This is a genomic window from Rhodococcus sp. GQ147 (assembly GCF_059759155.1).
In genome coordinates, this window is sequence record NZ_JCAXDU010000005.1 from 112,768 (window position 1) to 168,384 (window position 55,617).

The window sequence follows — 55,617 nt, forward strand, 5'->3', positions numbered from 1 at the left end:
GCCGTACGAGCCGCCGATGACGACGGTCAGCTTCGGCACCCGCGCGCACGCGACCGCGGTGACCATCTTCGCGCCGTGCTTGGCGATGCCGCCGGCCTCGTAGTCGCGGCCGACCATGAAGCCGGAGATGTTCTGCAGGAACACCAGCGGAATCGAGCGCTTGTCGCACAGTTCGATGAAATGCGCTCCCTTGACGGCGGATTCGCCGAAGAGAACGCCGTTGTTCGCGATGATGCCGACCGGGTGGCCGTGGATGCGTGCGAAGCCGGTGACGAGAGTCTTGCCGTATTCGGCCTTGAACTCGTGGAAGCTGCTGGATCCATGGCCGTCACCGCCGGCGCCGTCGACCACACGGTCGATGACCTCGTGCACGTCGTAGGGGATGCGCGAGTCGGTGGGCACCACGTCGTACAGCTCGGTGGGGTCGGCCTCGGGTTCGACGGTGGGTTCGACGTCCCACGGACGCGGGTTGCGCGGACCGAAGGTGGAGACGATGTCTCGCACGATGCGCAGCGCGTCGCGGTCGTCCTCGGCCAGGTGGTCGGTGACGCCGGAGACCTTCGAGTGCAGGTCGCCGCCGCCGAGCTCTTCGGCGGTGACGACCTCGCCGGTCGCGGCCTTCACCAGCGGCGGGCCACCGAGGAAGATGGTGCCCTGGTTGCGGACGATGACGGCCTCGTCGCTCATGGCGGGGACGTAGGCGCCGCCGGCGGTGCACGAGCCCATGACCGCGGCGATCTGCGGAATCCCCTTGGCGCTCATGGTGGCCTGGTTGTAGAAGATGCGGCCGAAGTGCTCGCGGTCGGGGAAGACCTCGTCCTGCCGCGGCAGGAAGGCGCCACCGGAGTCGACGAGGTACAGGCACGGCAGGTTGTTCTGCAGCGCGACTTCCTGCGCCCGCAGGTGCTTCTTGACCGTGATCGGATAGTAGGTGCCCCCCTTGACGGTGGCGTCGTTCGCGACGATCACGCACTCGCGGCCGGCGACGCGGCCGATGCCGGCGATCATGCCGGCGCCGGGGCACTCGTCGTCGTACATGCCGTCGGCGGCGAGGGGCGACAGTTCGAGGAACGGGCTGCCCGTGTCGAGCAGTTCGTCCACGCGGTCGCGGGGAAGCAGCTTGCCGCGGGCGACATGCCGCTCCCGGGCTTTCTCGCTGCCACCCAGGGCTGCGGCAGCGAGCTTGTCTCGGAGCTCTCCGACCAGCTGTTCGTGCTGGTCGCGGCTGGTTGTCGAGGCCGTCTCAGCGGTTGTCACGGACACCATCCTCGGTAGATCGACTAATCGCCATTAACTGAAATCTAGGTTAGTTATGATTAACCGAGTTGTCCAGACCACACCGAGCGGAGATTTTCATGACCGAGTCCGCGATCGACGTCTCGACCGCATCGGGACGCCCGACGCGGCGTAGCCTCGCCAAGGCGGAACGCCGACGGGACCTCCTGCGTGCCGCGGCGCACCTGATCGCCGAACGCGGATTCCCCGGGGTCCGCCTCGAGGATCTCGGTGCGGCCGTGGGGATCAGCGGTCCCGCCGTGTACCGACACTTCCCCAACAAGGACGCCCTGCTCGTCGAGATCCTCGTCGAGATCAGCCGCCGCCTCCTCGCAGGTGGCACGCAGGTCGCCGAGACGACGCCCGACCCGCGCGACGCCCTCGAGGGCCTGGTCGACTTCCATCTCGACTTCGCGCTGGGCGAGCCCGATCTCATCCGCGTGCAGGACCGCGAGTTCACGTCCCTCCCCGACGAGGGGCAGCGGGAGGTGAGGGTGACCCAGCGTCGCTACGTCGAGATCTGGGTCGAAGCCCTGCGCCGCATCGACCCCGCACTGCCCGAATCCGATGCGCGCACGATGGCGCACGCGACCTTCGGACTCATCAACTCGACACCGCACAGCGCCGACCCGCGTTCCCCCGAAGGCACCCGCGCGGTGCTGCGACGCATGGCACTGGCAGCTCTCGCCGCGACCCCCTCGGCTCTCGCGGCAGAGCCGTCACGAACGGAGACCGCATGAGCTACTTCGAACGACTCGGCCCGACCTCCTTCCGCGCCACCGAACATGTCGGTGGGGCGTGGAACGAGGCGGAGCAGCACATCGCTCCCGCTCTCGGGCTGATCGCCCACGTCGTCGAATGCGACCGCGACGCGCGGCGCGACGACGACCTCACGATCGGACGCCTGTCGTACGACATCCTCGGCACCGTGCCCGTCGGTCCCGTCGTCACGACGGTCGAGGTCCTGCGGCCCGGACGCACCATCGAACTCGTGGAAGCGACCCTCGCCTACGACGGGCGCGCGATCGTGCGTGCGCGCGCGTGGCTGATGCAGACCCGTCCCACCGCGGAGATCGCCGGCACCACGCTGCAGCCGATTCCGACGCCCGAGGACTGCGAACCCTGGGACCCGACGACGCTGTGGCCGGGAGGATTCATCGACTCGGTGGAGGTGCGCCGCGTCTCGACCGCACCCGGACGGGCCTCGTTCTGGGTGCGCACCGGTCTCCCGCTCGTGGAGGGCGAGAAGGTCAGCGATCTCGCCGCCACGGCCGGCCTGTTCGACATCGCCAACGGCATGGCGGTGCGTGCCGATCCGAGAACGGTCGCCTTCCCCAACGTCGACCTGACCGCGCACCTGTTCGCCGAACCCCGCGGTGAATGGGTCGGCTTCGATACGTCGGTCTCGTTCGGCGCCGACGGCGTCGGCCTGACGAGCACGGTGCTGCACGATGCGACCGGACCGATCGGCACGATGTCCCAGATCCTCACGGTGCGGCCGATCTGAGCGGCCACACCGATCCGGTGACCTCGGGGTTCGGTGACCTCGGGGTTCGGTGGCCTCAGCTCAGCAGCGCAGACGCGATCTGCCTGTATTCCTCGCTCGGGAAGGTGAACGGATCCGCGGTGAGCACCTGGATGGCGACCTCGTCGGCACCGGCGGCGTAGTGCTTCTCGATGCCGGCGACGACGCTGTCGAGATCACCCCACGGGATGAGCACGTCCATCAGGCCGTCGCTGCCACCGTCGGCGAGGTCCTCGTCGGTATACCCGAGACGACGCAGGTTGTTCGAGTAGTTCGGCAGCGCGAGATAACCGCGCATGTACTCGCGGGCGATGTAACGCGCAACGGTCTCGTCGGTTTCGAGGACGACGGCCACCTCGGGCGCGAGCAACGGCTCCGAGCCGAGGGCCTCACGCGCAACCGCCGTGTGCGCGGGCGGAACGAAGTACGGATGGGCTCCTGCCGCGCGCTCGGCGGACAGCTTCAGCATGCGCGGGCCGAGCGCCGCGAGGACCCTGCGATCGGTGGGCACCGGCGTCGACGCCACATCGAGGCCGTCGAGGTACTCGACCATCCGGCTGTAGGGCTTGGTGTAGCTGGTGTTCTCCCGCGCGTCGACGACGGGAGCGTGACTCGTTCCGACGCCCAGCAGGAAACGACCGGGATACCGCGACTCCAGATCGGCGACCGCAGCCGCCGTGGTCTCCGGGTCGGCGTGCCAGATGCTGATGATGCCGCTCGCCAGCTCGAGCGTCGTCGTCGCCGCGAGCAGTTCACCGTAGACGGAGGGGAAGCCGTCCTTGAATCCGCCGGACGTCCACAACCGGGAGTACCCGAGCTCCTCCAGTTCGCGGGCTGCATCGAGCGCCTGCTCGCGAACCTTCCGACTGAGCCAGAACGCGCCACCCCACACACTCACTCGTCGTGTCATGCGACCGACCCTAGTCGCGTTCCGGCACTCGGTGCAGCCGGTTCGGCCCGTGGCCGGATCGGAACGGCTCCACCGGTCGGCTACAGTTCGCATTCGGGTTCAACAGACAGCCCGTCCATACGTGTGTTCGCAGACCGACAGGTTCGGGACCGCACCGCCGTCGGGATTCGTCGCCCGTAGGCGCGAATCGGGCACGGGCCGGGAAGCTGGGGTGGATGTGATCGGTATCGTGCGTTCCGCCGAGGTCGGAGCGACGGTGCGGCGATGAGGGATCCTTCGGTTCCCGAGCCGCGCATCGAGCGGTTCTCGTCGCGGCTGGTCGTGCAGAGCTGGTTCCAGGTCGCGTTCGCGGTCCTCGCGGTCTTCGCCGTCCTCGGCTCGATCGTGGGCGGAATCTTCATCCAGCGCACCGTGCAGATCACCGACGAGGTGACCGGGCGGATCCAGCCCGCGATGACGGAGTCCTACCGGCTGCAGAGCTCATTGCTCGATCAGCAGACCGCGGTCCGCGGGTATGCGCTCACGACCGACCCGATCTTCCTCGGGCCGTATCGCGCCGGCCGAGCCGATCAGCAGGTCGCCCTCGATCGCCTCCGTGAACTCCTCGCCGACCATCCCGAGCTCCTCGCCGACATCGACTCCATCGACGCCACCGCCCGGCAGTGGCAGACGCAATATGCAGAGCCGATCATCGCCACAGTCGTGCCCGGGCAGCCGCGCCCCGTCGATGCGAACCTGGCAGAGGAGGACCGGCTGACCTTCGGTGAGATCCGGTCGATGTTCGTCCAGGAGAACAGCGCGCTCTCCCGTGTGCTCGAAGAGAACCTCGACGATCTCGTGCAGTCCCGGACGATCCGCAACTCGGTCCTGATCGCCATGGTGATCACGTTCATCCTCACCGGCCTCGCGATGGTGGCCCTCGTCCACAATCTCGTCGCCGTGCCGCTCAGCAAACTCCGCAACGCCAGTCGCCGGGTCGCGCTGGAGGAGAACTTCTACCAGCACATATACCCCCAGGGACCGAAGGACATCCGGGCACTCGCCCTCGACGTCGAGACGATGCGCGGTCGTATCGCGGACGCGTTGGCGGACTCCCGGAAGCAGCAGACCCTGCTCGCGAAACAGACCGAGGATCTCGATTCCCAGGCCGAGGAACTCCGCCGCTCGAACACCGAACTCGAGCAGTTCGCCTACGTCGCATCGCACGACCTGCAGGAACCGCTGCGGAAGGTCGCGTCCTTCTGCCAGCTGCTCGAGAAGCGGTACGGCGACGTCCTCGACGATCGTGGACGACAGTACGTCGAATACGCCGTGGACGGCGCGAAACGGATGCAGGTGCTGATCAGCGATCTGCTCGCCTTCTCCCGGGTCGGACGCGTCCACGACGCCTACGTCCGGGTCGACCTCGGCCGACCGCTCGAGAAGGCGTTGTTCAACCTCTCCGCCTCCATCGAGGAGTCACAGGCGCAGATCGAACGCCCCGACGACCTCCCCGAGCTCACCGGTGACCCCACTCTGCTGACGATGCTGTGGCAGAACCTGGTCGGCAACGCCATCAAGTTCCGCCATCCCGATCGCACCCCGGTGATCAGGATCGAGTGCGAAAAGGCCGAGGACGAGTCGGACGGTCCGCGGTGGCACTTCTGCGTCACCGACAACGGCATCGGGATCGACAGCGAGTACGCCGAGAAGGTGTTCGTCATCTTCCAGCGGCTGCATCCTCGCGACGATTACCAGGGCACCGGTATCGGACTGGCGCTGAGCAAGAAAATCGTCGAGTATCACGCGGGAAGAATCTGGATCGACACCGAGTACGGCGATACTCATACCGAGGGCACTCGAATCTGCTTCACCCTCGGAACCGCATCACGCCCCGTCGAGCAGAAGCAGGGGACAACGTCATGAGGAGCACGATCGTGACCTATCCCGCTGCCCGACCGGTGGACGTCCTGTTGGTCGAGGACGATCCCGGCGACGAGCTGATGACCCGTGAAGCATTCGAGGACAACAAGATCGGCAACGCCCTACACGTCGTCCGCGACGGGGCGGAAGCACTCGACTTCCTGTACCGCCGGGGCGACCACGAGGGTGCGCCGCGCCCGGATCTGATCCTGCTCGACCTGAACCTGCCGAAGTACGATGGCCGGCAGGTGCTGACGAAGATCAAGTCCGATCCGGAACTGTCCGACATCCCGATCGTGGTGCTCACGACCTCGTCGGCCGAGGAGGACATTCTCCGCAGCTACAAGCTGCACGCCAATGCGTACGTCACCAAGCCGGTCGATCTCGACCAGTTCATCGGTGCCGTGAAGCAGATCGACGAATTCTTCGTGCAGGTCGTGCGGCTACCGCGTCGCGGACGCTGACGAGAAGCTCCGCGGGGCGGCTCGGGCCGAACCGTCAGGACAGGATGCCGAAGATCGCGACCACGAAGATGATCACGATCACCGCGACGGCGAGCAGCGCGAGCCACCCGCTGATGGGGAATCCTCGAGATCCGGGGTGCGCGAAGGTTCGGGATCCTGGCTTCCGTGGTGTTCGGGGTCCGAAGTGGTCACCTGACCTCCTTCTGTGCGGCTGCGCTCCCGCAAGAGCGGCCACAGACATGTGTCGCGGTGATTCGATTCTGTGGCGACATACCTCTCCTCCGGCACGCGCAAACATGTGCGGCGCGGCAGGGACCCGCTCGCGGGCAGCGTTTGCCCGCGCCGAGCGGGGGTAGGCATCGAGGGACACGTGCCGGGCACGGCCCGACATTCCTGCACCCGAGGAACCGAGGAGCGACATGAAGGCAGTGACATGGCAAGGGCGCCGCAACGTGAGCGTCGATACGGTGCCCGATCCGACGATCCAGGAGGCCGGTGACGCCGTCATCCGCGTCACCACCACCAACATCTGCGGCTCCGACCTGCACCTGTACGAGGTGTTGGGAGCCTTCATGACTCCCGGCGACATTCTCGGTCACGAACCGATGGGCATCGTCGAGGAGGTCGGCTCCGGCGTCACGAAGCTGAAGCCCGGCGACCGGGTGGTGATCCCCTTCCAGGTGTGTTGCGGCCAGTGCTTCATGTGTTCCCACGGCCTGCATTCGCAGTGCGAGACCACGCAGGTCCGTGAGGAGGGCACCGGCGCCGCACTGTTCGGCTACTCGAAGCTCTACGGCAGCGTGCCCGGCGGGCAGGCCGAATATCTGCGCGTCCCCCATGCCGACGCCACCCACATCAAGGTCCCGGAAGGGCCGGCCGACGACCGTTTCGTCTACCTTTCCGACGTGCTGCCCACCGCGTGGCAGGCCGTCGAGTACGCGGAGATCCCCGACGGCGGAAGTGTCACGGTGCTCGGCCTCGGCCCCATCGGAGAGATGGCCGCCCGCATCGCGGTGCACAAGGGTGCCCGCGTGATCGGCGTGGACATGGTCCCCGAGCGACTGGCCCGCGCGGCCTCCCGCGGCATCGAGGTCGTCGATCTGCGCGAGGTCGACAATAATCCCGGCGACATGATCCGTGACATGACGAACGGGCGCGGCACCGATTCGGTGATCGACGCCGTGGGTATGGAGGCGCACGGCTCGCCCGTCGCGAAGCTCGCCCAGAGTGCCGCCGGCTTCCTGCCGTCGGCGATCGCCGAGCCGTTCATGGAGAAGGCCGGAGTGGACCGTCTCCACGCGCTGTACACCGCGATCGACGTCGTGCGGCGTGGTGGCGCGATCTCGTTGAGCGGTGTGTACGGCGGGGCGGCGGATCCGATGCCGATGCTCACCCTGTTCGACAAGCAGATCCGTCTCCACATGGGTCAGGCCAACGTGTTGAACTGGGTCCCGGAGATCCTGCCGCTGCTGACCGACGAGGATCCGCTGGGGGTCGACGACTTCGCGACCCACCGCCTCCCGCTCGACGACGCACCGCACGCGTACGAGATCTTCCAGAAGAAGCAGGACGGCGCCATCAAGATCTGCCTGAAACCGTAGTGGACGCAGCCGAACCGGGCCCGGGAATCATCCCGGGCCCGGTTCGCCGTAGCGGTTCACTTCTCGATCGCGGCCTGGCCGTTCGTCTCCGCGTCGATCACCGAGATCTTGCGGGGCTTCGCCTTCTCTGCGACCGGAATCGTCACGCGTAGAACACCACCGCGGTACTGCGCTTCGATCCGATCGGTGTCGAGGGTGTCACCGAGGAACAGCCTACGAGTGAAGATGCCTCGCGGCCTCTCGGTCGAGACGAATTCCTTGTCCCGGTCGACTTCCGGACGTTCCGCGCGCACGGTGAGCACGTTGCGTTCGACATCGAGGTCGATCGAGTCGGCGTCGACGCCCGGGAGATCGAACTCGGCGACGAAACGGTCGCCTTCTCGCCATGCATCGAGCGGCATCACCGCGGGCCGTGCCATGGTGCCGAGCACCTGCTGCGTGAAGCGATCGATATCGCGGAAGGGGTCGGTGCGCATCAACATCGGTCTGTCACCTCCGACTGTCCGGCCGTTCGTGACGGCCACACTTTGTTGATTATCTGTGTCTGTAGACACAGATTTATTATGGACCTGTGATAAGGTTCGGTCAAGTCGCGGGTGACCGCAGCGCGACCCGAGAAGACCGACTCCGGAGGAAACGATGACGCCAGATCCGTTACGCGCCCGGCGCGGGGTCTACGGCATCTCGGTGGCCGCCGAACTGTCGGGACTCGACCCGCAGACCTTGCGCCTGTACGAACGCCGAGGGCTGCTGAACCCCGCACGCACAGCGGGTGGGACGCGCCGCTACAGCGACAACGATCTCGAGATCGTCCAACGGATCGTCGAACTGGTGGGCTCCGGAATCAATATCGCCGGAATCGCCCGGATCCTCGAACTCGAGGCGAACAACGCGGCCCTCAAGGAGGACAACGACCGTCTGCGCTCCACCCTGGACAGCAGACCCCCTCCCCCGCCGCATACTTCCTAGACCTCCTCTACCTGTGCAAACAGCAGAAAGACCGGGCCGGTTCAGTAGAACCGGGCTAAGATTCAAGAACGCCTCAGAGGTGCGTAGGAGTGCGTCCGCCAATGACGCACCGATAGCAATAAGGGGTGACCTCAGTGCGCAACGCACAGCACGATTCACCGAATACCGGACAGGGACAGCAGGACATGGCATCCCGGCCCAATCACATCGCAGACGACACGATCCGCTGGCCCGATCCGAGCCCGCTGGACGGATGGTGGGCCCGCGTCATGGGTAAGTCGGTTCCCTGAGAGGAACCGGCACGATCCGACCATTCCACGACATCGATTCGCGGATACCGAGTTGTTGATATCGAGGTGGACATGACGCCGCACCGCGACCCGATCTCCGGTGGCCGGTGGGTCTTCCGTTGCGACCATTGCGATCACTGCTACCGCACTGCCGCACAGAGCAAGCTGCAGGCAGAGCTCTATGCCCAGATGAACGGCTGGGCCATCCATCCCACGACGTTGTGCCCCGGATGCGCAACACTGTTCACCGGCGAGTTCGCGCCGCTCGCGCACGCCGACGGTTGATCCGATAGTTGTCGCAGTCGCCGGTCGGGAGGCGGGTGAGCATCTAGGCTCGCTTCATGACCGGCGACGCAACACGTATCGATTCACCCGAGAAACTCTCGGCTGCTCTCGAGACCACGGGATATCTCGCCGACGACGGACTGGCGACCGTCGTCTTCCTTGCGATGCGTATGGGCCGGCCGCTCTTCTGCGAAGGCGAACCCGGAACCGGGAAGACTTCGCTCGCAGCGGCTCTCGCTCAGGCCCTGGATCTGCCGATGGTCCGGTTGCAGTGCCACGAGGGCATCGACGCCTCGCAGGCCCTCTACGACTGGGATTTTCCCCGGCAGTTGCTCCATCTGCGCTCGCTCGAAGCGGCGAGCGACGGTGTGCTCGATGCGGACACCGCCGAGCGTTCCCTCTACACGGAGCGCTATCTTCTCGTCCGCCCGTTGCTGCAGGCGCTCACCGACTCACCGTGCGTGCTGCTCGTCGACGAAATCGACCGCGCCGACGACGAGTTCGAGGCCTTCCTACTCCAGTTGCTCGACGAGAACGCGGTGACGATCCCCGAATTGGGCGAGATCCGCGCGGAGGTCCCACCGCTGGTGGTGCTCACCTCCAATCGGACCCGCGAGGTGCACGACGCACTCAAGCGCCGCTGTCTGTACCACTGGGTGGAGCATCCCGATCTCGAACGCGAGGTCGCGATCCTGCAGCGGCGGCTGCCCGGTCTGGGGCACCCGCTCGCCGAGCAGATCGCCCGCGCGGTGCGCTCGTTCCGCGAACAGGACCTCCTGAAGCCACCGGGGATCGCCGAATCCCTCGACTGGGCGCGCGCACTGGTCGCCCTCGACCGCGACGTCCTCGACGCAGCGACCGCTGCGGCGACACTCGGTGCCGTACTGAAGTACCGCGAGGACATCGACCGGGTCACCCGCGCCGGACTCGACCTCTCGAGGGCCGGATGACGACCGCCCCCGGACCGGTCGCCGGGTTGGCCGGCTTCTGCCGCGCCCTCGCCGCCGCCGGTCTGCCCGTCGCCCTCGACGCCACCGCCACCTATCTCGACGCCCTCGCACACGTCGACGTCGGGGATCCCGTGCGGGTCTATTGGGCAGGCCGCGCCACGCTGTGCCGCACACCGGACGACACGGCCCGCTACGACGTGGTCTTCGTCCACTGGTTCGGCGACACCGTCCCCACCGGCTCGCGTACCCACGGGCAACGCACCCGCACCGCACGGATCGCCGCGCTGTCCCGCAGCGAGGGCGCCGAGGGCGATTCCGGTGACGACGCGCCACGCCTGCAGGTCGCGGCGGACGACACCGACGTCCTCCGGCACCGCGACGTGGCCGAATTGACGACCGCCGAACGCGCTCACCTCGCCGAACTGCTCGCGCGGTTGCAGCCCCGCCCCCCGACGCGTCGGGGATTGCGGTCGAAGCCCTCCCGCCGCGGGCCGGTGGACCCGCGGCACACCCTGCGCGACATGCTGGCGGGCGGAGGCGAACCCGTCCGGCCGCGGCACCGGGCACGAGCGACGAGACCGCGCCGGGTGGTGTTGCTGATCGACGTGTCCGGCTCGATGAGTCCCTACGCCGACGCGCTCCTGCGGTTCGCGCACGTCGTCACGCGTGCCGCGCCGTCGTCCACCGAGGTGTTCTCCCTCGGCACGCGGCTGACCCGCCTGTCGCGTGCGCTGCGTGCCCGCGACCCGCAGATCGCGCTCGCCGGGGCCTCGCGTGCGGTACCGGACTGGGCGGGCGGGACACGTCTCGGCGACACGCTCGGCGCGTTCCTGGACCGCTGGGGGCGCAGAGGTTTCGCGCGCGGCGCGGTGGTGGTGATCTTCTCCGACGGCTGGGAGCGCGGCGACACCTCGCAGCTCGGGGAACGCATGGCGCAGCTGCATCGCCTCGCGCACCGCGTGCTGTGGGTGAACCCGCACGCCGGCGGCGCCGGATACGAACCGATCCAGTCGGGTATCTCCGCGGCCCTGCCGCACATCGATCGTCTGCTCGCGGGACACAGCCTTGCGACACTGGAAGAACTTCTCGAGGAGGTTCGGCGTGCGTGAAATTCTGGACGAGCTCGACCGGCGGTACCGGGACGGGGAGGCCGTCGCGGTAGGCACCGTGGTCTCGACTTTCCGTTCGGCGCCCCGGGGGCCGGGTGCATCGATGCTGGTCGCGCAGGACGGCACCGTCACCGGCAGCGTCTCTGGCGGGTGCGTCGAAGGCGACGTCTACGAACTCGGCCGGTCGGTCATCGACAGCGGGCAGCCGGTGCTGCAACGCTACGGGGTCTCCGACGACGACGCGTTCTCCGTCGGCCTGACCTGTGGCGGCATCATCGACGTCTTCGTCGAACGGATCGACGCCGCGTCCTTCCCCGCCTTCACCGACCTGCTCGACTCCGTCCGCGCGGGCGAACCCGTCGCGCTCGCGACCGTCACCGCCCATCCCGACCCGGCGTTACGGGGACGACGGATGGTCGTGTGGCGCGACCGCGCCGACGGACAGCTCGCCTCGTCCCGCATGTACGACGCCGTCGTCGACGACGCGCGCGGCCTGCTCGAGGTGGGACGCTCGGGCACCCTTCACTACGGCACCGACGGTGAGCGTCGCGGCGAGGGGATGTCGGTGTTCGTCAACGTCTTCCAGCCCCCGCCGCGGCTGATCGTGTTCGGGGCGATCGACTTCGCGTCGGCGATGGCCCGGCTCGGCTCGTTCCTGGGCTACACGGTGACGGTGTGCGACGCGCGCGGGGTGTTCGCCACCGAGGCCCGCTTCCCCGGCGCCCACGAGGTGATCGTCGACTGGCCGCACCGCTATCTCGCGGCCGAGGCCGAGGCCGGACGTGTGGACGCCCGCACCGTCATCACGGTACTCACCCACGACCCGAAGTTCGACGTGCCACTCCTCGAAGTCGCCCTACGGCTCGACGTGGCCTACGTCGGGGCGATGGGGTCGCGCCGCACACACGACGACCGGATGGAGCGTCTGCGGGAGACGGGACTGACCGAGGAGGAACTGGCGCGCCTGTCGTCGCCGATCGGTCTGGATCTCGGGGCCCGCACCCCGGAGGAGACCGCGGTGTCGATCGCCGCGGAGATCATCGCGCTGCGCTGGGGCGGGGGCGGCGGCCGCCTCGCGGAGACACGCGGACCGATCCACGCCCACGAGGAGCACATCGGCGCTCAGAAGTACTGAGCACCACCGTCGATCGCGAAGCTCTGGGCGGTGACGAAGACGGACTCGTCGGACGCGAGGCGACCATGTTCGCGATCTCGTCCGCCTCGGCCATGTACTTGTTCAGGAAGGGCATGGTCATGCCGCCGAGCCGGGGGTTGCTCTCGGCGGTCTGGGCGATGCGGTCGCGCATCGAACCGGATCCCATCGGGGTGTTCACCGCGCCCGGGTGGATGCTGTCGACCCGGATGTCGTGCTGTCCGAGTTCGGCGGCGAAGGCCCGCGCCATCCCGACGAGGGCGTGCTTGCTGGTCGTGTAGTGCACCAGATGTTCCTTGGCGCCCTCCGCCTCGACCAGCCGGCGTGTCTCGTGACGATCCCGCCTCCGATCGACGCGAGCCCAAAGGCGATTTCGGCGATTCGGGTCCTTTCGACGCGCGATATGCAGCAGAGTGTCAGTGATCTGTATCACTGCGCTACGCGAGGCACTTGGAGGATCGATGCGCATCACTGTCACCGTAGACGGAACGCAGTACACGGACGACGTGGAACCGCGACTGCTTCTCGTCCACTACCTCAGAGATCGACTCGGGAAGGTGGGCACGGTGGTCGGCTGCGACACGAGCAACTGCGGCGCCTGCACCGTGTTGCTCGACGACCGCAGCGTCAAGTCGTGCTCGATGCTCGCGGTACAGGCCGACGGACACTCGGTCACCACCGTCGAAGGGCTCACCACGAACGGCAGCCTGCATCCGGTCCAGGAGGCGTTCCGCGAGAAGCACGCCCTGCAGTGCGGCTTCTGTACGCCTGGGATGATCATGGCGACCATCGACCTGCTCTCCGAGAACTCCGATCCGAGCGACGAGGACGTACGGCACGGTCTCGAAGGAAATCTGTGCCGCTGCACCGGATACCAGAACATCGTGGCCGCTGCGCGTGACGCCGCTCAGCGACTGCGCGAGAACCCGGCCGCCACGCAGGAGGTATGACGATGACGAGCACCGTGGATCCCACCACCGACGAGGGCACCGGCGAATCCGAACTCGGCCGGGCACGCCGCCGCAAGGAGGACGAGCACCTCATCACCGGGCGCACGCGCTGGACCGACAACATCGTGCTCCCTGGGATGCTGCACGCCGCGATCCTGCGCAGCCCGATCGCGCACGCCCGCATCACCGGACTCGACGTCTCCGAGGCCCGGGGCAAGCCGGGGGTCGTCGCCGTCTACACGGGCGCCGACCTCGCCGAGGAGCAGGGCAGCCTGCCGTGCGCGTGGCCGATCACCGAGGACATGAAGACCCCGAACGCCCCGGCCCTGGCCGTCGACACCGTGCGGTTCGCGGGTGAGGCCGTCGCAGTCGTGGTGGCCCGCAGCGCATACGAGGCCCACGATGCCCTCGACGCGATCGACGTCGACTACGAGGACCTGCCGGTCGTGCTCGATCTCGAGAGCGCGGCGCAGGACGGCGACCTCGTCCACCCCGATCTCGGCACCAACGTCAGCGCGACATGGGTGTTCGACTCCGCCGAGGCCGGCAGCGGCGGCAACGTCGAGGACGCGATCCGCGACGCGGAGGTGGTCGTCGAACGGACCTTCCGGCAGCAGCGGCTCATCCCGGCCTTCATGGAACCGCGATCGGTCGTCGTCGACCCCACCGCCTCGCAGATCACCATGTGGTCGGCGACCCAGGTCCCGCACGTGCTGAAGCTGATGCTCGCGATGACCCTCGGTCTCCCCGAGCACAAACTGCGCGTCATCGCCCCCGATGTGGGCGGTGGTTTCGGCGGCAAGCTGCAGGTCACGCCGGAGGAGGTGCTCACGCTCCTCATCGCGCGTCGCCTACACAAGCCCGTCAAGTACACCGAGACGCGCAGCGAGTCGATGCTCGCCGCGCACCACGGCCGCGACCAGGTCCAGAAGCTGACCCTCGCCGCGCGCCGCGACGGCACCGTCACGGGCCTGAAGGTGGAACTGCTCGCCGATATGGGCGCCTACCTGCGTCTCGTCACCCCGGGTGTGCCGATCCTCGGCGCGTTCATGTTCAACGGCATCTACAAGTTCGACTCGTACCGGTTCGCCTGCACCAACGTGTTCACCAACAAGGTGCCCACCGACGCCTACCGCGGCGCCGGACGCCCCGAGGCCACCTTCGCGATCGAACGCATCATGGACGAGCTCGCCGTCGAACTGTCCATGGATCCCCTCGAGCTCCGCGAGAAGAACTGGATCAAGCACGAGGAGTTCCCGTTCGACACCGTCGCGGGCCTGACCTACGACTCGGGCAACTACGAGGCCGCGACCGCCAAGGCCCGAGAGTTGTTCGACTACGACGCATTACGGCGCGAGCAGACCGAACGACGCGAGCGCAACGACCCGGTGCAGCTCGGTCTCGGTGTCTCCACGTTCACGGAGATGTGCGGCCTGGCCCCGTCGCGGGTGCTCGGTTCACTCTCCTACGGCGCCGGCGGCTGGGAGCACGCCGCGATCCGCATGCTCCCCACCGGCAAGGTGGAGGTCGTCACCGGTTCGTCCGCCCACGGTCAGGGCCACGAGACGGCGTGGAGCCAGATCGTCGCCGACCGGCTCGGAATCCCGTTCGAGGACATCGAGATCCTGCACGGCGATACGCAGAGTTCACCGCGCGGTCTCGACACCTACGGCTCCCGCTCGCTCGCCGTCGGCGGCATCGCGGTCGTGAAGGCCGCCGAGAAGGTGGTCGCCAAGGCCCGGCCGATCGCCGCACACCTGCTCGAATGTTCCGAGGACGATCTGGATTTCGAGGCAGGACAGTTCCGCGTCAAGGGCACCTCGAAGTCCGTCGGGCTCACCGACGTCGCGCTCGCGGTGTTCGCCGCGCACGACCTGCCCGACGGTGTCGAACCGAACCTCGACTCCGAGGCGACCTACGATCCCGACAACTTCTCGTTCCCGCACGGCACCCACCTGTGCGCCATCGAGGTCGACACCGAGACGGGGCACGCGCGGATCCGCAAGTACGTGTGCGTCGACGACGTCGGGCACGTCGTGAATCCGCTCATCGTCGAGGGCCAGGTGCACGGCGGACTCGCCCAGGGTATCGCCCAGGCCCTCTACGAGGAAGCGGTGCACGACGAGTCGGGCACGTTGCTGAGTTCGTCGTTCGCCGAGTATCTGCTACCCACCGCGGTGGATCTGCCGCCCTTCGTCACCGATCGCACCGACACTCCGGCACCCGGTAATCCGCTGGGTGTCAAGGGTGTCGGCGAGGCAGGAACCATCGCCTCCACCCCGGCCGTCGTCAACGCCGTACTCGACGCGGTCCGGCCGTTCGGCGTCACCGACGTCGAGATGCCCTGTACACCGATGCGGATCTGGCACGCGCTCCGCGACGCCCGAGGAGGCACGAAATGATACCGGCCCCGTTCGACTACGTCGCCCCGTCGAGCGTCGACGAAGCGGTCGCCGCGCTGACCGAGGCCGGTGAGGACGCGAAGGTCATCGCCGGTGGGCAGAGCCTCATGCCCGTCCTGCGCCTGCGGATGGCGGCACCGACCGTGCTCGTCGACCTCGGCAGGATCCCCGAACTGCGGGGCATCCGCGACGACGGCGACGCCCTGGTGATCGGCGCGACCACCACCCACCACGATGTGCTGCACGACCCGCTCGTCGCGGAGCACGCACGGTTGCTGGCCGAGGCGACGGCGACCGTCGCCGATCCCCAGATCCGGCACCGCGGCACGTTCGGCGGGTCGCTCGTGCACGCCGACCCGGCCGGGGATCTCGCGGCGCCTGCCGTGGCGCTCGAGGCGACCTTCACCGTGGCCGGTCCGTCCGGGCGTCGCACCATCGCGACGGACGACTTCTTCCAGGACTTCTTCACGACCGCGGTCGAGCCCGGAGAGATCCTCGTCGAGGTCCGGATTCCCAAGCACACGGGCTGGTCTGCGCGCTACGAGAAGTTCCATCGCGCGGCCCAGCAGTGGTCCATCGTCGGGGTCGCTGCGACCCTACAGGCGTCCGGCGACACCATCGAACGGGCGAGGATCGCGCTTACTAACATGGCGGCCGTCCCGGTCCGGGCACGCGGCGTCGAGGAATCGCTGATCGGTAAGCCCGCGACGGCCGAGACGATCCGGGAGGCCGCCGAGCTCGCCACCGACGACACGGCTCCCATGACCGACGGGAATGCCGACGCCGAGTATCGGAGCCACCTCGCCCGGGTACTCACCCGACGAGCGGTCACCACTGCCTCCGGGGTCTAGGCGTTTTCCACGCCGAACACCGAGATCCCGGACCACCTACGAACTTGAGGACCTCATGCAACTCGAACACACACTGTCCGTTCCCGCCCCGGTCGACGAGGTGTGGACCGCCCTGCTGAATCCGGAGAAGGTCGCGCCGTGCATGCCGGGTGCGACGCTCACCGGGGTCGACGGCGACACGTTCACCGGGACCGTCAAGGTGAAGCTCGGACCGGTGGCGCTCACGTTCAAGGGCACCGGCGTGTACGTCGAAAAGGACGAGACCGCCCGCCGGGCGGTCATCGAGGCCAATGCGAAGGACACCCGAGGCAACGGCACGGTGGCCGCGACCATCACCGTCACCCTCACCGGCGACGGCGACCGCACCGACGGCATCGTGAGCACCGACATGAAGATCACCGGCAAGCCCGCCCAGTTCGGGCGGGGGATGATCTCGGATGTCGGTGGGAAGATCCTCGAGCAGTTCGCGGACTGCCTGTCGAAGAAGCTCGGACCCGAAGCGACGGCCTCTTCTGTGTCCTCCTCTGTGTCCTCCTCCGCGGCGGCCACTGAGGCAGCCGAGTCGCAGCCCAACGAGTCCGTGCCGGCGAGCCCACCGCTCACCGCCTCGGGTTCGGGCGACGAGCCTGCCGGTGGAGCATTCGTCGGGTCCGGTGCCGGGGATGACGACTCCGCGCAGACGCGGCCGAACGAGTCGGTTCCACCCAGCCCGGTGAGCGCCTCACCGGCACCGGCGATGACCTCGACGCCTCCCTCCCCGGCCGCGCCCCCGCAGCCCGAGGCCGAACCGCTCGACCTCATGCAGTACGCGAAGGGATCGGTCGCGACGCGGGTCGCGCCGGTCGGAGTGGTCGCGATTCTCGTCGTGGTCATCGCGGTGATCCTCCAGCGTCGATCGGGACGCTGACCTCGTCGGATCCACTCGAACGCTGCGGATCGGACCCCGTCGAACGGGCCGGTCCGCAGCGTTCGTCGTCGTCAGCCTGCCTGTGCTGCGACGCGGCGACGCCCGATCGGGTCGAGCTGCGCACGGAGCCAGGCGTGCGCGGGATCCGCATCGCGCTCGGCGTGCCAGACCGCGAATTCGCGCAGGGGCGGCAACTGGAAGGTCGGTTCCAGGATGCGCAGGAACGCCATCTCGGCGAGGTGCCGGGCCAAGCGCTCGGGCAGGAACGTGACCATGCGGGTGTTCTCCAGGGCGTACGGAAGCACCGCGAGGTTGCCGCTGGTCGCGCCGACCTGGGCCACCGCCCCCGCACGCAGCAGAGCGCGGCCGAGGTTGGTGTCGTCGGAATACTGCGCGTAGGACAGCAACGGGTAGCGGCCGAGCACTTCGCGGGTGAGCTTGGTGCCGGTGTACGGGTGCCCGGACCAGACCGCCCCGACGAGTCTGTCGGTCAGCACGACCTGCCTCCGGCAGCTCTCGAACTCCGGGGATTCGAGCACGTGTTCCGGTAGCACCGCGAGATCGATCTCGAACCGGCGGAAGGCATCGAGACCGGCACCGTTGAACGGCAGCAGATCGAAACGGATGCCGGCCGGGGTGCTCCCCCGGACCAGCAGACGCAGGAGGGTGATCGCGGCGTAGTCGCCGGTCATGATGGTGAAGGTGCGTGAATCCGTCGCGGGATCGAAGCCGGGCGCAGCCAGTACCGAGCGCTCGAGGGTCCGCAGCACCTCGCGGAGCGGTTCGACGATCGCCTGGGCGCGCACGGTGGGACGCAGTGTGCGGCCGCTCTTCACGAGAAGCGGATCGTCGAATTGCTTGCGCAACCGGGCGAGAGCCGTACTCGTCGCCGGTTGCGACATGTTCAGTCGCCGCGCCGCGCGCGTGACATTGCGTTCGGAGAGCAGGACTTCGAGGACGACGAGCAGGTTGAGATCGACCCGTCGCAGATCCATGCGCCCCCCTGACATCGAAACCCGGCGGAACGGGAAATTCCGGCGGCATCGTAGCGCACGACCGTGATGTATACACAAGATCGAATACCAGCTATCGGACTTGGACGGCGATCTTGTGAGCGCAGCGAAGTACTACCTACTCTGACCCACGTCCTGACGGCAGCGAACCGTGATTCGCCCTGGCCCGAATTTCCAAGGCGAAGTTCTTTACTTGCCGAAGTCCAGTTTCGGCCGGCCGCCGACTCAGGCAGGTAGAGAGTCTCGGGGGGCGAAACGTTGTGAGTGTCATGAGGAAATTCCGGCAGTACACGCCGGACAACTGGCGTCTGTGGCGCAGGATGACCGCGGTCGTCGCCGTCCCCATCGTCGCAGCGACGCTGTACGGCTCGCTCCGCGTCTACGACCTCTACCAGGAGAACGACGCCTACAGCGCCGCCGCCGAGAACGTCTCCATCCTGCCGACCCTCGCCGACTACGCCACCAGTGTCACCGGCGCCGCGGCAGCGACGATCCTGTCACTGCCCGTCGACAACGGCGCCCAGGTCGCCCGCGAATCCGCCGCGACGCTGCGCGACCACATCGACGCGAAGGATCTCGATCCGCAGATCGCGGCGATGATCAACCGCATGCTCGCCGAGGGCGAGAGCCTGCTCGACAGCGCGTCGTCGGGAACCCTGGCGCCGATCGTGGCCAGCGAGCGCGCCGAAGGATTCGTCAGCCGCGCCCAGGCTGCCTACCGCGCCACCACCACCACCACGGACGACCCCACCGTCCAGCGCGAGAGCGCGACACTTCTCGACCTGTGGGACACCCAGTGGTCCCTGCTCGACCAGGTCCTCGCATACTCCGCGCTGAGCGCCGGAACCGACGGTGCCCTGCTCATGTGGAACAACGCCCTCGGTGTCGAGTCCGCGCGACTGGCCGTCCTCCGTGACACCTTCGTCGAGAACGAGACCGCCGACTCCTCCCGGGTCGACGGTCTGATGACTCAGCTCGAGAATCGCCGCAGCCTCACGGCCAACCTCGACAACGAAGCGGGCAACGTCGCCGCTCTGCGCGGGTCGCTCTTCGAGAGCCTCATGATCTACCAGGAAGAGGTCGCCGGTTCCGCGACCCGAGCCGTGGCCGCCCTCGACGACCTCGCGGCCGAAGCACGCACCGAAGCCCTCAAGAACGCCATCGGTGTCGCGATCATCCTCGCCCTCGCCCTCGCCCTGGCGATCGTGATCGCGATGTCGCTCGTCCGGCCGTTGCGCCGACTGCGCGACGACACCCTGCGCACCGCCGAACAGGATCTGCCCGCCGCACTCGCTGCGATCAAGGACGGCGCCGAGATCGAATCCGTCACACTGGATCCGATCCGCGTCTACACCCGCGAGGAGATCGGCGAGGTGGCACGCGCCGTCGACAGCATGAACGAAGGTGCCCTACGTCTGGCCGGCGAGCAGGCCCAGCTGCGCCGGCAGGTCAACGAGATGCTCGAAACGCTCGCCCGCCGCAACAAGACGCTCGTGGAACAGCAACTGGCGCTGATCGATTCGCTCGAACACGAAGAGCGCGACCCGACACGTCTGCAGAACCTGTTCGCGCTCGACCACCTCGCCGCCCGCATGCGGCGCACGGGCGACTCGCTGCTCGTCCTCGCCGGTACCCGCCAGCGCCTCGGCCGCGTCCCCGACACACCGCTCGTCGACGTCCTGCGCGCATCCCTCTCGCAGGTCGAGAACTACCAGCGCGTGAACATCGGAAATGCGCCGGACGGCAATCTGGTCGGCAGCGCCGTCACCGACGTCGTCCACATGATCGCCGAGCTCCTCGACAACGCACTGCGCGCCTCACCGCCCGAGAGCACCGTGGCGTTCGCGTTCTCCCGCGCCGTCGACGGCGGCCTCCTCCTCGAGATCGCCGACCGCGGAATCAGTATTCCCGCAGATGAACTCGCCGACATCAACATGCGGCTGGGTTCGGACGGCGAAGCCGGATCCGGCGCCGCACGGCGAATGGGTCTATTCGTGGTCGCGCGCCTCGCCGATCGTCACGACATCACGGTGCGTCTGCGTCCGACCTTCGACTCGTCCACCAATGCCGGCATCACTGCGAGCATCTACCTGCCGACCAGCCTGCTCAAGGGAACCGGCAGGAACCACGACGATCCGTACCGGATCGATCGGCCGCGCCGCCTGCCCGATCCCCCATCGGAGTACGGCGAGCAGTTCCACGCCGACCCGGCATCCGGATCGCAGCCGGTGGTCGGAAGCCGTCACTCGGCACCCACCCCCGCTCTCGCGACGCCCGGGACGAGTCCGGGTATCCGGCGCGGACAGCTGCACGAACGATGGGTTCCCCGCGGCGCGGGACAGTAGGCGACGCGGACAACGCGGACAGCGGACAGCGGACAGCGGGCGGGCGGTCTGCCATCCTGACGGCATGACCGTTCCCCGCGTCGACGTCCACCAGCACGTCTGGCCGGCACCACTCGTCGCTGCGCTACGGGCACGCACCCGTGCACCGCGGCTCGTCGGATGGACGCTGTACCTCGGCGGTGAACCCCCGTACGAGGTGCGACCGGAGGATCACTCGATCGCCCGGCGGGCCGAGCTCGCGGCGCAGGACGGCATCGACTTGGCGCTGGTGTCGTTGTCGAGCCCGCTGGGGATCGAAACGCTTCCCGCAGCCGACGGGGCCGGCCTGCTCGACGCCTACCACGAGGGAGTGCTCGCGCTGCCGCACCCGTTCGGGGCGTGGGCGGCAGCGTCGGTCGACGATCCCGATCCCGCGGCGCTGCGCGAGGTGCTCGGGGCGGGATGCGTCGGTCTCCAGCTTCCCGCCACCGCGTTGGCGGATGCCGACGGCTACGCGCGGTGCGCCCCGCTCCTCGACGAACTCGACCGCGTCGGTGCTCCCCTGTTCGTGCATCCCGGGCCCGCCGCGGCCGATCCGTCGGCTCCGCCGTGGTGGCCGGCGATGGTGTCGTACGTGGCGCAGATGCACACCGCGTGGTTCGCCTGGCACGAGTACGGGGCCCCTCGCCTCCCCGGACTGCGCGTGGGGTTCGCGATGCTCGCCGGGCTCGCGCCGCTGCACGCCGACCGGATGGCCGCGCGCGGCGGACCGGCGACGGTCCCGTCGGCCGGAGTGTTCGTCGACACCTCGTCGTATGGTCCCGAGATCGTCGAGGCCGTGGCGTCCGGACTCGGCCCCGACCGCGTCGTGCTCGGTTCGGACCGCCCGTACGCAGCACCGTTGCTGTTCGGCGACGCGCGCGACGAGCCCGTACGGCGACGCAATCCGGCCCGGTTGTTCCGAACGTCACACGAGTGAAAATCTTGACAGTGCCGCATCCGGCCGCTGAAGTGAGCGACATGCGTCTTCCGGCGACCCTGCGGCATCGCAGGCTTCATATGGACTACGTCCGCATCGCCGGTGGTTTCTGTGGTTGTCGCGCCTGTCGTTGATCCCGGCCCGACCCACTTCCCCTGCCCGGACGACCCTACGATCCCGTCCGGCTCCCGTTTCGAGGAACCACGATGGCTGCTGCTCTTCTGTCCCCCTCCGTGCGCGTCGATCTCGCCGAGATCGTCCGTGACATCGCCGCGGACGTCTCCCGCTGGCGGCCGCTCGTCCGCTTCGACGAGACCGAACGCTGGTACACCCGGCTCGCCGTCGCCGACGACTACGAGGTGTGGTTGCTGGGCTGGCTTCCCGGGCAGCGCACCGGGATCCACGATCACGGTGGGAGTGCCGGTGCATTCGCCGTCGCGCAGGGACAGGTCCGGGAGGACACCGTCGACCAGCCGTGGTCGGAAGATCTTCCCGGGCAACGCGTGACGCTCTCCCGCACCCGTTTGTCGGCGGGTGCCGTGCGTCGATTCGACGGTCGGCACGTGCACGAGGTCGTCAACGACGGTCCCGTCCCGGCGGTGACCGTGCACTCCTATGCCCCCGCACTGGACTCGATGAGCCGATACCGTCTCGAGAGCGGCATCCTCGCCCTCACGACCTCGGAGCGTGCCGGCGACGACTGGTGATCCACTCGTGACAAATCCGGCACAGTGGGTATCCGCCGGGATAGAGTCGAAAACCGACCGTGCCGCATCCGAGGGAGCAACCCGTGAAACGCTTCGCACGCACCACCGCGCTTCTCGCCGTGTCCGTATTCGCCCTGGCCGCCTGTTCCGGCGGCGGAGACGAGGATCCCCTCGCCGGAGACACAGCGGACGGAGGCGCGATCGTCGTCGGTTCGGCGAACTTCCCGGAGAACGTCCTGCTCGCGGAGATCTACTCGCAGGCGCTCGAGAGCACGGGGGCCGAGGTCACCCGCCAGTTCAACATCGGCAGCCGCGAGATCTACTACGACCAGGTCGCCTCGGGTGCCATCACGCTCGTCCCGGAGTACAACGGCGCACTGCTCGCGCGGGTCGACCCCGACAGCACCGCCTCGACGACGGAGGACGTCAATGCGGCCCTGTCCGAAGCCCTTCCGGACGGGCTCGAGATCCTGGCCTCCGCCCCCGGTGAGAACAAGGACGCCCTCGTCGTCACCGAGGAGACCGCGCAGCGCTACAACCTGGTGAGCATCGCCGATCTCGCGCCGGTCGCCGGCGAACTCGTCCTCGGCGGACCGCCCGAGTTCGAGACGCGTCAGCAAGGTGTCGTGGGTCTGCGCGAGGTGTACGGGGTCGAGTTCCGCGAATTCGTCCCCACCGACACCGGTGGCCCCATCACCATCCGCGCGCTCTCGGACGGCACCGTGCAGGCCGCGAACATCTTCACCACCGATCCGTCACTGAGCACCGAACCGTTTGTTGCGCTGGAGGACCCGGAATCGGTCTTCGGAGCCCAGAACGTCACCCCGCTGGTGCATCGCGCCGATCTCGACGACGACCACGTCGCGAAGATCGACGCCGTGTCCGACAAGCTCACCACCGACACCCTCGTCGTCCTGGTCGGACAGGTGGTCACCGACGGTCGCGACATCGACGTCGTCGCCGAGGAGTGGCTGCAGCAGAACGATCTGAACTGACGGAAGTCGGTGCCACGTGATCACATTCGACAACGTCGGGAAGCGTTATCCCGACGGGACCGTCGCCGTCGACGGACTCTCGCTGGAAGTCCCGACGGGCACCCTGACGGTGTTCGTCGGGCCGTCGGGGTGTGGGAAGACCACCTCGTTGCGCATGATCAACCGGATGGTCGAGCCCTCGAGCGGGCGTGTGCTCGTCGGGGGCCGCGACGTCCGGGACGAGGATCCCCGGATCCTGCGCCGCGGCATCGGATACGTCATCCAGCACGCCGGGCTGTTCCCCCATCGCACAGTGATCGACAACGTCGCCACCGTGCCCCGGTTGCTCGGCGCGAGCCGTAAGGAGGCCCGCGCGACCGCGATGGACGTGCTCACCCGAGTCGGCCTCGGAAAAGAACTGGCGCAACGCTATCCTGCTCAGCTGTCCGGCGGGCAGCAACAGCGTGTCGGTGTGGCACGCGCGCTGGCGGCCGATCCTCCGATCCTGTTGATGGACGAGCCGTTCTCCGCGGTCGATCCCGTGGTCCGCAAGGATCTGCAGGACGAACTCCTGCGCCTGCAATCGGTGCTGGCCAAGACGATCGTGCTCGTCACCCACGACATCGACGAGGCGATCAAGCTCGGCGACCGCGTGGCCGTCCTGCGGCCGGGCGGGGTGCTCGCCCAGTACGCGACTCCGGAGGAGCTTCTCACCTCCCCCGCCGACGATTTCGTCGCCGGATTCCTCGGCGTCGACCGCGGTGTGCGACTCATGTCGTTCTTCTCGTCCGCCGACCTGCCGTTGCGCACCGATCCGATCGTCACCCGCGATGCCGCCGAACTCGCCGTCGGCGACGGCTGGCTTCTCGTCGTCGACGACGACGGACGCCCGACGGGGTGGCGAGACGGCAGTGCCGATGCGGAATTCCTGCCGGCCGGAAAGCCGTTCGTTCCCGGGCGGGATCCGCTGCGCGTCGTGCTCGACGCGGCCGTGCTCTCACCGTCGGGCCATGCCGTGGCGGTGGACGACGACGGACGTGCGCTCGGGGTGATCAGTGGCGAAGAGGTGACCGCGGCGGTCCGCGCGGCGCACAACCACAGGGAGGCCGGCACCCCGTCTCCGCTCGCGATGCGGAAGTTGCGGTGAGCCTGCGGATTCCCGGCTATCTCGGGACGTTCTGGGAACTGCTCGGCGATCATCTCGTCATGGCCCTCGGCGCGTCGCTGCTCGGCCTCGTCCTCGCTCTGCCGCTGGGCCTCGCGTGCGTGCGGTGGCCGCGGGTGTACGCCCCGGTGCTCGCGGTCTGCAGTGTCCTGTATTCGATTCCGTCGCTTGCCTTCTTCGTCCTGCTCATCGCGTTCACCGGGATCAGCCGGACCACCGTGATCCTTCCGCTGGCCGTCTACGCGCTGGCGGGCCTCGTCCCGAACGTCGTCGACGGATTGCGTGCTGTGCCCGACAGTGTCCGCCAGTCGGCGGTGGCGATGGGATTCTCGACGCCGCGCCGGTTGCTCACCGTCGACCTGCCGCTGGCGATCCCCGCGGTCATCGCGGGGCTGCGGGTCGCGACGGTCGCGAACATCAGCATGGTGAGCGTCGGAGCGCTGATCGGCATGGGTGCCTTCGGCGCGTTGTTCACCGCCTCGGTGCAGCTCGACCGACTCGATCTGGCGATCATCGGCATCATCGCGACCGTCGTGATGGCACTGGTCGTCGACGCGGTGCTCGTGCTCGTCCAGCGTCTCGCCACGCCGTGGATGCACCGCACCTCGAAGGTGCGCCGATGACGACGCTGCTGAACTATCTGGCCGAATACTTCGGCGACTCCGCGAACTGGTCGGGCGCGTCCGGGATCCCGACGCGACTGGCCCAGCACTTCGGCTATACCCTGCTCGCGTTCGTGATCTCCGTGCTCCTCGCGTTGCCGCTCGGCCTGTGGACCGGGCACACGGGCCGCGGCGGTGTGCTCGTGTCGCTCACAGCGAACGCCGCACGCGCCCTCCCCACCTACGGCCTGCTCGTGTTGCTGGTCGTGCTGTACGGGATCGGGCTCGTTCCGGTGATGGTGCCGCTGGTGGCACTCGCGATCCCACCCATCCTGTTGAACTCCTACGAAGGGATCCGCGGGATCGACCCGGCGCTGACCGACGCCGCCCGCGGGATGGGGATGACCTCGTCCCAGATCCTGCTGCGGGCCGAGCTGCCGGTGGCCTTGCCGCTGATCCTCGTCGGCCTGCGCACCGCCGCCGTGCAGATCGTCGCGACCGCCACGATCGCCGCGGCAGTGAGCTTCGGCGGGGTGGGAAGGCCCATCGTGGACGGTCTCGCGCGCAGCGACTACGCCCTGGTCGTGGGCGGTGCCGCCCTCGCCGGGATCTGCTCGCTGGTGATCCTCGCGCTCTTCGCGGTCCTCGGCCGACTGCTCGTCTCACCCGGCGTCCGGGCCTCGCGCGACTAGCTCCTACGACCCCTCCTTCGGAACCGACAAACGTGTCGGTGGCCCGGAGCACACTGGAGGTAGAGACGAAGTCCTATCGAGGAGGCGCAGGTGCGATGTATGCGCAACGCGAAACCTACTTCGGCTGGACGTCTCGGCGCGTGCCCCTGTACGCAGCCGCGCAGCCCACGGCATCCCCGGCCACACCGGCCGCAGCCGGCCCGAGCATCCGTCCCGAGGACGAGCGCGTTCCCTCGGGCGTAACGCTCGACCGCATCCTGCCCGAGTCCGTGCTGCATGGCCGCCTGGTCGCGTATCACGACGCGGACGAGGACAGGGACTACGTGGCCGTGGCGGTCGGCGCGGTGGCGGGCGAGAACGATGTACCGGTCCGGGTGGCCGAGGAAGAGACGCTCGTCGTGTCCGCGGCCCGCAGCGTGATCGATGGGATCCTCGTCGGCACGGAGAACGACGACCTCGACGAACTGGAGGTCGCCCGTCAACTCCGCTTCGGCGGACCGGTCCGCGACCTGCTGGAATACATCGGAGCACGGTCGGTGGTGGTCGACTGGAGCCCCGCTGTGGCGTGATCCGACAGAGCCGTGGCGTGATGTGATCGCGTCCCTGTAATCGCGGATGTGTGACGCGCCGATACATACATCTGCAACGACACAGCATTCAGATGGTACGGTCGTAGGCGTCCCCGTGACCAAAACGTAATAATTCGGGGATTATCGCAGCCCTTGTGTGGGTACTCGAGCCTTCGGGTTCCACTGGGAGGGTGACCGGAAGTGGCGACGCCGGACTGATAGCTACGCCCGTCGGGGGCAGCCCGGCATCGCCACTTTCGACCCACACTCTCCGGGACCGGATTCTTCCGAGTCCCGGTTCTCAGTTCTCCGTTACCGCTGCGGCTGCGGCCGTCGCCGCCAGAGCGGCCGGCGCCTCGACCGCGAGGAGATGACCCACCTCGGGAAGCGCCACGAAATGAGCACCCATGTCGTCGGCCAGCTTGTTCAGCGCGTCCACCTGTACGAGGGGGTCCTTGCTTCCCACGACGACCTCGACCGGACGCCCGCGCCAGCGGCGCAGCACGGCCCGATCGATGCGGGGCATGTTCGTCAGCGACGTGCAATACGCACCGACGCGGCAGGACCACCGCAGGGTCTGTTCGTCGGGCCGGTAGTCGCATCCCGCGAGTGCTCGAAGGTACCGCTCGGTGTTCTCGAAGTTGGGCTCGTTGCGCCACTGCAGGCCGGGGATGAGGGCGCGGTTCCACCGGACGCGCGGGACGAGACCCAGCGGCGCCGCGATCACCAGCTTCTCGATCCGGTCAAGATCCTCCACCGCAGCGGCCACGGAGGCCGACCAGCCGAGACCGATCACGGGAATCCGCTCGACGCCGAGTGCATCGAGCACCTCGACGAGCCAGTGGCCGTAGACGCTGTGGATCCGGCTGTCGGGCCGGCTGCCCGCGCTCGCACCGGGAAGGCCCGGGACATCCACGAGCACCACCCGGTGGCGCTCGCCGAACTGCTCGGCGAGCAGACGCAGCCCCGCCGCCGGGAGATCGCCACCCGCGAGCACCACGATCGGCGGTGCGGTCGCAGGACCCGTGGTGAGCACGTAGGTGTCACCCAGCGAGGTGCGGGCGACGTGCTCCTCGACGGGACGCTCCCAGTAGGTCAGCAGTCCTGCGCACGCGTGGTGGATCACGCTGCCGTCTCCGGGGCAGCGGTAGGGCGAACGTGTCAGCAACGCCATCATCCTCCTACCCGGACGATTCCGGGGACGACGAGGGATTCACGGAACGGCATGAATGGATCTTCTTTCGTGGGGTACGAGCGTCTTTCGCCGACCAACCTCGGGCACACCGCACGACACCGTAGCCCAGTGCTCGGTGTGGACGCCACCCGTGGTTCCGGAAAACTTCACAGCCGTCCCTCACGTCACTTTCGTGCCGAATGCCCTTTCACCCCTGCGCCTCCAGGTCCTCCCACGAGGTGTGAACCTGCGGTCGGAAGCCGTAGCCGGTGTCGGGTTCGGGCAGATGCCCTTCGGGGTCGATCACGACGACCTCCACGCCGTCCCGGTGGAGCCGACCGATCATCTCCAGCAACATCCTTCGGCCGACCGGCAGGATGGTACGGACGAGGGACAGGTCGAAGACCAGGCGTTTCGTCTCCACAGGCTCGTCGACCACGGCCGTCACGAGACCCTCGGAACTGGTGAACTGGAGGTCGCCCTGCAACTCGAGGAGGGTGAGAGACTCGTCACCCTCGCCGATGACATGTCTTCTGCGTAACACCGAGTGCGCGACCATCGGCGCGTCCATCAGATGCAAGTTCATGTCGCGGGAGAGACGACCGAAGGCGGCGACCCCCTGGACGCTGGTGCCGTGGTCGTCGAGGCGCGGCGAGTATGCGGCAATACCCAACTGTCCCGGTAGGATTCCTATGATTCCTCCGGACACGCCGCTCTTGGCGGGGATACCGACGGTGGAGAGCCAGTCCCCCGCCGCGTCGTACATCCCACAGGTCGCCATCACCGACAGCACCTGACGCACCACGTCCCGCGAGAAGATCTCCTCGCACGTCACGGGTTGCACACCGCCCGCCGCGAGCGTCGCGGCCATCATCGCGAGATCCTTGGTCGTCACAGTCACCGAACACTGCCGGATGTACCCCTCGACGATCTCGTCCGGATCGTCCTCGAAAACCTCGTACCCCCGAAGGAGATTGGCGATGGCGACATTGCGATAGGAGTTCTCGAGCTCCGACGACGCGACCTTCTCGTCGATCGTCAGCTCGCGACCGGCCAGGGACGACAGCAGAGAACGGATGTCCTCCACCGAGGCCTCGGGTTGCCGTCCGTCGAGCACCAGGGCGTGTGCGGCGAGCGCACCGGCATTGATCATCGGGTTGAGCGGACGGCCCGTGTTGCGTTCGAGCGAGACCTCGTTGAACGCCTCCCCGGAGGGTTCGACATCGATCACGTCGAGCACGGCGTCGAAGCCTCTCTGTTGCAGCGCAAGACCGTAGACGAAGGGCTTCGAGATCGACTGGATCGTGAACTCGGTGTGGTCGTCGCCCACGGAGTACACCGCACCTTCGGCGGTCACGAGGGTGAGGGCGAACCGGTCCGGGTCGGCCCTCGCCAGTTCCGGGATGTAGTCGGCGAGGGCGCCCGAACTGTCGGCGCATCCTCGGAGCACTTCGGTCAGATAATCCGGCAACGGTGAACGCATGTATTCATCGTGACCGAATCGGACGCTGCCGGGGTGAGGAGTGACGAAGGCGATTGAACCGGCGGATCGCGGGTATGCCATCCCCATGACTGCTCTGTCGTCGGCGCTGTCCGTGCCGTTCCGAGTGGGATCCGCGCTGCGCGGAGCACGCGTGTTCCACCCGCGCGGTGCGACCTTCGAAGGGGTTGCCGAACTCGAGTCGTCCTGGTGGCCGCGGCAGATTCCCCGCCCTACTCCTGTCGTCGCCCGGGTGTCGCGGGCCATCGGCACACCGGACGGCATGCCGGACGTGCTCGGTCTCGCGGTGCGCTTCGCCACGAAGACCGGCCCGTGGGACGTCCTGCTCGCATCGGCTCATCTGCCGGCCCGGGTGGCGCTGCTGCCGGCCCGTTCGTGGTCGAGTGCCCGCTACAGCACGCTCATGGCCTATCGGACCGACAGCGACCCCGCGCCGCGGTGGATCACCGCCGTTCCGCGCGGACGACAACCGTCCTCGACGACCTCCGTGCAGGCACTCGAGATACCGCTCGAGTTCTCTCTCCTGGTGGGTTCCGCCCGCGGGCCTCTGGAAGCGGCGGGACGTCTGACGCTGACTCGCCACCTGCCCGAGAAGGATTCGGAGCAGCCGTCATTCGATCCGACCGTCCACTGCCCCGGATTCGTCGATCCATGGCCGGGATGGCTCGTCGAGACGCGGCGCGACGCCTACCGGGCGAGCCGGGCCGGACGAGGCGCCTTCCTCGCCCGGCCGCAGCACACCGTCAGCTGATCACCGCGTCGATCGTCTTCTTCAGCGCGGACGGCTGCGCCGGTGACCGCGGGGCGCCCTCCTTCATCTCGAGCATGCGGGCACCGATGTCCTGCAACTGCTTACGGCCGAGCGCCTCGCGCACCTTGGGGAACCACTCGTCCTCCTCCTCGTCGATGTGATGCTCGACGTTCTCGATGAGGACCGTCGTCTTCGCGTCGAAACGCTCTGCGTCGGGCTTCATCCCGGCCAGTTCGATGACGAGCACGTCGGCGACGTGGTGCTCCTCGTACGATTCGAGAATGTCGTCCTCGAGATCGGGGAGCAGGGAACGCACCTCGGGGTACATGCACTCGTTCTCGAGATAGGTGTGCACGGTGAGGGCTTCGATGATCTTGTCGACGATCTTGCCCTTCTCCTTCTCCCCCTCGGCCTTCCGGAAGTCGCGGAAGAGTTTCTTGATCTCCTTGTGGTCTTCCTTCAGCAACACGATCGCGTCTGTGGACACGGTTCCTCCTGCGGCGTGAACATTGCCGCCCCCAGCGGGCGTGGCACAGGAATACCCGTCCGCGACACCGTCACACGCGCACACGATCCGCATTCGCGAGGATGGCCGCCCGCAGTGCCGCCTCCGGGCCGCTGAGTACGGAACGACGCGCCATGAGCACGAACTCGATCTCACCCGCACCGGGAAGCAATCGTTGGGGATCGCGCACCGGGACGAGACCCGGTGGTGGAAGCCGCTCGGCGTGCAGCACCACGCCCAGTCCCGCGAGCGCTGCAGCACGCAGACCGTTGAGACTGTCGGTCGTGCACGCAACGCGGACACCGCGCCCACTGCGCTGGAGGACCTCGAGCGCGATGTCGCGGGTCAGGGCCGGCGACGGATAGGACACCAGCGGTGTCGGCTCGTCCGGATCGAGGACGTAATCGGGGGCGGACAGGAAGACGAGACGCTCGCTGAAGATCATTTCACCGTGGCGGCTGCCCGGTCGACGCTTGCCGAAGACCAGATCGAGCTCGTTGTCGTCGAGACGGCGCTGCAGATCCTCGCTCAGATCCACCGTGAGTTCGAGATCGATGCGGGGATGACTACGCCGGAACTCGGCGAGGATCGACGGCAGCTCGTAGAGCACCAGGTCCTCGGAGACCCCGAAACGCAGCCGGCCGCTGAGCGGCGACTCCGAGAAGTGCCTGCGGGCGGCATCGTGGCGATCGAGGATCTCGCGGGCGAAGGCGACCATGTCGGCGCCGTCCGCCGTGAGCTCGACGTTGTGCGTGTCGCGTACGAACAGGCGGCGCCCGATCTCCTTCTCGAGTCGCGCGACGTGCTGACTGACCGTCGACTGCCGCAGGCCGAGCCGCTGGGCGGCCGCGGTGAAGCCGCGCTCCCGCTCGACGGCCAGGAAGCTCCGTAGGTGCACCGGATCGAACACCACCCCATTTCATCACGAATCGCGATTACAGAAAACGTGGCGACCGTCTTCTGTAATGACATCCGGCTGCCGTACCGTCGATTCGTGCTCTCCAAGATCCCCGTGCTCGGACGGCTCGACCCGTTCCTGCTCGCCATCCTCGCCACCGTCGCCGTCGCTGCTCTGCTGCCCGCCGACGGGGTCGTACTCGACGGCGTGAACTGGGCCGCCAAGATCGCCATCGGGCTGCTGTTCTTCCTGTACGGCGCGCGCTTGTCCACGCAGGAGACCATCGAGGGTCTCGAGCACTGGCGTCTGCACCTGACGATCCTCGCCACGACCTTCGCCGTCTTCCCGCTGCTCGGCCTGGCCGCCAAGGCGCTCGTACCGTCGATCCTGAGCGACCCGCTCTATCTCGGCGTCCTGTACCTGTGCCTGCTGCCGTCCACGGTGCAGTCCGCCATCGCGCTCGTCTCGGTGGCGCGCGGCAACATCCCCGGCTCGATCGTCTCGGCCAGCGCCTCGAGTCTCATCGGAATCTTCGCGACTCCACTGCTGGTCGCGCTGACGATGTCCACCCAGGGCGTCACCTTCAGCGGGTCGGCCGTGCTCGACATCGTGCTGATGTTGCTCGTGCCGTTCGTCGCAGGTCAGCTCCTGCGGCGCTGGATCGGCGGCTGGGTGAAGGCCCACGGCAAGCCGCTCAAACTCGTCGACCGCGGATCGATCATGCTGGTCGTGTACGTGGCGTTCAGCCGCGGCATGAACGAGGGTATCTGGTCGATGATCTCGGTCGGCCGCCTGCTCGCCCTCGTCGGTGTGTGCGCGGTGCTGCTCGCGATCGTGCTCGCGCTCACCTGGTACTCGTCGCGCGGACTCGGTTTCGAATATCAGGACCGTGTCGCGATCCTCTTCTGCGGCTCCACGAAGTCCCTCGCCACCGGTCTGCCCATGGCGATCGTGCTGTTCCCCGGCCAGCCCATCGGCCTGATCGTGCTGCCGCTCATGCTGTTCCACCAGATGCAGCTCCTGGTGTGTGCGGCTCTCGCCGGACGCCTGGCGAAGAAGGCACCGGATGGGCTCGTAGCCGTATAGGAGAGCGAAGCCGAAGCTCCTGTTAGACGAAACCGAGGGTGAAATCCGCTGATTCCGGTAGCGGTGACGTCATCGTGCCGTCACCGTGCAGGGAGAACCCCGATTCGCGAACCTCGGCTCGAAGGAGCACCGACATGGGTCTGCTGTTCCACGATCATCTGCACGACGAGTTCGGAACCTGGCCGCTGGCCTACATCCCCTACGGCGGCGCCGACTTCGGCGAGATCGCCGCAGTGGCCCGGCAGGTGGGCGACGGTGACGACGGGGACTTCTATCGGGCGTGGGTCGAGACCGGGGACCGTCTCGTCGCGGAAGTGGAGTCCTGCGCGACCGCCGGGCACGACGACTCGGCACGCGAGCTGTTCCTGCGGGCGAGCGCCTACTACGCGACCGCCTACCACCCGCTGTACGGATCTCCCGTCGACCCACGTCTGATCGCCGCCTTCGACAAGCAGGTCGCGGCCTTCGATGCCGGGCTGGCGATCGGGGACACACCCGTCAAGGCTGCCAGGATTCCGTTCGAGGACACCACGCTTCCGGGCTACCTGATTCCCGCACCCGGCCACGAGAACAGCGTGCGGCCGCTCATCGTCTTCACCAACGGATACGACGCCACGATCACCGACATGTACTTCGCATCGGCCGTGGCAGCGCTGCGACGCGGCTACCACTGTCTCCTGTTCGACGGACCGGGCCAGGGCGAGATGCTCTACAAGCAGAAGATGCCGATGCGTCCGGACTGGGAAGTGGTCGTGCGCGCGGTGATCGATCATGCGACGGCCTCCCCCATCGTCGACCCCGAACGCATCGTCCTGAGCGGATGGAGTCTCGGTGGGTATCTCGCGCCGCGCGCAGCATCCGGTGAGCATCGTCTGGCCGCGGTGGTCGCCGATCCCGGTCAGTGGAGCGTCGCGGCCGGCACCCGGGCCCTCGGGGCAGCATTCGGCCTCTCCCCCGAGGTCCTCGACGATCCTCTCTCGATGAGCGCACAGGACGCCGACACGATCATGGCTGCGGTGCAGTCGGATCCGTCACTACGCTGGAAGATCATCGCCCGTGGATTCTGGGTCAACGGAGTCTCGGACATCCGGGAACTGTTCGCGGAGATGAACGAGTACACACTCGACGAGGTCGGGGAGCGTATCTCGTGCCCTGTCGTGGTGACCGTCGCCGAGAGCGATGCCCTCGCACGCGGTGCGGGAACATTCGGAGATCGGCTCGGCGACAAGGTGACTCTCATCCCGTTCACCGAGGCCGAGGGTGCGGGTGGGCATTGCGAGATGGGCAACCGCACCCTCCTCAACAGGCGGGTTCTCGATCGGCTCGACGAGCTCCTGGCTCGCACGCCCTGACGATCAGCGGTCGGGCCGGCCCGTGTACGCCTCCGCGAGATACTGCTGTCCGTACCGGGAGCCGACGACCGCGGCGAGTTCGCCCAGTGCCCGCTTGTTCTCGAACGACGTTGCGTCCTCACGGGTGTGAAGCATCGAGGTCATCCAGTACGAGAAGTTCTGCGCCTTCCACACGCGCTGCAGCGCCGTGTCGCTGTAGGCGTCGAGCAGGTCGGACGAGCCGGTGGAGAAGAACGAGTCGAGCGCGCGGAAGAGCACCCGGACGTCGGCCAGGGCGAGGTTGAGTCCCTTGGCACCGGTCGGCGGAACGGTGTGGCCGGCATCGCCTGCCAGGAAGAGGTTTCCGTGCCGCATCGGTTCGCACACGTACGAGCGGAACGGCAGGACCATCTGTTCGAAGATGGGGCCGCGCTTCAGTTCGAAACCGTCGGGGCCGTCGACACGCCTCTGAAGCTCGTCCCAGATCCGGTCCTCGCTCCACGTCGACGCGTCCTCGGACGGATCGCACTGGAAGTACATCCGCTGCACCGACTCGTTGCGTTGACTGATGAGGGCGAATCCGTGATCAGAACGCGCATAGATCAATTCGGGTGCACTCGGTGGAGCCTCGGTAAGGATCCCGAACCATGCGAAGGGGTACTCGATGAAGTGGTCGGTGCGGACGTCGCCGGGAATCGCCTTGCGGCAGATGCTCTGTGATCCGTCGGCTCCGACGAGGATGCGGCACCGGATCTCGACCGGCGTGCCGTCGGATTCGGTGAACCGGATCTTCGGTGTGTCGGTGGTGATGTCGAGAACCTCTGTGTCGCAGACGCTGTAGCGCACCTCGCCACCGTCGCGTACGCGCGAGGCGGCCAGGTCGACGAAGACCTCGTTCTGCGGATACAACCACACCGACTCACCCACGAGGTCCCGGAAATCGATGCGGTGGCTCTCACCTCCGAAGCGCAGATCGATGCCGTCGTGGCGGTGCCCTTCGTTCAGGACACGGGTGTCGACTCCGCTCTCGGTGAGCAGCGACACCGAGCCGTGCTCGAGGATCCCCGCACGGTGGGTGGTCCGGATGGTCTCGTGATCACGCTTCTCGACGACGATGTTGTCGATCCCCGCCTTCGCGAGGAGATGGGAGAGCATGAGACCTGCCGGGCCGCCGCCGACGATGCCGACTTCAGTGGTGACGACCGTGCGGGTTGCGTTCATGTGTTCGTCCTTCGCTGCGCGTATCCGATTCGCGTCCCGTCGAGTGTCGTGCGCCTCTCCCACCGCACACGTCGACTTCTCGTTCAATGAGAAAACGACCTGGTCAGTCCGGGGGGACGCTCGCCGACTCCGCGCGCGATGCCGCGGGCAGCGGCCATGAGGACGGGCACGACGGCCTGTTGCCGGGACGCACCGGTGGGCACCACCACGCCGAGCGCCGCCAGGGCATGACCCGACCGCGCGAGGACGGGCACCGCGATGCCCGTGGTGCCCTCGTCGAGCACACCGTCGAAGCGCGCATAACCCCGCCGGCGGACCTCCGCGAGCGCGCGACGGAAATCTCTCGTCGTCGCAGCGAAACGCTTCTCCACCTCGGGATGTCGTCGCCGATAGGTTTCCTGCACCTCCGCAGGTGAGAACGCGAGCATCGACATGCCCAGCGACGTGTCGTGGACGGGGAGCCGACGCGCGACCGAGGCCTGGTTGACCACCGAATCGGACGCCGACAGCCGTTCGAGGACAAGGACCTCGTCGTCCTGCAGGACCGCGAGCTGGGTGTGCTGGTGCACCACCGACTGCACGTCCTGCAGAAAGGGCAGCGCCGACTCCCGCAGATCGCGCGCGGGTGCACTGCGCGCGACGAGTTCCCACAGGCGCAGACCGAGCCGTACCCGGCCGTCGTCGTCCCGGGTGAGCAGACCGTGTTGCACCAGCTCGCCGACGAGCCGGTAGGTCGTGGCCTGCGGGATGCCGGACCTGCGGGCGAGACTCCCGACCGTCAGGCGGGGTTGGGTGTCGTCGAACGACTCGAGGATGCGGACGACGCGGTCGAGCATCGAGTCACCGGACGGCGAGTTGGCCATGCCGCCATTGTTCCGTGTCCGATCCGGGCAGCTTCACCATCCGGATCCGTCCGTAGATTCGACATCTGTCAATATAGACGTGTGTCGAATCAAGATCTCGCGGGCGACGACGCCTGCTGCTCTCCGCTCGTGCGCCAACCCCTGACGGGCGATCGCGCCGTCGACCTCGCCCGGATGTTCAAGGCCCTCGGCGATCCGGTGCGTCTGCGGTTGCTGTCGCTCGTCGCGAGCCATGCCGGCGGTGAGGCGTGCGTATGCGACATCTCGGGATCGTTCGATCTGTCCCAACCGACGATCTCGCACCACCTCAGAGTTCTGCGCGAGGCAGCCCTGCTCGAGTGCGAGCGTCGCGGCACCTGGGTGTACTACTGGGTGGTTCCGGCTGCACTACGGCAACTCTCCGATGTACTCGGGATCGAGCCGACCGAGGTACCCGCATGAGTGAGCGAACTGCGGTGGACACTCCCGTGATGGGCAGGATGTCGACACTCGACCGCTTCCTTCCCGTGTGGATCGGCACCGCCATCGTCGTCGGCCTGCTGCTCGGCCGCATGATTCCCGGACTCGGAGAAGCCCTGGGTTTCATCGAGATCGACGGGATCTCGCTGCCGATCGCCCTCGGCTTGCTGATCATGATGTACCCGGTGCTGGCGAAGGTGCGCTACGACCGTCTCGACACGGTCACCGGCGACCGCACCCTGTTGATCTCGTCGCTGATCCTCAACTGGATCGTCGGTCCCGCACTGATGTTCGCGCTCGCGTGGCTGATGTTGCCGGATCTGCCCGAATACCGCACCGGTCTGATCATCGTCGGCCTCGCGCGCTGCATCGCGATGGTGATCATCTGGAACGACCTCGCGTGCGGCGACCGGGAAGCCGCAGCCGTGCTGGTCGCGATCAACTCGGTCTTCCAGGTGATCATGTTCGCCGCTCTCGGCTGGTTCTACCTGTCGGTGCTGCCCGGATGGCTCGGCCTCGAGCAGACCGGTCTCGACGTCTCCCCGTGGGAGATCGCGAAGTCCGTGCTGATCTTCCTCGGGATCCCGCTCGTCGCCGGTTTCCTCACTCGTCGATTCGGCGAGAAGGCGAAGGGCCGCAGCTGGTACGAGCAGACCTTCCTGCCGCGCATCGGACCGTGGGCGCTGTACGGACTGCTGTTCACCATCGTGGTCCTGTTCGCGCTGCAGGGTGAACAGATCACCTCGCGACCACTCGACGTCGTACGCATCGCGCTGCCCCTGCTGGCGTACTTCGCGATCATGTGGGGGAGCGGGTATCTCTTCGGCGCTGCAGTAGGACTCGGCTACGAACGCACCACCACACTCGCCTTCACCGCCGCGGGCAACAACTTCGAACTCGCCATCGCCGTCGCGATCGGCACGTTCGGGGTCGCGTCCGGGCAGGCACTGGCGGGAGTCGTCGGCCCCCTCATCGAAGTGCCCGTCCTCGTCGCACTCGTGTACGTCGCTCTGGCCCTGCGCACACGTTTCGTCGCCCGTGCCGGAGGTGCGTCGTGACCGCCGTTCCGTCCGTGTTGTTCGTGTGCGTGCACAATGCCGGCCGGTCCCAGATGGCCGCCGGGTTCCTGAGTCGCCTCGCAGGGGATCGCATCACAGTCCGTTCCGCCGGGTCCGCACCCGCCGAGGAGGTGAACCCTGCTGCGGTCGCGGCGATGGCCGAGGTCGGAATCGACATCTCCGGCGAGAACCCGAAGATCCTCACCGCCGACGCCGTGCAGACCTCCGACGTCGTGATCACGATGGGGTGCGGCGACACCTGCCCGGTATTCCCCGGTACGTCCTACCGGGACTGGGTGCTCGACGACCCGGCCGGACGAGGGCTCGACGCCGTGCGTCCGATCCGTGACGAGATCCGGGCGAAGGTCGAGGCGTTGATCGCCGAACTGACATCGCCGACATGATCGAGTTCGGTAACCGCATCCACCAGGTACCCACAGGTCTGTCACGCTGGGCGCCCATGTAGGGCACTCGGTGTGGACGCACGTCGTCCCCGACATGCTCCGGACACCGCGTTGCACGTCATCGCAGGTCCGGTAGCGTTCTGAGACGACTCGTAATCGCGTGTCGGTCGATCGGCTCGGTGCAGCCGAACTGTGGGAGGTTCCCGTGGCTGGTGGTCTCGTCGCCCTTCTGGACGACGTCGCGGTACTTGCGAAGGCAGCCGCGGCATCCATAGACGACATCGGCGCCGCAGCCGGCAGGGCGAGCGTCAAGGCAGCGGGAGTGGTCGTCGACGACACGGCCGTCACCCCCCGCTACGTGCACGGGTTCACCCCCGATCGCGAACTGCCGATCATCCGCAAGATCGCGATCGGGTCGATCCGCAACAAGCTCCTGATCATCCTGCCGGTCGCGATGATCCTGAGTCAGTTCCTCCCGCAGGCCCTGCCGTATCTGCTCATCGCCGGTGGTCTGTTCCTCTGCTACGAGGGCGCCGAGAAGGTCTACGAAGCGCTCACCGGCGGCCACCACGAAGAAGAAGCCACCGCAGCGGAGAAAGGTCCCGAGTTCGAGAAGGCCATGATCGGCGGCGCGATCCGCACCGACCTGATCCTGTCCGCCGAGATCATGGTGATCTCGCTGGCATCGGTCGAGGACGAACCCTTCCTGACTCGCCTGCTCGTCCTCATCGTCGTCGCCGTCCTCATCACCGTCCTGGTGTACGGCGTGGTCGCCCTGATCGTGAAGATGGACGACGTCGGCCTGGCGCTCGCGAAACGGAAGTCCACTTTCGCTCAGCGCGTCGGTCGCGGTCTCGTGAAGGCGATGCCGAAGCTGATGACCGTTCTCACCGTGGTCGGGATCGCCGCCATGCTGTGGGTCGGTGGGCACATCCTGCTCGTCAATGTCGGCGAGGCCGGATTCCATTGGCCTGCCGATCGTCTGCACGACCTCGAGCACTGGTTCGGCGAGCTCGTGCACGGCGGATTCGGCGGCGTGCTGTCGTGGACCGCGGGGACCGTGACATCCGCTCTGGTGGGCCTGATCGTGGGTGCGATCGTCGTGCTGATCATGCACCTGATCCCGCGGCGGAAGAAGGCCGACGCCGCGCACTGACGCCGCCGGATCCCCCGGACGGGTCACTCGGGGGCGTTTCTCCGGACCGCCTGCGCAAACGCCCGCATGAGACCCGGATCCTTGACGCCGCGTTCGGCCTCGATGCCGCTGGAGACGTCGACACCCCACGCCCCGGACGTGGAAAGTGCCCTCTCCACGTTGTCGGGGTTCAGCCCGCCCGCAAGGACCCACCGGCCGGACGGCAAGGCACTGCGGTCCTGCCAGTCCCATGTCTTCCCTGCACCGGCGACTGCGCCGTCGACGAGCAACAGGTCGGCGCCGAAGTCCTCCGACAGCGCCTCGGCTCCTCCGGTGTTGATCGCGCGGATCACCGTGAATCCCGCGTCGTGCAGCACGCGCACGTCGTCGGGCGACCGCAGGTCGTGCACCTGGACGTGATCGAGATTCGCGGCCCGGGCCGTCGCGATGATCTCGTCGAGGGACGCATTCACATAGACGCCGACGGCGAGTGTTCCCGCCGGCACACGGGTGCGGAGCGTCGCGGCCCGCTCGGGGGAGATGCGACGAGGGCTCTTCACGAGAACGAAACCGACCGCGTCGACGCCCAGTTCGACGGCGAGATCGACCGTCGCCTCGTCCTGCAGTCCGCACATCTTGATGAACGTCATCACTACCTTCCTCGCCGCTTCTCCACCTCGAGGATATGTGTGCGACCGTCAGCGGCAGCAGTTCGGATCCAGGACGACCCTGAGCGCCTCGAGGGACTCGGCGCGGGCACGGTGATAGACGTTCATCCCGCGTCGCTCGGATTCGACCATGCCCGCCTTGCGTAGTTGTCCGAGGTGATGACTCACCGTGGATTCCGCCAGATCCACACCGGCGGCAAGATCGCACGTGCACACCGCACCTTCGTCGGCGGTGAGCAGGATCGACACGAGTTTGATGCGCACCGGATCGGCCAGGGCCTTCAACCGCAACGCGACCTCGAGGGCGGCGTCGTCGCGCATCGGCGCAGCCGATACCGGCGCGCAGCAGATCGGGGCGCGGACATCGATCACGGGCAGCGCTTTCGGCATGATTCGAGCCTAACCACCTTCTTGACATATGTCGAAGTACAGGAGCATCCTGTGGGCGGTAATTCGATATATGTCACACAGGTGGAGGCAGTCATGTCACGCATCCAGTTCGCCCTCGACGTCGACGACCTGCCCGAAGCGGTCGCCTTCTACTCGACACTGTTCGGCACCGAACCGGCCAAGCTCGAACCGGGCTACGCCAACTTCGCGATCGCCGATCCGCCGTTGAAGCTGGTGCTGTTCGAGAACCCGGGCAAGGGCGGCACGATCAACCATCTCGGGGTCGAGGTCGACTCGTCCGAGAAGGTGCACACCGAGATCGCCCGATTGACCGAGGCGGGCCTGTTCGCCGACGAGGAGATGGGCACGACCTGTTGCTACGCCACGCAAGACAAGGCGTGGGTGACGGGTCCGGCAGGGGAGAAGTGGGAGGTGTACACCGTCCTGGCGGATTCGGCCACCTTCGGGTCGAGCCCGCAGCATCTCGACGGCACGCAGGAAGCCAGCGGCGGAACATGCTGCACGACCGGTGCCCCGGACGAGCAGCAGGACGACAACTCCACGCCGAAAACCGGCGTAACCTCCTGCTGCTGACCGCCTTTCGCTACGAATATCACGGAACCGGGACGAGATCTGTCGCCTCGCCGCCGGGCGGGGCGACGACTCGTATCAGCCTCGCGCCATGTCCACGAACCGCGACAGGTGCAGCTGGTGGGCAACGGTGATGGTCGCGGTCGGGCCGTTACGGTGCTTGCCGACGATGAGGTCGGCCTCGCCACCACGCGGGTCGTCGCGCTCGAAGGCGTCGGGGCGGTGCAGCAGGATGACCATGTCGGCGTCCTGCTCGAGGCTGTTGTGCACCGCGATGCCGTCGGCGACGAAATTGTGTGTGCCGGGCACCGTTCCGTCGTAGACGTCCTGCTCGCCGAGACTCGTGACGGAGACGATCTCGTCCCAGAACACGTTGTTGGTGGCGACCATGTCGATGTCGGCCGTGTCGAGGACATCGGCGACCCGGGCGAGCCGCGAGCGTGCACCCTCGGTGGTGCGCGGGGTGGCGGACGCGACCGGTCCGATCGGAGCGAGCTGTTCGACGGCGAGCAATTCGCCGAGCTCGGCTTCGATCTCGGGGGTGACGGTGTCGGGGCTGTGCTTGACGAGCTTCGGTCCGAGCTGCGCCAGGACCCACTGCGCCGCGGTTCCGTGCTTGCCCACGTCGTGGAGGAAGACCGCCTGGTTCTCCGCCCCGGTGACAGTGAGGTCCCAGCCCTCGACGGCATCGGTGATCCGCGCGAACACGCCGATGCGCAGGAGCAGGCGCGCGAGGTCGTCGGCCAGACGACGCTCCGCCGACCGGTAGCGGACGACGGCGCGGGCAGCGCCTGCGTCCCATGCGACCTCACCGCTGTCTTCCCAGATGTGGCAGACGAGCTCGGCGACCTGCTCCTTGGGGAGCGAGAACGCGCGGGTGGGGATCAGTCGGCCGGCCACGGCAGTGTCCGCGAGAACGGCCACCTCGTCGTCGGATGCGGGTATCACGTCGAGGGGTGCGGGCACCGCACGCGGCACTGCGACACGCTCACCGGCGACCAACTCGCCCAACGGCATCCAGCCGTCGATGGTGAGGAAGGGATGGTTCGCGGTGGCTTCGACACGACGCCCCGAGGCCAGCTCCAACCGGAAGACTTCCTTACGGCCGCTGGGGAAGACCTTCACCATCGGCCGGACGACCATCCGCATGCGTTCGTCGAGCGACCACACGAGGGGCTGTTCACCCGACTCGAGCAGCTCGCCGAGCGTGACTTCGGCGCCGGTGTCGGCGCGCATGATGCGCGTGGACGCCGGCAGGCAGCCCGACTCACGGAGGTCGGAGACCTGCGGCCGCTTGTCGGTGCGCTGCTCGGGACCACGGTTGAGCTGACACACCGCGACGACCGGAACCTCGAGTTCCTTCGCGAGAAGCTTGAGGCTACGCGAGAATTCGGAGACCTCCTGCTGACGCGACTCGACCTTCTTGCCGGACGACATGAGCTGCAGGTAGTCGATGACGATGAGACGGATGTCGTGTTTCTGCTTGAGCCGCCGCGCTTTTGCGCGGATCTCCATCATCGTGAGGTTCGGTGAGTCGTCGATGAACAACGGCGCTTCGCTGATCTCGCTCATGCGGCGGGCGAGACGCGTCCAGTCGTCGTCGGTCATGCGTCCGGATCGCATGTCGCCGAGCTTGATCTTCGCCTCCGCGGACAGCAGACGCATGACGATCTCGGTCTTGCCCATCTCGAGCGAGAAGATGACCGACGCCATGCCGTGCTTGATGGAGCACGACCGCATGAAGTCCATGCTCAGCGTGGAGTTGTGTGTGGGCACCATCGCGCGACCCGCGAGGTACATGTGGTCGCCGTCGACCTCGACGCACCGCACCGGGACCGAGGGAACCGGGCGGACGGCGACGATGCGGCGCTCGCGCGGCATGGTGGCGCGGCATTCCTTGTGCCGCACGGCCTTGCTGGGCAGGACGAAGACGTCGTCGTCGGTGGTGAAGGAGATCTCGGTGCCGTCGAGCACCGGCGCGTAACCGAGGCCCGACAGGAGTTCGGCGACGCCCTGCGCCAGACGCTCGGACGAGCCGACGAACCGGATGGTGCCGTCGTCGTCGATCTCTCCACCGGCGTCGAGCAGACCCGCGAGGAGTTCGCGACGCTGCGGTTCGGATGCCCGCTGGTATTCGGCGGGGATGTGGGCGCCGAGCGCGACGAGGGCGCTCGTGAAACCACCTTCGCCGTCGATACGCATATGCAGTTCGGGATCGGACGACGGGCCGCCGAGCCACGCACCGAGCGTGAAGGGGGAGACGGGCAGCTCGGTTGCCGGGAACGACAGTGCCTCGGTGTTCGCGACGGTGTGCCCGGCGTCGGCGGTGGCGGCGAGTTCGCCCGTGGTGCGGATCGCGCCGTCGCCGGTGCGCCACTGGTGCTGCTCGTCGGCGACGATCACGGTGCCGTCGGAGAACACGACGTCGAAGCACGGCCGGCCGTGCATGACCTCGGTGGCGGCGAGGACGCGGACGGGGCGGCCGTCGGCGCCGAGGAGTTCGTCGCCCACACCGACCTCGCCCATCGTGGTCCAGCCGGTGGGGGTGGGCAGGGGAGTGTCGAGCGCGAGGGCCTTACCCACACCGGGACGGGCGGCGACGATGATCATCTGGCCGGCATGCAGCCCGTTGGTGAGCTCGTCGAGTTCGGCGAAGCCGGTGGGCACGCCGAGGGAGATACCGCCGCGGCTGGCGATGGAGTCGATCTCGTCCATCGTGGGCTGCAGGAGTTCTTCGAGCGGCACGAAGTCTTCGGTGGTGCGTCGTTCGGCGACCTCGAAGACCTCCGCCTGCGCGCGGTCGACGATCTCGGCGACGTCCTGGCCGTCGGCGCCGGCGTAGCCGTACTGGACGATGCGCGTGCCCGCCTCGACGAGACGACGCAGGACGGCCTTCTCGGCGACGATCTCGGCGTAGTAGCCGGCATTGGCCGCGGTGGGGACGGTCTGGGTGAGCGTGACGAGATAGGCGGCTCCGCCGAGACGCTTGAGTTCGCCGCGCCGGTCGAGCTCGGCCGACACGGTGACCGGGTCGGCGGGTTCGCCACGGCTGTAGAGATCGAGGATCGCGTCGTACACGGCTTGGTGGGCCGGACGGTAGAAGTCGCCGGGCCTCAGCACTTCGAGGACGTCGGCGATGGCGTCCTTGCTCAGCAGCATGCCACCGAGCACGGACTGCTCGGCCACGAGATCCTGAGGGGGCTGTCGACCGAAGTCTCCACTCGGTTCCTCGGGAGGTCCCGAATATTCGGGATTTCCACGATCGTCAACGACGGCCACTGCAGTGCCTGCCTTCCTCCACATGTCCCCGTCCGGCGCGCTGTGCTCCGGCGGATACCTGCACGCACTCCCGGTGTCGGTACCCGGGGTTTCGTGTCCGGTTCTACTCGCCCCTACCGACATCCTGTGTGTGGAGTCGTGCGCCCGACGTTAGGGATCCGGATGACCCTCCACAACTCGGGTTGTGCACACAGTTGGGGATGAATTGTGGAAAGAGGAGGACAGCCTTGTGTACCGGATGTGCACAACCTGGGGACAACACATCTCACATCTCTCATAACTGCAGGTAGGAGCAGAAAAATGTCTGTTCACACGTGTGGAGAAGAAGAATTTCGGCGTGTCGGAGGGCCGGGCGTGTTCACCCATTCGTTCCCCGAACGACATTCCGAGGAGTCACAACGGTGTGGTTTACCCCCCGGTTTATCCACAGGCTGTGCACAGACGACGAGGAGCCCCACGCCGACCAGGCGCGGGGCTCCTCGAGGAGCCGGAATCAGGCAGCCACGACGTTCAGCGTGAACTTCGCGGTGACATCCGGGTGCAGCTTCACGACGATCTGGTGCTTGCCGGTCGCCTTGATGTGGGCCTTGGGCAGCTCGATGATGCGCTTGTCGACAACCGGGCCACCGGCAGCCTTGAGAGCACCGGCGACATCGGCAGCGGTGACCGAGCCGAACAGCTTGCCCGAGTCGCTCGAGGTCTTGACGCTCAGCGAAACGTCCTCGAGGCCCTCGATGGCGGCCTTGAGCTCCTGAGCGTGCTCGAGGCCACGCACGGCGCGAGCCTCCTGGGCACGGCGGATGCCCTCGACCTGCTTCTGGGCACCACGGGTGGCGACGATCGCCAGGCCGCGGGGCAGCAGGTAGTTGCGGCCGTAGCCGTCCTTGACCTCAACGGTGTCGCCAGGCGCACCGAGGTTGTCCACGTCAGCAGTAAGGATGAGCTTCATCGTGTCCCTCCCTTTCCTCAGCGAGTCGTCGAGACGTAAGGGAGCAGAGCCACCTCACGAGAGTTCTTGACAGCAACAGCGACGTCGCGCTGGTGCTGCACGCAGTTGCCGGTGACGCGGCGAGCGCGGATCTTGCCGCGATCGCTGACGTACTTGCGCAGCAGCGTCGTGTCCTTGTAATCGATCTGCACGTTCTTTTCCTTGCAGAAGGTGCAGACCTTCTTCTTCAAAACCTTCTCGCGCGCGGGCGACTTAGGCATGGTCGTTCTCCGTAATTTTGGATGTTCCGATCGAGGTCGGATCAGAACGGAGGCTCGTCGTCCCCGGAACCACCGAAGGAACCCGACTGCGGGGCGTCGCCCCACGGGTCGTCTCCGCCGACGTTCGTGTTCTGAGCGGGACGGCCACCGCCCGATCCACCGGAGGAACCACCGAAGCCTCCGCCACCGCCACCGCGACCGGCCTTGGTGACCTTGGCCGTGGCGTAACGGAGCGAGGGGCCGATCTCGTCGACCTCGAGCTCCACGACAGTGCGCTTCTCGCCTTCACGCGTCTCGTAGCTGCGCTGCTTGAGCCGGCCCTGCACGATCACACGCGAGCCGCGAGTCAAGCTCTCGGCCACGTTCTCCGCTGCCTCACGCCAGATGTTGCAGCGCAGGAACAGAGCCTCGCCGTCCTTCCATTCGTTGGACTGACGGTCGAACACGCGGGGCGTGGATGCAACGGTGAAGTTCGCAACCGCAGCACCCGCGGGGGTGAAACGCAGTTCGGGGTCGGCGGTCAGATTGCCGACCACGGTGATGACGGTGTCGCCTGCCATGTGGTTCCTCCTGCAGTGTGGGGAGTCCTGATGCGCCAGAGCCTACGGCCCGGCGCCGACAGGCTCACTTGCCGTGGCGCAGAACCTTGGTGCGGAGCACCGACTCGTTCAGGCCGAGCTGGCGATCCAGCTCTGCAACGGCAGCAGGCGTCGCGCTGATGTCGATCACCGCGTAGATGCCTTCGCTGTTCTTGGCGATCTCGTAGGCGAGACGGCGCTTACCCCACACGTCGACCTTGTCGACCTTGCCGCCTTCCTGGCGAATGACGTTGAGGAACGTCTCCAGCGAGGGAGCGACAGTGCGCTCGTCCAGGCTGGGGTCCAGGATGATCATCAATTCGTAATGACGCATAAGACCTCATCACCTCCTATGGACTGTGAACGGTCACGGACGTTCCGTGACAGGAGGGTCGTTGCGTCAGCAACCCATGAAGGGTACACGACGGCCCGGCGACCAGCGAAATCGCCGACCGTCGCGGGCAGGGGATTTGTCCTAGGGTGAGAACATGCGCACGAGCTCCGGGACCGTCTCGCTCGTCGCCGTCCTGACGTGCGCGGTGATGATGTGGTTCGGCTACCTGAACAAGGCCCGGTGCGCCGGCCCCACCTTCGACGCCGAGGGCCGCACGCTGCGGTTCGAGGACATCAAGGACGCCGACGTCTGCTATTCCGACATCCAGCAGTTGTGGATCGGCCGCGGCATCAACCTCCACGTCTTCCCCTTCGTCGACGGGGGCATCACCTCGTCGGGAGCGCTGACCGGGGGCACCGTCGAGTACCCCGTGCTCAGCGGGGTGCTCATGTGGATCGGGGCCATCGGTGCCCACACCGATGCGGAGTTCCTCCTGCAGTCGGCGTTGTTGCTCGCCCCCTTCGGGCTGGTCACCGCGTGGTTGCTCGCCCGGATGGCCGGATGGGCCGCGCTGTTGTGGTCGCTCACGCCGCCGCTCGTGCTCTACGCCTTCCTCAACTGGGACCTGCCGGTCGTGGCGGTCACCGTCACCGCCGTCGCGGTGCTGACGATCGAACGCTGGCCGCTGCGGACTCGCGGAGTGGTCGCGGCAGTGCTGCTGGGCGTGGGCTTCTGCCTCAAGCTCTATCCGGGCATCTTCGTTCTGCCGCTCATGGCCTATGTTCTCACCGGCGGAAGCTCACCCGATCGGAAGCGGGACGTCCCCGGCGCCCTCGCCGTCGCGGGCACGGCGGCAGCGACGGTCGCCGCGATCAACCTGCCCTTCGCGATCCTCGGCTACGAGGGCTGGCGGGCGTCGTTCGCCTTCCAGCAGAACCGGGAAGCGGACGGGACCAGCAACTCCATCTGGTACTGGGGTCTGCGGCCGCTGATGGGCGGCTACCAGGAATACGAGAACACCCCCCAGTACAACGAGCTGGTGGCCCAGTTGTCGCCGACGCTGATCGCGCTGTCGTTCGCGCTCGCCCTGTGGCTCGGATGGCGCCGATACCTCCGCGACGGCGTCTATCCGTGGCTCGGTACCGGGGCCGCGATGCTGTGCGGGTTCATGCTCTTCCACAAGGTGCACTCACCGCAGTACACGTTGTGGCTGCTGCCGATGTTGATTCTGCTGCGCGTGCCATGGGGTCTCGTCGCCGCCTATCTGCTCGCCGATCTCGCCATCGGCATCGGCATCTTCCGGTGGTTCGCCGCGACCGCCGGCGAAACGGACATGGCCCTGCCGCTCACGCTCGTCCACATCGGAGTGTGGGGACGCGCGGTCCTGCTGGTCGTGCTGTTCTTCGTCTTCCTGCGCGTCCCGCCCAGAACTCCGTGGCAGCAGACGGAACGGACGGGCTACGCTCGCCGTCCGACGACGACCGGGAGAGCGCAATGAACGACAACTGGATGGAACATCCCGTCCTCGAGGGCCCTCGTATCCGACTCGAGCCCCTCGCCGACGCGCACGTCGAAGGTCTGTTGAAGGCCGCCGACGATCCCGACACGATCTTCGCCTGGGCACACCTTGTGATCCGCGACCTCGACGACGCGCGCACGTTCGTGCGCGAGGCCGTGGCCGATCCGTCCCGGCTGCCCTACGCAATCGTCGACAGGGCGACCGGCGAGGTGCTGGGGTCGACGTCCTACTACCTCCTCGAACCGGCCCACCGCACACTGGTGATCGGCTACACCTGGCTGTCGACCCGAGTGCAGCGGACCCACGTGAACAGCGAGTCGAAACTGCTTCTGCTGCAGCGCGCCTTCGACGACCTCGGGGCCGTGCGCGTGACCTGGCACGCCGACGAACGCAACACCCGTTCGCGCGACGCCCTGCGCCGGCTCGGCGCCACCGAGGAGGGCCTGCTCCGCAAGCACCGCAGGCGCCGCGACGGCAGCTGGCGGACCACCGCGCTGTTCTCCCTCACCGACGACGAGTGGCCCGGGGTACGCGCCCGGCTCGAGGAGCGCACGGTGCGATGAGGACGAGGCGCGCGCTCGCAGCCCCCATGGCGATCGCCGTGGGTGCGGTCGCGGTGTGCGCCGCGGTGGCGTGGGCCGACCCGACCACGCCGGGCGGGGTCATTCCGCCGTGCCCCACCTACTCACTGTTCGGAATCCTGTGTCCCGGCTGCGGTTCGTCGCGGATGTTGTATTCGCTCGTCCATCTCGACGTGCCGGCAGCATTGCACTACAACGCCCTCGGTCTCGTCGCGCTGGCCGTGCTCACCGTGTCCTTCGGTCTGTGGACGTGGAGCAGGGCGCGGGGCACACCGATGCCGCGGTGGACGCGATACCGGTGGCCCCCGCACCTCGTGCTGATCCTGACGGCGATGTGGTTCGTCGTGCGCAACATCCCGGTCGCGCCGTTCACCGCCCTACGGATCTGACCGTCAGAGGATCGGGCAGTTGACCAGGTAGTCCCAGTCCGTCCCGGGATCCCCGGTCACTCGGACGAGAATCGAGGATGCGCTACCTGCCGGCACATTCACCACTGCCGATCCGGTGCCTTCGTTGATGCTGTCACCGATACGGCCGGTGTCGTAGATCTGGGAACCCCCGTAGAACACCTGGATCCGGTCAGGAACGTCGTAGGTCTCCCATTCGAGCAGGAACGACGTGGGACCACTGCGACCCAACTCGTGGTAGGTGCCGGTGACACCTTCCCCTCCCGACTGCCGCGACTGGTTGCACTGCTGGGTCGTCGGCAGCGATGATCCGTTGCCCAGGATCGCACTGCCCAGATCGATCGCCCGTCCACCCAGATCCACCACGCTGCCGGGCAGTTCGGACACGCTGCCGGGCAGATCGTTGCTGCCGGCGCTGCCGGTGGGAGCGGCCGAAGCGGCAACGGGCGCACCGAATGCGACCGCCGCCACCGTGACCGCCGTCAGAACTGCGCGCAGACCCGACCTGCGAATACGAGACATGCTTCCTCCGATGATCGATGCGTTGAATCCCCCACCAGGACGTTCCCACACCGCGAGGCCTGTGCGTATCCTGCAATCGGATGAATCTGTCTCGGTCGGAACATCTTCCGGCCATTCCGATTCACGCCGTGTCGCCGCACGGCGGCCGGAAGGGAACACCCGGCAGGTGCCGTTCCCATTCGTCCTCGGTCACCGGAGTGCCGACGGTGGAACACAGTGTCGCCACGACGGGCTCGGGGTCGAGTTGCCACAGTCGCACGGAACGGTCGGGACCACCTCCGACGAGCACCGCTCCGTCGTGCGCGAAGGTGGCGTCGTAGACCCGGCTTCCGTAGGCGGTGAGCACCGCGTGGGTGGTGTGGGAGTCCGGTCGGGTGACGTCCCAGATCCACGCCGCCCCGTCGCCGACGCCGGCCGTGAGACGATCCCCGCCGGGGGAGAAGTGCAGCGAGTACACCGCGTCCGCCCGCCCGGTGATCCGCGCCAGTTCGCGTGGGACGGCAGGGTCCGCGACATCTCACAGGTGCACGGACCCGACGGATGTTCCTGCTGCAGCGAGCGATCCGGTCTTCGACAGTGCCGCGGCACCGCTGAACCGATCCTCGACGGGTGGGCTCAGGGACGGCAGTTCCACCGCCGCACCGGGATCGACGATGTCCCACAGCGGCAAAGCATTCGACCGTCCTCCACGACGCGCGGGGAGCGAGATCGGATTCGAGTTCGGCCGCCGACATGGGACCGACGAGGACGGGCCCGGACTCCAGGATCGGTACGAATTGCGGTTCCCGTGCGGCGTGCCCGCAAAGTCGGCCCGGAGTCCGAGGACGACGACGAGGATCACCCCCCTCGGCCACTGCCCGGCGACCGCACGGTACGGAAGGCCGGCTCGCTGGCGCGGGTCGGTAGGTGCTGTCCGGAGAACCATCCGGCGACCGTACCGTGTAATGCGCCGGACGCGTCGACGACATCGCGGATCGACAGTCCTGCTCGGGTTCGCAGGGCGGTCAGGGCCCGGCCGAACTCGGTCCGGGAGGTGATGGAGGTCGGATCGGCCGCCTCCACGGTTGTTTCCGTCATCTACGGTTCCCTCGGGAAGAATCTGCGTTTCCGCAGTTCAGCGATGTATGACTGCACGGATTTCGTACGGGATCACGCGCGGGCGTAGGTCTTGGCGCCGACGGCGACGAGGATTCGGGATGGCGCATTCGCACCGGTTCTCCAGACTCTTCGTCAGCCGAGAGGCGGTTCGCCGTGAGCGCTCAGCACCGTTCGTCCTCGTTCCACGAAATGCGTGTCGGCGGCCTCGTGCGTCCTCTGCTCAGCGCCCGTGAGAGGAAGTTCTGCTCACCTGGCTGACAGCGGACTCGAAGACCGAAGCGGCGAGGCGGCTGTTCATCTCGCACCCGTGGATGTGGACTCTGTCCGCCCGGTTCAGGCCGCGCGCAGGGAACTCAGCGCCGCGTGCTGCTCGACACCGACCCGTCCCGGCGCCACGGCGAGCGCCACCGCGGTCTGCCACGAGTCGAGACCCACGATGGTGCGCAGGATGAGGATCTCCTGCTGGAGTCGGGTCAGAGGGAAGGCCCGCGGGCTCGCGAACTCGGCATCGGCCGCGTCGGCGACCAGCGTGTAGGCCAACCGCAGGAAAGGCCGGTCGGCTCCGGACGGCGCGGTGAGCCCGGCGAGAATCGCACGGCAGGCGGCCAGGGCGAGACGATCGGCGTCGGCGAAGGTACCTCCGGCAGCTTTCGCACGGGCCCGGAAGTAGGCGATCACGAGCGGATGCAGGTCGCGCAGAAGTCGTGGGATCGCGGTGGCGTCGCCGCTCGCGACCGTCCACGCCAACTCACACGTCGTGAACTGTGAGGCGGTGACATCCGTCCCCGCTCCGAATCCCCGTCCGCCGCTCACCATTGTCCCCCCTCGTGCTCGCTCCCGAGCCTAGGGGACCGACGAAGTCTCCGACATCCCTCGTTCGGATGATTCTTCTCTTGTGACCCGATGGTGAGCAGGTCGCAACCTGGCGGGCAGCCATCGTGGCGGACGGTCGGGAGCCTGGTCGAGCACACCACCGACGGGATCGTCGACGAAGCCGTACCGCACGGGATCCCGCACCGGACGCCGGATCTGCCACAGCACAACCGCGCACAGAGCCACGACGGCGACGTCGCGCAGGAAGACCGTGGCGGTGAACCACTGCTCCGGCAGCCCCTTCCGATCGGGACCGAGATAGTAGTACATGCGCGGAACCCACACCAGCGCATCGATCGTCATCCAGGCGACCAGTGCGCGCCGGTGGGGTACGGCCAGCACGGCGAGCGGCACGAGCCACAGCGAATACTGCGGACTCCACACCTTGTTCGTGAGCAGGAAGGCCGCGACGAGAAGGAAACACAGCTGCGCGAGGCGGGGACGGCGCGGCGCGGTGAGCCCGATCCACCCGATCGCGGCGCAGGCCGTGGCGAACAACACGAGCGAGACCCCATTGAAGGTCGAGGCCGACCAGGCCGGCCAGCCCACGAACGAGTGCAGCACGTTGTAGATCGAATCCGGATCCGCTCCGCGATCGGAGTTGAGTCGGAAGAACTCCGCCCACCCGCTCGGGTACAGCACCATGATCGGCAGGTTCACCACTAGCCACGCCGCGGCGGCCGCTCCCGCGGTGCGGGCAAACGACCGCAGGTGGCCGGTCCGCAGGCACAGCACCAGCAGCGGACCGAGCAACAGCAAGGGATACAACTTCGTCGCCGCACCGAGGCCGAGCAGGACGCCGGCGAGAACCGGTCGACGGCGGGCCCACGCCAGCAGACCACCCGCGGCGAAGGCCGTGGCCAGGGCATCGAAGTTCGTGAAGGCGTGCACCACGACCAGTGGTGACGCCGCGACGAGCGCGGCGTCCCAGATCCTGCGGCCCGCCGACATCGCGGTGGCCCACACCGTGACGAGCCAGGCGAGCGCGAGACCGACCGCGACGACGGCGAAGTAGATCGCGACCTGCAGTGCATCGGGGAGCCACGGTGTGGCGTCCCACGCCTTCGCGATGCGCATCGAGCCGTACTGGTAGAGCCCCGCGAGCACCGGATACTCCATGTACCGGGTCTGCATCTGCCCGTCCGGGCCGGGTTCCTCCCACGACGTCCGGTACGGGAAGGCGCCCTCGGCGAGCCGTTCGGCACCGTAGAGCGGAACGATGTCGGAATAACACATCGCCACGTACTGCCGGTTGCCGCTCCAGTCCAGGCCGAGCGCGCCGTCGGGACCGACGGGTCCCTGCTGGACGCAGGCCGCCTTCGTGAACCAGCCGAAGGCGAGGAAGACGACCGCGAGCAGCAACATCGCCCGCAGGGGAGTGAAGAAGCGGGTGCGCCCGAGCATGGCGTGCCGGCCCACCGGACCGCCGATGACGGCGGTCAGACGCGACACCGTCGGGTCGGTACGCCCGGGGGTGTCGCGCCAGTCCAGGGAACGACGATCCTCGGCCGGTGGTGCAGCGGACACCACCGGCCGGGCGTCGGATCCCCGGTCGTCGCTCACGCGGCGAGGCTACCCGGCCGGAGCGTATTCGAACGCGCCCTGGGGGCTACCGCCCTGCGCGCCCTGGAATCCGCCTCCCTGCGCGCCCGGGATCGCGGGGCTCTCGAGTCCCGGGATGCGGTTCTGCGGAGGCGATCCACCCTCGTCGGAGTCGTCGCCGGTACCACCGCCGGTTCCGCCGCCGGTATCCTCGCTCTCCTCCTCCTGACCGCCGTTACCGGGACGGGAGGGCGCGTTCTGGGTGGTCGTCTGTGGGGCGACACCCGGAACGGGGATGGTGACGCCGGGGAAGATCTCCACGTTCTGCGTGGTGATCTCCGGAACCTCGGGAAGACTCGGCACGACACGCGAGGTGGTGGTCTGCTCACGGGTGGCCGGAGCTGTCGTCGACGCGGTCCACGCCGGCACGCCGGAGACACCGGCGATCGGTTCCGGCTTCGGGAACGACTCGACCTCGGTGCCTTCGAGAGCGCCGTCCATCGTGTCCTTCCAGATGTCCGACGGGATACCCGAGCCGTAGATCATGCCGCCCCAGCTGTTCTCGAGGGGCAGGCCCTCCTCGGTGCCGACCCACACCGCGGTCGACAGCGACGGGGTGTAACCGACCATCCACGCGTCCTTGTTGGAGCCGGTGTCGCCGAGCTGAGCGGTACCGGTCTTCGACGCGGACGGACGGCCGCCGGCCAGGGCGTGGCCGTTCGAGTACGCGGCGATCGGGGTCATCGCGGAAGTGGTGTTGTCGGCCACCGCCGCGTCGACGACCTGCTCACCGGCAGGGGTGCCACGGTCGAGGAGCACCTCGCCGTCGGACGTCACGACCTTCTGCACGAAGTACGGCTCGTGATGACGGCCGGACGCCGCGAGCGTGGCGTACGCCGAGGCCATGTCGAGCACGCGCGACTGGTACTGGCCCAGCACGATGCCGTAGTTGGGGCCGACGCCCTCCGGCTCGGTGAGCGTCTCACCGATGCCCGGCAGTTCCTTCGCGACACCCAGCTTGTGCGCCATGTCGGCGATGGCCTGCGGGCCGTTGTCCATCTCGAGCATCATCCGGTAGAAGCTCGTGTTCAGCGACCGCTTGAGCGCTTCGGCGATGGTGCACTGCCCGCACGACTCGCCCTCGACGTTGCCGATCTTGATGCCGTTGACCGTCAGCGGACCGCTGTCGTAGGTCTGCGACAACGGCACGCCCTGGTCGAGGTTGGCGGCCAGGCCGAACACCTTGAACGACGACCCCGTCTGCAGACCGGACTGGGCGAAGTCGTAACCGACACCGCTCTCCCCGCCGTAGTAGGCGCGGATCGCCCCGGACCGGGGATCGACCGACACCACCGCGGTACGCAACTCCTCGGGTTCGCCCTCGAGATTGCTCTGCGCCGCCTCGACCGCCGACTGCTGGGCCTGGGGGTCGATCGTCGTGGTGATCTGGAGACCGGCCGTATTGAGGAGGTTCTCGTCGATGCCCTCGCGGGACAACTCGGCGAGCACCTGGTTCTTGATCAGACCTTCGGGGCCGGACGACTGGTCGCCGTTGTCGAGCTCAGCGATCGGCACGTAGGCCGGGTACTTCATACCCGACCGTTCGGCGGCATCGAGCGTGCCGGCGGCGACCATGCCGTCGAGCACGTAGTTCCAGCGCGCCTCCGCACCCTCGGGGTTCTGCTCGGGATCGAGCAGCGACGGCAACTGGATCGACGACGCGAGCACGGCGCCCTCCTCGACGGTGAGCTCACCGACGGGCTTGCCGAAGTACGCGTTCGACGCCGCTGCGATGCCGTAGGCACCGCGACCGAAGTAGATGGTGTTGAGGTAGGCCGCGAGGATGTCGTCCTTGGCCCACTGGTTCGCCATCTTCGTCGACAGCACCAGCTCCTTGAGCTTTCGCGTCAACGTCCGCTCGGAACCGACGACGGCGACCTTCACGTACTGCTGGGTGATGGTCGAACCACCACCGGCGCTGTCGCGGCCGAGCACGTTGTCGCGGGCGGCACGCGCGAAGCCGGTGACCGAGAAGCCGGGATTGCTGTAGAAATCGCGGTCCTCGGCGGCGAGCACGGCGTTGCGGACGTGCACGGGGATCGCGTCGAGTTCGACCTCGGTGCGGTTGCCCTCCGGTGGGATCACCTTCGTGATGACACCCTGACCGTCGGAGTTGAAGATGGTCGCGGCCTGGTTCGTCTGCAGCTCACCGGGGCGCGGCACGTCCTGGACGATGTACGCCAGCATGAACATGAGGATCGGGACGAGGATGCCGGCGGCGACCACGCCGTAACCGATCCGGCGGATCGTGCGCCAGCGGTTGCTCTTGCCGTCGCCCTTTCCACCCCCGGCGCCCCCACCCGAACCGCCGCCGGGCGGAACCGTGGGAGGTCCGCCTGCGGGCGGGCCACCGGCAACGCGCGTCGTGGGTGCATCGTCCGCAGCACTCGCACTCTTTGCAGCACTCGCACCGACTGCAGCGCTCGCCGCGGAGACCCGCTGCGTCGGGGCATCCGCTCCGGGACGCTGTACACCTGCCGCGTCCGCTCCGGGACGCTGCGCACCTGCCGCGTCCGCTCCGGGACGCTGCGCACCTGCCGCGTCCGCTCCGGGACGCATGGCGACGGTCGGATCGGCCTGCGGCGTGCGCTGGACGGGAGGCACCGCGCCGGGCGGCAACGTGCCGGGACGCGGCGGCATCGACTGGTTGGGGTTACGCGGCTGGTTGGCGCCCGGGGCGGGCACCGGTCCGCGCGGTGGGTACGGCTGTCCCGGTCGGCCCTGCTGGGGGCCCGGTCCCTGCCCCTGACCGGGAGCCGGAGGACGCTGTCCCTGGCCGGGGGACAGAGGGCGCTGTCCCTGGCCGGGGGCTTGAGGACGCTGCCCCGGACCGGGAGCCTGGGGCGGGTACGGCGGCCGGCCGCCGGGGCGCGGCGGTTGCTGACCTGCGGGACCACCGGGCTGTCCGCCCGGTCGGCCCGGCTGGCCCTGTGCTCCCGGCTGACCCTGCGGGCGCGGTTGCGGCGGCAACGGACGACCCTGCACCGGGCCCTGGGCAGGGCGCTGCTGTCC

General features: G+C 67.6%; 58 protein-coding genes and 1 pseudogene (1 of these 59 only partly in view). 34 read left to right on the plus strand and 25 right to left on the minus strand.

Annotated features, from left to right (window positions below):
* Positions 1-1,266, minus strand: partial view of a carboxyl transferase domain-containing protein gene (locus AC6CID_RS08035; RefSeq protein WP_019290586.1) — the 5' portion only. The gene continues 354 nt to the left of window position 1, outside the view; the window shows 1,266 of its 1,620 coding nt (coding positions 1-1,266); it begins with the start codon at positions 1,264-1,266; its stop codon lies off the left edge, out of view.
* An 89-nt stretch (positions 1,267-1,355) separates the two neighbouring features.
* On the opposite strand from AC6CID_RS08035, the gene AC6CID_RS08040 reads away from it, so the two are divergent.
* On the plus strand, positions 1,356-2,015 hold the full coding sequence (locus AC6CID_RS08040) for an SACE_7040 family transcriptional regulator (RefSeq protein ID WP_019290585.1): 660 nt from the start codon (positions 1,356-1,358) through the stop codon (positions 2,013-2,015).
* Positions 2,012-2,782: a thioesterase family protein gene (locus AC6CID_RS08045; protein ID WP_006550757.1), complete on the plus strand. Its 771-nt coding sequence runs from the start codon at positions 2,012-2,014 to the stop codon at positions 2,780-2,782. Before AC6CID_RS08040 ends, AC6CID_RS08045 begins: the two co-directional genes overlap by 4 nt.
* Positions 2,783-2,837: 55 nt before the next feature.
* Here the strand turns inward: AC6CID_RS08045 and AC6CID_RS08050 are convergent, their stop codons facing one another.
* A complete protein-coding gene (locus AC6CID_RS08050) occupies positions 2,838-3,710 on the minus strand; it encodes an LLM class F420-dependent oxidoreductase (protein ID WP_498353810.1) in 873 nt (290 codons plus the stop codon).
* A 264-nt stretch (positions 3,711-3,974) separates the two neighbouring features.
* On the opposite strand from AC6CID_RS08050, the gene AC6CID_RS08055 reads away from it, so the two are divergent.
* The 3 genes from AC6CID_RS08055 (at position 3,975) to AC6CID_RS08065 (ending at position 7,677) form a co-directional block, all read left to right on the plus strand.
* Positions 3,975-5,615 (plus strand): sensor histidine kinase, encoded by a 1,641-nt coding sequence (locus AC6CID_RS08055; protein ID WP_094979708.1) that lies wholly within the window; start codon positions 3,975-3,977, stop codon positions 5,613-5,615.
* The gene (locus AC6CID_RS08060) at positions 5,612-6,076 is read left to right on the plus strand and encodes a response regulator (protein ID WP_006550760.1); all 465 of its coding nucleotides are present in this window, start codon (positions 5,612-5,614) and stop codon (positions 6,074-6,076) included. The genes AC6CID_RS08055 and AC6CID_RS08060 overlap by 4 nt, the downstream gene beginning before the upstream one ends.
* A 419-nt stretch (positions 6,077-6,495) precedes the next feature.
* A complete protein-coding gene (locus tag AC6CID_RS08065; RefSeq protein WP_019290580.1) occupies positions 6,496-7,677 on the plus strand; it encodes a zinc-dependent alcohol dehydrogenase in 1,182 nt (393 codons plus the stop codon).
* 56 nt (positions 7,678-7,733) lie between these two features.
* On the opposite strand, the gene AC6CID_RS08070 is transcribed toward AC6CID_RS08065, so the two are convergent.
* Positions 7,734-8,159, minus strand: coding sequence for an Hsp20/alpha crystallin family protein (locus tag AC6CID_RS08070; RefSeq protein WP_019290579.1), 426 nt, complete (start codon positions 8,157-8,159; stop codon positions 7,734-7,736).
* A gap of 157 nt (positions 8,160-8,316) precedes the next feature.
* On the opposite strand from AC6CID_RS08070, the gene AC6CID_RS08075 reads away from it, so the two are divergent.
* From AC6CID_RS08075 to AC6CID_RS08100, 6 genes are all read left to right on the plus strand, one after another.
* Positions 8,317-8,646, plus strand: a complete 330-nt coding sequence (locus AC6CID_RS08075) for a MerR family transcriptional regulator (RefSeq protein WP_006550764.1) — start codon at positions 8,317-8,319, stop codon at positions 8,644-8,646.
* Positions 8,647-8,771: 125 nt separating this feature from the next.
* Complete coding sequence (locus AC6CID_RS08080; protein ID WP_153811622.1) at positions 8,772-8,936, plus strand: hypothetical protein; 165 nt, start codon at positions 8,772-8,774, stop codon at positions 8,934-8,936.
* Between the two features lie 72 nt (positions 8,937-9,008).
* Positions 9,009-9,221: a hypothetical protein gene (locus AC6CID_RS08085; RefSeq protein ID WP_019290577.1), complete on the plus strand. Its 213-nt coding sequence runs from the start codon at positions 9,009-9,011 to the stop codon at positions 9,219-9,221.
* A gap of 56 nt (positions 9,222-9,277) precedes the next feature.
* Positions 9,278-10,171 (plus strand): AAA family ATPase, encoded by an 894-nt coding sequence (locus tag AC6CID_RS08090; protein WP_006550765.1) that lies wholly within the window; start codon positions 9,278-9,280, stop codon positions 10,169-10,171.
* On the plus strand, positions 10,168-11,280 hold the full coding sequence (locus tag AC6CID_RS08095; protein ID WP_094979707.1) for a vWA domain-containing protein: 1,113 nt from the start codon (positions 10,168-10,170) through the stop codon (positions 11,278-11,280). The genes AC6CID_RS08090 and AC6CID_RS08095 overlap by 4 nt, the downstream gene beginning before the upstream one ends.
* Positions 11,273-12,415: an XdhC family protein gene (locus tag AC6CID_RS08100; protein ID WP_006550767.1), complete on the plus strand. Its 1,143-nt coding sequence runs from the start codon at positions 11,273-11,275 to the stop codon at positions 12,413-12,415. The genes AC6CID_RS08095 and AC6CID_RS08100 overlap by 8 nt, the downstream gene beginning before the upstream one ends.
* On the opposite strand, the pseudogene AC6CID_RS08105 reads toward AC6CID_RS08100, so the two are convergent.
* A pseudogene (locus tag AC6CID_RS08105) lies at positions 12,403-12,722 on the minus strand (SDR family oxidoreductase); the annotation flags it as partial. The gene AC6CID_RS08100 and the pseudogene AC6CID_RS08105 sit on opposite strands and share 13 nt — an antisense overlap.
* A 172-nt stretch (positions 12,723-12,894) precedes the next feature.
* Here AC6CID_RS08105 and AC6CID_RS08110 point away from each other — a divergent pair.
* Genes AC6CID_RS08110 through AC6CID_RS08125 form a run of 4 tightly spaced genes read left to right on the plus strand, consistent with a single transcriptional unit; the run spans position 12,895 to position 17,543 of the window.
* Positions 12,895-13,383, plus strand: coding sequence for a (2Fe-2S)-binding protein (locus tag AC6CID_RS08110; RefSeq protein WP_006550769.1), 489 nt, complete (start codon positions 12,895-12,897; stop codon positions 13,381-13,383).
* A gap of 2 nt (positions 13,384-13,385) precedes the next feature.
* Complete coding sequence (locus AC6CID_RS08115) at positions 13,386-15,785, plus strand: xanthine dehydrogenase family protein molybdopterin-binding subunit (RefSeq protein ID WP_024102442.1); 2,400 nt, start codon at positions 13,386-13,388, stop codon at positions 15,783-15,785.
* On the plus strand, positions 15,782-16,636 hold the full coding sequence (locus tag AC6CID_RS08120) for an FAD binding domain-containing protein (RefSeq protein WP_498353811.1): 855 nt from the start codon (positions 15,782-15,784) through the stop codon (positions 16,634-16,636). The genes AC6CID_RS08115 and AC6CID_RS08120 overlap by 4 nt, the downstream gene beginning before the upstream one ends.
* Positions 16,637-16,691: 55 nt before the next feature.
* Complete coding sequence (locus AC6CID_RS08125) at positions 16,692-17,543, plus strand: SRPBCC family protein (protein ID WP_498353812.1); 852 nt, start codon at positions 16,692-16,694, stop codon at positions 17,541-17,543.
* A 71-nt stretch (positions 17,544-17,614) separates the two neighbouring features.
* Here AC6CID_RS08125 and AC6CID_RS08130 read toward each other — a convergent pair whose 3' ends face one another.
* Positions 17,615-18,538, minus strand: a complete 924-nt coding sequence (locus AC6CID_RS08130; RefSeq protein WP_006550773.1) for a LysR family transcriptional regulator — start codon at positions 18,536-18,538, stop codon at positions 17,615-17,617.
* Positions 18,539-18,825: 287 nt separating this feature from the next.
* Between AC6CID_RS08130 and AC6CID_RS08135 the strand changes: the two genes are divergently transcribed.
* From AC6CID_RS08135 to AC6CID_RS08170, 8 genes are all read left to right on the plus strand, one after another.
* Positions 18,826-20,901, plus strand: coding sequence for a sensor histidine kinase (locus tag AC6CID_RS08135; protein WP_498353813.1), 2,076 nt, complete (start codon positions 18,826-18,828; stop codon positions 20,899-20,901).
* A gap of 64 nt (positions 20,902-20,965) precedes the next feature.
* Complete coding sequence (locus tag AC6CID_RS08140; RefSeq protein ID WP_024102444.1) at positions 20,966-21,859, plus strand: amidohydrolase family protein; 894 nt, start codon at positions 20,966-20,968, stop codon at positions 21,857-21,859.
* A gap of 206 nt (positions 21,860-22,065) precedes the next feature.
* A complete protein-coding gene (locus tag AC6CID_RS08145) occupies positions 22,066-22,566 on the plus strand; it encodes a cysteine dioxygenase (RefSeq protein WP_498353814.1) in 501 nt (166 codons plus the stop codon).
* Positions 22,567-22,649: 83 nt separating this feature from the next.
* Positions 22,650-23,561, plus strand: a complete 912-nt coding sequence (locus AC6CID_RS08150) for an ABC transporter substrate-binding protein (protein WP_024102446.1) — start codon at positions 22,650-22,652, stop codon at positions 23,559-23,561.
* Between the two features lie 16 nt (positions 23,562-23,577).
* Positions 23,578-24,687, plus strand: a complete 1,110-nt coding sequence (locus tag AC6CID_RS08155; protein ID WP_024102447.1) for an ABC transporter ATP-binding protein — start codon at positions 23,578-23,580, stop codon at positions 24,685-24,687.
* Entirely contained in the window at positions 24,684-25,328 is a 645-nt protein-coding gene (locus AC6CID_RS08160) for an ABC transporter permease (protein ID WP_006550779.1), read from the plus strand. The genes AC6CID_RS08155 and AC6CID_RS08160 overlap by 4 nt, the downstream gene beginning before the upstream one ends.
* The gene (locus AC6CID_RS08165) at positions 25,325-25,999 is read left to right on the plus strand and encodes an ABC transporter permease (protein WP_231412536.1); all 675 of its coding nucleotides are present in this window, start codon (positions 25,325-25,327) and stop codon (positions 25,997-25,999) included. The genes AC6CID_RS08160 and AC6CID_RS08165 overlap by 4 nt, the downstream gene beginning before the upstream one ends.
* A gap of 95 nt (positions 26,000-26,094) precedes the next feature.
* Entirely contained in the window at positions 26,095-26,568 is a 474-nt protein-coding gene (locus tag AC6CID_RS08170) for a hypothetical protein (RefSeq protein ID WP_217579389.1), read from the plus strand.
* Positions 26,569-26,869: 301 nt separating this feature from the next.
* Here AC6CID_RS08170 and AC6CID_RS08175 read toward each other — a convergent pair whose 3' ends face one another.
* Both AC6CID_RS08175 and AC6CID_RS08180 read right to left on the minus strand, forming a co-directional pair.
* Complete coding sequence (locus AC6CID_RS08175) at positions 26,870-27,742, minus strand: alpha/beta fold hydrolase (RefSeq protein ID WP_006550782.1); 873 nt, start codon at positions 27,740-27,742, stop codon at positions 26,870-26,872.
* A gap of 208 nt (positions 27,743-27,950) precedes the next feature.
* Positions 27,951-29,225 (minus strand): glutaminase, encoded by a 1,275-nt coding sequence (locus AC6CID_RS08180; RefSeq protein WP_024102450.1) that lies wholly within the window; start codon positions 29,223-29,225, stop codon positions 27,951-27,953.
* 85 nt (positions 29,226-29,310) lie between these two features.
* Here AC6CID_RS08180 and AC6CID_RS08185 point away from each other — a divergent pair, with 85 nt between their 5' ends.
* Entirely contained in the window at positions 29,311-29,994 is a 684-nt protein-coding gene (locus AC6CID_RS08185; RefSeq protein ID WP_006550784.1) for a hypothetical protein, read from the plus strand.
* On the opposite strand, the gene AC6CID_RS08190 is transcribed toward AC6CID_RS08185, so the two are convergent.
* Positions 29,987-30,481 carry a hemerythrin domain-containing protein gene (locus AC6CID_RS08190; RefSeq protein WP_006550785.1) on the minus strand — a complete coding sequence of 165 codons (495 nt, stop codon included), beginning with the start codon at positions 30,479-30,481 and terminating at the stop codon, positions 29,987-29,989. The genes AC6CID_RS08185 and AC6CID_RS08190 overlap by 8 nt on opposite strands.
* Before the next feature lie 70 nt (positions 30,482-30,551).
* Positions 30,552-31,409 carry a LysR family transcriptional regulator gene (locus AC6CID_RS08195; protein WP_039584485.1) on the minus strand — a complete coding sequence of 286 codons (858 nt, stop codon included), beginning with the start codon at positions 31,407-31,409 and terminating at the stop codon, positions 30,552-30,554.
* Positions 31,410-31,493: 84 nt separating this feature from the next.
* Between AC6CID_RS08195 and AC6CID_RS08200 the strand changes: the two genes are divergently transcribed.
* Both AC6CID_RS08200 and AC6CID_RS08205 read left to right on the plus strand, forming a co-directional pair.
* The gene (locus AC6CID_RS08200; protein ID WP_052227206.1) at positions 31,494-32,483 is read left to right on the plus strand and encodes a bile acid:sodium symporter family protein; all 990 of its coding nucleotides are present in this window, start codon (positions 31,494-31,496) and stop codon (positions 32,481-32,483) included.
* A gap of 134 nt (positions 32,484-32,617) precedes the next feature.
* Entirely contained in the window at positions 32,618-33,835 is a 1,218-nt protein-coding gene (locus AC6CID_RS08205; RefSeq protein ID WP_498353815.1) for an alpha/beta hydrolase, read from the plus strand.
* Between the two features lie 3 nt (positions 33,836-33,838).
* On the opposite strand, the gene AC6CID_RS08210 is transcribed toward AC6CID_RS08205, so the two are convergent.
* Together AC6CID_RS08210 and AC6CID_RS08215 are read right to left on the minus strand one after the other, a co-directional pair.
* A complete protein-coding gene (locus AC6CID_RS08210; protein ID WP_498353816.1) occupies positions 33,839-35,035 on the minus strand; it encodes a 4-hydroxybenzoate 3-monooxygenase in 1,197 nt (398 codons plus the stop codon).
* Between the two features lie 83 nt (positions 35,036-35,118).
* Positions 35,119-35,898 carry an IclR family transcriptional regulator gene (locus AC6CID_RS08215; protein ID WP_498353817.1) on the minus strand — a complete coding sequence of 260 codons (780 nt, stop codon included), beginning with the start codon at positions 35,896-35,898 and terminating at the stop codon, positions 35,119-35,121.
* 81 nt (positions 35,899-35,979) lie between these two features.
* Here AC6CID_RS08215 and AC6CID_RS08220 point away from each other — a divergent pair, with 81 nt between their 5' ends.
* From AC6CID_RS08220 to AC6CID_RS08235, 4 genes are all read left to right on the plus strand, one after another.
* Positions 35,980-36,339, plus strand: a complete 360-nt coding sequence (locus AC6CID_RS08220) for an ArsR/SmtB family transcription factor (RefSeq protein ID WP_024102458.1) — start codon at positions 35,980-35,982, stop codon at positions 36,337-36,339.
* Positions 36,336-37,415 (plus strand): ACR3 family arsenite efflux transporter, encoded by a 1,080-nt coding sequence (gene arsB, locus AC6CID_RS08225; RefSeq protein WP_024102459.1) that lies wholly within the window; start codon positions 36,336-36,338, stop codon positions 37,413-37,415. The genes AC6CID_RS08220 and arsB overlap by 4 nt, the downstream gene beginning before the upstream one ends.
* On the plus strand, positions 37,412-37,819 hold the full coding sequence (locus AC6CID_RS08230; RefSeq protein WP_024102460.1) for an arsenate reductase ArsC: 408 nt from the start codon (positions 37,412-37,414) through the stop codon (positions 37,817-37,819). The genes arsB and AC6CID_RS08230 overlap by 4 nt, the downstream gene beginning before the upstream one ends.
* Before the next feature lie 205 nt (positions 37,820-38,024).
* Positions 38,025-38,975 (plus strand): DUF808 domain-containing protein, encoded by a 951-nt coding sequence (locus AC6CID_RS08235; protein WP_024102461.1) that lies wholly within the window; start codon positions 38,025-38,027, stop codon positions 38,973-38,975.
* 23 nt (positions 38,976-38,998) lie between these two features.
* Here the strand turns inward: AC6CID_RS08235 and AC6CID_RS08240 are convergent, their stop codons facing one another.
* Together AC6CID_RS08240 and AC6CID_RS08245 are read right to left on the minus strand one after the other, a co-directional pair.
* Complete coding sequence (locus AC6CID_RS08240; RefSeq protein ID WP_064851455.1) at positions 38,999-39,604, minus strand: phosphoribosylanthranilate isomerase; 606 nt, start codon at positions 39,602-39,604, stop codon at positions 38,999-39,001.
* A gap of 48 nt (positions 39,605-39,652) precedes the next feature.
* Positions 39,653-40,012 (minus strand): Rv2640c family ArsR-like transcriptional regulator, encoded by a 360-nt coding sequence (locus tag AC6CID_RS08245; protein ID WP_006550795.1) that lies wholly within the window; start codon positions 40,010-40,012, stop codon positions 39,653-39,655.
* A gap of 93 nt (positions 40,013-40,105) precedes the next feature.
* Here AC6CID_RS08245 and AC6CID_RS08250 point away from each other — a divergent pair, with 93 nt between their 5' ends.
* Entirely contained in the window at positions 40,106-40,606 is a 501-nt protein-coding gene (locus AC6CID_RS08250; RefSeq protein WP_006550796.1) for an ArsI/CadI family heavy metal resistance metalloenzyme, read from the plus strand.
* Between the two features lie 75 nt (positions 40,607-40,681).
* Here the strand turns inward: AC6CID_RS08250 and dnaB are convergent, their stop codons facing one another.
* The 5 genes from dnaB to rpsF all read right to left on the minus strand — a co-directional run bounded on the left by dnaB (position 40,682) and on the right by rpsF (position 46,003).
* Positions 40,682-43,906, minus strand: coding sequence for a replicative DNA helicase (gene dnaB / locus AC6CID_RS08255; protein WP_082937552.1), 3,225 nt, complete (start codon positions 43,904-43,906; stop codon positions 40,682-40,684).
* A 469-nt stretch (positions 43,907-44,375) separates the two neighbouring features.
* Positions 44,376-44,831 carry a 50S ribosomal protein L9 gene (gene rplI / locus AC6CID_RS08260; RefSeq protein WP_006550799.1) on the minus strand — a complete coding sequence of 152 codons (456 nt, stop codon included), beginning with the start codon at positions 44,829-44,831 and terminating at the stop codon, positions 44,376-44,378.
* Between the two features lie 17 nt (positions 44,832-44,848).
* Positions 44,849-45,091 carry a 30S ribosomal protein S18 gene (rpsR, locus tag AC6CID_RS08265; RefSeq protein WP_006550800.1) on the minus strand — a complete coding sequence of 81 codons (243 nt, stop codon included), beginning with the start codon at positions 45,089-45,091 and terminating at the stop codon, positions 44,849-44,851.
* A 41-nt stretch (positions 45,092-45,132) separates the two neighbouring features.
* Positions 45,133-45,651: a single-stranded DNA-binding protein gene (locus AC6CID_RS08270; RefSeq protein ID WP_006550801.1), complete on the minus strand. Its 519-nt coding sequence runs from the start codon at positions 45,649-45,651 to the stop codon at positions 45,133-45,135.
* 64 nt (positions 45,652-45,715) lie between these two features.
* Positions 45,716-46,003, minus strand: a complete 288-nt coding sequence (rpsF, locus tag AC6CID_RS08275; RefSeq protein ID WP_006550802.1) for a 30S ribosomal protein S6 — start codon at positions 46,001-46,003, stop codon at positions 45,716-45,718.
* Between the two features lie 154 nt (positions 46,004-46,157).
* Between rpsF and AC6CID_RS08280 the strand changes: the two genes are divergently transcribed.
* Genes AC6CID_RS08280 through AC6CID_RS08290 form a run of 3 tightly spaced genes read left to right on the plus strand, consistent with a single transcriptional unit; the run spans position 46,158 to position 48,492 of the window.
* Positions 46,158-47,501 (plus strand): glycosyltransferase 87 family protein, encoded by a 1,344-nt coding sequence (locus AC6CID_RS08280; protein WP_064060729.1) that lies wholly within the window; start codon positions 46,158-46,160, stop codon positions 47,499-47,501.
* The gene (locus AC6CID_RS08285; protein WP_019290550.1) at positions 47,498-48,085 is read left to right on the plus strand and encodes a GNAT family N-acetyltransferase; all 588 of its coding nucleotides are present in this window, start codon (positions 47,498-47,500) and stop codon (positions 48,083-48,085) included. Before AC6CID_RS08280 ends, AC6CID_RS08285 begins: the two co-directional genes overlap by 4 nt.
* 26 nt (positions 48,086-48,111) lie before the next feature.
* Complete coding sequence (locus tag AC6CID_RS08290; protein WP_006550806.1) at positions 48,112-48,492, plus strand: DUF2752 domain-containing protein; 381 nt, start codon at positions 48,112-48,114, stop codon at positions 48,490-48,492.
* 3 nt (positions 48,493-48,495) lie between these two features.
* Here AC6CID_RS08290 and AC6CID_RS08295 read toward each other — a convergent pair whose 3' ends face one another.
* From AC6CID_RS08295 to AC6CID_RS08325, 7 genes are all read right to left on the minus strand, one after another.
* Positions 48,496-49,032 (minus strand): hypothetical protein, encoded by a 537-nt coding sequence (locus AC6CID_RS08295; protein ID WP_138845160.1) that lies wholly within the window; start codon positions 49,030-49,032, stop codon positions 48,496-48,498.
* Positions 49,033-49,153: 121 nt separating this feature from the next.
* Positions 49,154-49,519, minus strand: a complete 366-nt coding sequence (locus tag AC6CID_RS08300) for a WD40 repeat domain-containing protein (RefSeq protein WP_498353847.1) — start codon at positions 49,517-49,519, stop codon at positions 49,154-49,156.
* Positions 49,520-49,549: 30 nt separating this feature from the next.
* A complete protein-coding gene (locus AC6CID_RS08305; protein WP_155738846.1) occupies positions 49,550-49,702 on the minus strand; it encodes a hypothetical protein in 153 nt (50 codons plus the stop codon).
* A 167-nt stretch (positions 49,703-49,869) separates the two neighbouring features.
* A complete protein-coding gene (locus tag AC6CID_RS08310) occupies positions 49,870-50,109 on the minus strand; it encodes a helix-turn-helix domain-containing protein (RefSeq protein WP_230811529.1) in 240 nt (79 codons plus the stop codon).
* Between the two features lie 354 nt (positions 50,110-50,463).
* Positions 50,464-50,946 (minus strand): hypothetical protein, encoded by a 483-nt coding sequence (locus tag AC6CID_RS08315; protein ID WP_064060735.1) that lies wholly within the window; start codon positions 50,944-50,946, stop codon positions 50,464-50,466.
* Between the two features lie 27 nt (positions 50,947-50,973).
* Positions 50,974-52,566 (minus strand): glycosyltransferase family 87 protein, encoded by a 1,593-nt coding sequence (locus AC6CID_RS08320; protein WP_498353818.1) that lies wholly within the window; start codon positions 52,564-52,566, stop codon positions 50,974-50,976.
* Between the two features lie 9 nt (positions 52,567-52,575).
* Positions 52,576-55,245, minus strand: coding sequence for a transglycosylase domain-containing protein (locus tag AC6CID_RS08325; protein ID WP_064060760.1), 2,670 nt, complete (start codon positions 55,243-55,245; stop codon positions 52,576-52,578).
* Positions 55,246-55,617: the final 372 nt, after the last annotated feature.

What these genes read in the sequence shown, in the direction of transcription:
- AC6CID_RS08295 (WP_138845160.1), bottom strand. Translation starts at nt 49,032, where the DNA reads ATGTCTCGTATTCGCAGGTCGGGTCTGCGCGCAGTTCTGACGGCGGTC.
- AC6CID_RS08310 (WP_230811529.1), bottom strand. Translation starts at nt 50,109, where the DNA reads ATGACGGAAACAACCGTGGAGGCGGCCGATCCGACCTCCATCACCTCC.
- AC6CID_RS08165 (WP_231412536.1), top strand. Translation starts at nt 25,325, where the DNA reads ATGACGACGCTGCTGAACTATCTGGCCGAATACTTCGGCGACTCCGCG.
- AC6CID_RS08170 (WP_217579389.1), top strand. Translation starts at nt 26,095, where the DNA reads ATGTATGCGCAACGCGAAACCTACTTCGGCTGGACGTCTCGGCGCGTG.
- rplI (WP_006550799.1), bottom strand. Translation starts at nt 44,831, where the DNA reads ATGAAGCTCATCCTTACTGCTGACGTGGACAACCTCGGTGCGCCTGGC.
- AC6CID_RS08215 (WP_498353817.1), bottom strand. Translation starts at nt 35,898, where the DNA reads ATGGCCAACTCGCCGTCCGGTGACTCGATGCTCGACCGCGTCGTCCGC.
- AC6CID_RS08145 (WP_498353814.1), top strand. Translation starts at nt 22,066, where the DNA reads ATGGCTGCTGCTCTTCTGTCCCCCTCCGTGCGCGTCGATCTCGCCGAG.
- AC6CID_RS08240 (WP_064851455.1), bottom strand. Translation starts at nt 39,604, where the DNA reads ATGACGTTCATCAAGATGTGCGGACTGCAGGACGAGGCGACGGTCGAT.
- AC6CID_RS08210 (WP_498353816.1), bottom strand. Translation starts at nt 35,035, where the DNA reads ATGAACGCAACCCGCACGGTCGTCACCACTGAAGTCGGCATCGTCGGC.
- AC6CID_RS08280 (WP_064060729.1), top strand. Translation starts at nt 46,158, where the DNA reads ATGCGCACGAGCTCCGGGACCGTCTCGCTCGTCGCCGTCCTGACGTGC.
- AC6CID_RS08175 (WP_006550782.1), bottom strand. Translation starts at nt 27,742, where the DNA reads ATGGCGTTGCTGACACGTTCGCCCTACCGCTGCCCCGGAGACGGCAGC.
- AC6CID_RS08055 (WP_094979708.1), top strand. Translation starts at nt 3,975, where the DNA reads ATGAGGGATCCTTCGGTTCCCGAGCCGCGCATCGAGCGGTTCTCGTCG.
- arsB (WP_024102459.1), top strand. Translation starts at nt 36,336, where the DNA reads ATGAGTGAGCGAACTGCGGTGGACACTCCCGTGATGGGCAGGATGTCG.
- rpsR (WP_006550800.1), bottom strand. Translation starts at nt 45,091, where the DNA reads ATGCCTAAGTCGCCCGCGCGCGAGAAGGTTTTGAAGAAGAAGGTCTGC.
- AC6CID_RS08090 (WP_006550765.1), top strand. Translation starts at nt 9,278, where the DNA reads ATGACCGGCGACGCAACACGTATCGATTCACCCGAGAAACTCTCGGCT.
- AC6CID_RS08085 (WP_019290577.1), top strand. Translation starts at nt 9,009, where the DNA reads ATGACGCCGCACCGCGACCCGATCTCCGGTGGCCGGTGGGTCTTCCGT.
- AC6CID_RS08125 (WP_498353812.1), top strand. Translation starts at nt 16,692, where the DNA reads ATGCAACTCGAACACACACTGTCCGTTCCCGCCCCGGTCGACGAGGTG.
- AC6CID_RS08185 (WP_006550784.1), top strand. Translation starts at nt 29,311, where the DNA reads ATGACTGCTCTGTCGTCGGCGCTGTCCGTGCCGTTCCGAGTGGGATCC.
- AC6CID_RS08270 (WP_006550801.1), bottom strand. Translation starts at nt 45,651, where the DNA reads ATGGCAGGCGACACCGTCATCACCGTGGTCGGCAATCTGACCGCCGAC.
- AC6CID_RS08115 (WP_024102442.1), top strand. Translation starts at nt 13,386, where the DNA reads ATGACGAGCACCGTGGATCCCACCACCGACGAGGGCACCGGCGAATCC.
- AC6CID_RS08065 (WP_019290580.1), top strand. Translation starts at nt 6,496, where the DNA reads ATGAAGGCAGTGACATGGCAAGGGCGCCGCAACGTGAGCGTCGATACG.
- AC6CID_RS08285 (WP_019290550.1), top strand. Translation starts at nt 47,498, where the DNA reads ATGAACGACAACTGGATGGAACATCCCGTCCTCGAGGGCCCTCGTATC.
- AC6CID_RS08070 (WP_019290579.1), bottom strand. Translation starts at nt 8,159, where the DNA reads ATGTTGATGCGCACCGACCCCTTCCGCGATATCGATCGCTTCACGCAG.
- AC6CID_RS08135 (WP_498353813.1), top strand. Translation starts at nt 18,826, where the DNA reads ATGAGGAAATTCCGGCAGTACACGCCGGACAACTGGCGTCTGTGGCGC.
- AC6CID_RS08040 (WP_019290585.1), top strand. Translation starts at nt 1,356, where the DNA reads ATGACCGAGTCCGCGATCGACGTCTCGACCGCATCGGGACGCCCGACG.
- AC6CID_RS08075 (WP_006550764.1), top strand. Translation starts at nt 8,317, where the DNA reads ATGACGCCAGATCCGTTACGCGCCCGGCGCGGGGTCTACGGCATCTCG.
- AC6CID_RS08325 (WP_064060760.1), bottom strand. Translation starts at nt 55,245, where the DNA reads ATGCCGCCGCGTCCCGGCACGTTGCCGCCCGGCGCGGTGCCTCCCGTC.
- AC6CID_RS08205 (WP_498353815.1), top strand. Translation starts at nt 32,618, where the DNA reads ATGGGTCTGCTGTTCCACGATCATCTGCACGACGAGTTCGGAACCTGG.
- AC6CID_RS08130 (WP_006550773.1), bottom strand. Translation starts at nt 18,538, where the DNA reads ATGGATCTGCGACGGGTCGATCTCAACCTGCTCGTCGTCCTCGAAGTC.
- AC6CID_RS08060 (WP_006550760.1), top strand. Translation starts at nt 5,612, where the DNA reads ATGAGGAGCACGATCGTGACCTATCCCGCTGCCCGACCGGTGGACGTC.
- AC6CID_RS08290 (WP_006550806.1), top strand. Translation starts at nt 48,112, where the DNA reads ATGGCGATCGCCGTGGGTGCGGTCGCGGTGTGCGCCGCGGTGGCGTGG.
- AC6CID_RS08110 (WP_006550769.1), top strand. Translation starts at nt 12,895, where the DNA reads ATGCGCATCACTGTCACCGTAGACGGAACGCAGTACACGGACGACGTG.
- AC6CID_RS08050 (WP_498353810.1), bottom strand. Translation starts at nt 3,710, where the DNA reads ATGACACGACGAGTGAGTGTGTGGGGTGGCGCGTTCTGGCTCAGTCGG.
- AC6CID_RS08095 (WP_094979707.1), top strand. Translation starts at nt 10,168, where the DNA reads ATGACGACCGCCCCCGGACCGGTCGCCGGGTTGGCCGGCTTCTGCCGC.
- rpsF (WP_006550802.1), bottom strand. Translation starts at nt 46,003, where the DNA reads ATGCGTCATTACGAATTGATGATCATCCTGGACCCCAGCCTGGACGAG.
- AC6CID_RS08180 (WP_024102450.1), bottom strand. Translation starts at nt 29,225, where the DNA reads ATGCGTTCACCGTTGCCGGATTATCTGACCGAAGTGCTCCGAGGATGC.
- AC6CID_RS08045 (WP_006550757.1), top strand. Translation starts at nt 2,012, where the DNA reads ATGAGCTACTTCGAACGACTCGGCCCGACCTCCTTCCGCGCCACCGAA.
- AC6CID_RS08245 (WP_006550795.1), bottom strand. Translation starts at nt 40,012, where the DNA reads ATGCCGAAAGCGCTGCCCGTGATCGATGTCCGCGCCCCGATCTGCTGC.
- dnaB (WP_082937552.1), bottom strand. Translation starts at nt 43,906, where the DNA reads ATGTGGAGGAAGGCAGGCACTGCAGTGGCCGTCGTTGACGATCGTGGA.
- AC6CID_RS08140 (WP_024102444.1), top strand. Translation starts at nt 20,966, where the DNA reads ATGACCGTTCCCCGCGTCGACGTCCACCAGCACGTCTGGCCGGCACCA.
- AC6CID_RS08315 (WP_064060735.1), bottom strand. Translation starts at nt 50,946, where the DNA reads ATGGTGAGCGGCGGACGGGGATTCGGAGCGGGGACGGATGTCACCGCC.
- AC6CID_RS08120 (WP_498353811.1), top strand. Translation starts at nt 15,782, where the DNA reads ATGATACCGGCCCCGTTCGACTACGTCGCCCCGTCGAGCGTCGACGAA.
- AC6CID_RS08250 (WP_006550796.1), top strand. Translation starts at nt 40,106, where the DNA reads ATGTCACGCATCCAGTTCGCCCTCGACGTCGACGACCTGCCCGAAGCG.